Source organism: Rheinheimera tilapiae (assembly GCF_042432165.1).
In the GTDB taxonomy this organism is placed as follows: domain Bacteria; phylum Pseudomonadota; class Gammaproteobacteria; order Enterobacterales; family Alteromonadaceae; genus Pararheinheimera; species Pararheinheimera tilapiae.
Map to the genome: position 1 here is coordinate 54,761 of NZ_JBHLXP010000001.1, position 49,511 is coordinate 104,271.

38 protein-coding genes (1 of these 38 cut by a window edge) are annotated in these 49,511 nt (G+C 53.6%); 28 read left to right on the forward strand and 10 right to left on the reverse strand.

Annotated features, from left to right (window positions below):
- A protein-coding gene (trhP, locus tag ACFFJP_RS00325; protein ID WP_377239289.1) for a prephenate-dependent tRNA uridine(34) hydroxylase TrhP crosses the window boundary here: on the reverse strand, nt 1–127 show its 5' end (the start). It extends 1,289 nt beyond the left edge of the window; 127 of the gene's 1,416 nt are visible here — the first part of the coding sequence; the start codon lies at nt 125–127; the stop codon falls past the left edge of the window.
- Between the two features lie 190 nt (nt 128–317).
- On the opposite strand from trhP, the gene ACFFJP_RS00330 reads away from it, so the two are divergent.
- From ACFFJP_RS00330 to ACFFJP_RS00360, 7 genes are all read left to right on the forward strand, one after another.
- Nucleotides 318–953 carry an NAD(P)H-dependent oxidoreductase gene (locus tag ACFFJP_RS00330; RefSeq protein ID WP_377239290.1) on the forward strand — a complete coding sequence of 212 codons (636 nt, stop codon included), beginning with the start codon at nt 318–320 and terminating at the stop codon, nt 951–953.
- 151 nt (nt 954–1,104) lie between these two features.
- Nucleotides 1,105–2,286 (forward strand): HD domain-containing phosphohydrolase, encoded by a 1,182-nt coding sequence (locus ACFFJP_RS00335; protein WP_377239291.1) that lies wholly within the window; start codon nt 1,105–1,107, stop codon nt 2,284–2,286.
- A gap of 194 nt (nt 2,287–2,480) precedes the next feature.
- Nucleotides 2,481–5,396, forward strand: a complete 2,916-nt coding sequence (locus ACFFJP_RS00340) for a TonB-dependent receptor (protein ID WP_377239292.1) — start codon at nt 2,481–2,483, stop codon at nt 5,394–5,396.
- Nucleotides 5,397–5,426: 30 nt separating this feature from the next.
- Nucleotides 5,427–9,410, forward strand: a complete 3,984-nt coding sequence (pulA, locus tag ACFFJP_RS00345; RefSeq protein WP_377239293.1) for a pullulanase-type alpha-1,6-glucosidase — start codon at nt 5,427–5,429, stop codon at nt 9,408–9,410.
- Nucleotides 9,411–9,680: 270 nt separating this feature from the next.
- A complete protein-coding gene (locus ACFFJP_RS00350; RefSeq protein ID WP_377239294.1) occupies nt 9,681–10,415 on the forward strand; it encodes a hypothetical protein in 735 nt (244 codons plus the stop codon).
- 146 nt (nt 10,416–10,561) lie between these two features.
- Complete coding sequence (locus tag ACFFJP_RS00355; protein WP_377239295.1) at nt 10,562–11,089, forward strand: nuclear transport factor 2 family protein; 528 nt, start codon at nt 10,562–10,564, stop codon at nt 11,087–11,089.
- A 99-nt stretch (nt 11,090–11,188) separates the two neighbouring features.
- A complete protein-coding gene (locus tag ACFFJP_RS00360; protein WP_377239296.1) occupies nt 11,189–12,376 on the forward strand; it encodes a JmjC domain-containing protein in 1,188 nt (395 codons plus the stop codon).
- Between the two features lie 22 nt (nt 12,377–12,398).
- Here ACFFJP_RS00360 and ACFFJP_RS00365 read toward each other — a convergent pair whose 3' ends face one another.
- The 3 genes from ACFFJP_RS00365 to ACFFJP_RS00375 form a co-directional block, all read right to left on the reverse strand.
- The gene (locus ACFFJP_RS00365) at nt 12,399–13,505 is read right to left on the reverse strand and encodes a serine hydrolase (protein WP_377239297.1); all 1,107 of its coding nucleotides are present in this window, start codon (nt 13,503–13,505) and stop codon (nt 12,399–12,401) included.
- Nucleotides 13,506–13,662: 157 nt separating this feature from the next.
- Nucleotides 13,663–15,627 carry an alkyl/aryl-sulfatase gene (locus ACFFJP_RS00370; protein WP_377239299.1) on the reverse strand — a complete coding sequence of 655 codons (1,965 nt, stop codon included), beginning with the start codon at nt 15,625–15,627 and terminating at the stop codon, nt 13,663–13,665.
- A 9-nt stretch (nt 15,628–15,636) separates the two neighbouring features.
- Nucleotides 15,637–17,250 (reverse strand): GMC family oxidoreductase, encoded by a 1,614-nt coding sequence (locus ACFFJP_RS00375; protein ID WP_377239301.1) that lies wholly within the window; start codon nt 17,248–17,250, stop codon nt 15,637–15,639.
- Nucleotides 17,251–17,653: 403 nt separating this feature from the next.
- Here ACFFJP_RS00375 and ACFFJP_RS00380 point away from each other — a divergent pair, with 403 nt between their 5' ends.
- Nucleotides 17,654–18,577, forward strand: coding sequence for a LysR family transcriptional regulator (locus tag ACFFJP_RS00380; protein WP_377239303.1), 924 nt, complete (start codon nt 17,654–17,656; stop codon nt 18,575–18,577).
- Nucleotides 18,578–18,828: 251 nt separating this feature from the next.
- Here ACFFJP_RS00380 and ACFFJP_RS00385 read toward each other — a convergent pair whose 3' ends face one another.
- Nucleotides 18,829–19,716 carry a LysR family transcriptional regulator gene (locus ACFFJP_RS00385; protein ID WP_377239304.1) on the reverse strand — a complete coding sequence of 296 codons (888 nt, stop codon included), beginning with the start codon at nt 19,714–19,716 and terminating at the stop codon, nt 18,829–18,831.
- A 143-nt stretch (nt 19,717–19,859) separates the two neighbouring features.
- Here ACFFJP_RS00385 and ACFFJP_RS00390 point away from each other — a divergent pair, with 143 nt between their 5' ends.
- A complete protein-coding gene (locus ACFFJP_RS00390; protein ID WP_068069975.1) occupies nt 19,860–20,465 on the forward strand; it encodes a short chain dehydrogenase in 606 nt (201 codons plus the stop codon).
- A 231-nt stretch (nt 20,466–20,696) separates the two neighbouring features.
- Here ACFFJP_RS00390 and ACFFJP_RS00395 read toward each other — a convergent pair whose 3' ends face one another.
- Both ACFFJP_RS00395 and ACFFJP_RS00400 read right to left on the reverse strand, forming a co-directional pair.
- Complete coding sequence (locus ACFFJP_RS00395; RefSeq protein WP_377239306.1) at nt 20,697–21,560, reverse strand: DUF8812 domain-containing protein; 864 nt, start codon at nt 21,558–21,560, stop codon at nt 20,697–20,699.
- Nucleotides 21,561–21,577: 17 nt separating this feature from the next.
- The gene (locus ACFFJP_RS00400) at nt 21,578–22,717 is read right to left on the reverse strand and encodes an alpha/beta hydrolase (RefSeq protein WP_377239307.1); all 1,140 of its coding nucleotides are present in this window, start codon (nt 22,715–22,717) and stop codon (nt 21,578–21,580) included.
- A 150-nt stretch (nt 22,718–22,867) separates the two neighbouring features.
- Here ACFFJP_RS00400 and ACFFJP_RS00405 point away from each other — a divergent pair, with 150 nt between their 5' ends.
- A complete protein-coding gene (locus ACFFJP_RS00405) occupies nt 22,868–25,171 on the forward strand; it encodes a heavy metal translocating P-type ATPase (protein ID WP_377239309.1) in 2,304 nt (767 codons plus the stop codon).
- Between the two features lie 13 nt (nt 25,172–25,184).
- Nucleotides 25,185–25,595, forward strand: coding sequence for a MerR family transcriptional regulator (locus tag ACFFJP_RS00410; RefSeq protein ID WP_377239311.1), 411 nt, complete (start codon nt 25,185–25,187; stop codon nt 25,593–25,595).
- An 11-nt stretch (nt 25,596–25,606) separates the two neighbouring features.
- Here ACFFJP_RS00410 and ACFFJP_RS00415 read toward each other — a convergent pair whose 3' ends face one another.
- A complete protein-coding gene (locus ACFFJP_RS00415) occupies nt 25,607–26,023 on the reverse strand; it encodes a GNAT family N-acetyltransferase (RefSeq protein ID WP_377239313.1) in 417 nt (138 codons plus the stop codon).
- A 140-nt stretch (nt 26,024–26,163) separates the two neighbouring features.
- Between ACFFJP_RS00415 and ACFFJP_RS00420 the strand changes: the two genes are divergently transcribed.
- Nucleotides 26,164–27,027 (forward strand): PhzF family protein, encoded by an 864-nt coding sequence (locus tag ACFFJP_RS00420; RefSeq protein WP_377239315.1) that lies wholly within the window; start codon nt 26,164–26,166, stop codon nt 27,025–27,027.
- 256 nt (nt 27,028–27,283) lie between these two features.
- Here ACFFJP_RS00420 and ACFFJP_RS00425 read toward each other — a convergent pair whose 3' ends face one another.
- On the reverse strand, nt 27,284–29,479 hold the full coding sequence (locus tag ACFFJP_RS00425) for a M3 family metallopeptidase (protein ID WP_377239317.1): 2,196 nt from the start codon (nt 29,477–29,479) through the stop codon (nt 27,284–27,286).
- Nucleotides 29,480–29,780: 301 nt separating this feature from the next.
- On the opposite strand from ACFFJP_RS00425, the gene ACFFJP_RS00430 reads away from it, so the two are divergent.
- The 15 genes from ACFFJP_RS00430 (at nt 29,781) to ACFFJP_RS00500 (ending at nt 46,130) form a co-directional block, all read left to right on the forward strand.
- Entirely contained in the window at nt 29,781–30,026 is a 246-nt protein-coding gene (locus ACFFJP_RS00430) for a transporter substrate-binding domain-containing protein (RefSeq protein ID WP_377239319.1), read from the forward strand.
- A gap of 12 nt (nt 30,027–30,038) precedes the next feature.
- A complete protein-coding gene (locus ACFFJP_RS00435) occupies nt 30,039–30,473 on the forward strand; it encodes a GNAT family N-acetyltransferase (protein ID WP_377239321.1) in 435 nt (144 codons plus the stop codon).
- 22 nt (nt 30,474–30,495) lie between these two features.
- Complete coding sequence (locus tag ACFFJP_RS00440; RefSeq protein ID WP_377239323.1) at nt 30,496–33,087, forward strand: EAL domain-containing protein; 2,592 nt, start codon at nt 30,496–30,498, stop codon at nt 33,085–33,087.
- Between the two features lie 116 nt (nt 33,088–33,203).
- A complete protein-coding gene (gene prlC, locus ACFFJP_RS00445) occupies nt 33,204–35,243 on the forward strand; it encodes an oligopeptidase A (protein ID WP_377239324.1) in 2,040 nt (679 codons plus the stop codon).
- A 104-nt stretch (nt 35,244–35,347) separates the two neighbouring features.
- The gene (locus ACFFJP_RS00450; protein ID WP_377239325.1) at nt 35,348–35,698 is read left to right on the forward strand and encodes a hypothetical protein; all 351 of its coding nucleotides are present in this window, start codon (nt 35,348–35,350) and stop codon (nt 35,696–35,698) included.
- A 44-nt stretch (nt 35,699–35,742) separates the two neighbouring features.
- Nucleotides 35,743–36,450, forward strand: a complete 708-nt coding sequence (locus ACFFJP_RS00455) for a DNA-3-methyladenine glycosylase I (protein ID WP_377239326.1) — start codon at nt 35,743–35,745, stop codon at nt 36,448–36,450.
- Nucleotides 36,450–37,211, forward strand: a complete 762-nt coding sequence (locus tag ACFFJP_RS00460; protein ID WP_377239328.1) for a class I SAM-dependent methyltransferase — start codon at nt 36,450–36,452, stop codon at nt 37,209–37,211. Before ACFFJP_RS00455 ends, ACFFJP_RS00460 begins: the two co-directional genes overlap by 1 nt.
- Nucleotides 37,212–37,233: 22 nt before the next feature.
- Complete coding sequence (locus ACFFJP_RS00465; RefSeq protein WP_377239330.1) at nt 37,234–37,728, forward strand: peroxiredoxin; 495 nt, start codon at nt 37,234–37,236, stop codon at nt 37,726–37,728.
- 108 nt (nt 37,729–37,836) lie between these two features.
- A complete protein-coding gene (locus ACFFJP_RS00470) occupies nt 37,837–40,800 on the forward strand; it encodes a bifunctional diguanylate cyclase/phosphodiesterase (RefSeq protein ID WP_377239332.1) in 2,964 nt (987 codons plus the stop codon).
- 131 nt (nt 40,801–40,931) lie between these two features.
- On the forward strand, nt 40,932–41,624 hold the full coding sequence (locus tag ACFFJP_RS00475) for a response regulator (RefSeq protein WP_377239334.1): 693 nt from the start codon (nt 40,932–40,934) through the stop codon (nt 41,622–41,624).
- A gap of 6 nt (nt 41,625–41,630) precedes the next feature.
- Nucleotides 41,631–43,037, forward strand: coding sequence for a sensor histidine kinase (locus ACFFJP_RS00480; protein WP_377239335.1), 1,407 nt, complete (start codon nt 41,631–41,633; stop codon nt 43,035–43,037).
- A 206-nt stretch (nt 43,038–43,243) separates the two neighbouring features.
- Nucleotides 43,244–43,942 carry an EF-hand domain-containing protein gene (locus tag ACFFJP_RS00485; protein ID WP_377239336.1) on the forward strand — a complete coding sequence of 233 codons (699 nt, stop codon included), beginning with the start codon at nt 43,244–43,246 and terminating at the stop codon, nt 43,940–43,942.
- A gap of 204 nt (nt 43,943–44,146) precedes the next feature.
- Entirely contained in the window at nt 44,147–44,521 is a 375-nt protein-coding gene (locus ACFFJP_RS00490) for a DUF3718 domain-containing protein (protein ID WP_377239337.1), read from the forward strand.
- Between the two features lie 152 nt (nt 44,522–44,673).
- A complete protein-coding gene (locus tag ACFFJP_RS00495) occupies nt 44,674–45,228 on the forward strand; it encodes a heme NO-binding domain-containing protein (protein ID WP_377239339.1) in 555 nt (184 codons plus the stop codon).
- Nucleotides 45,225–46,130: a sensor histidine kinase gene (locus ACFFJP_RS00500; RefSeq protein ID WP_377239341.1), complete on the forward strand. Its 906-nt coding sequence runs from the start codon at nt 45,225–45,227 to the stop codon at nt 46,128–46,130. The genes ACFFJP_RS00495 and ACFFJP_RS00500 overlap by 4 nt, the downstream gene beginning before the upstream one ends.
- A 51-nt stretch (nt 46,131–46,181) precedes the next feature.
- On the opposite strand, the gene ggt is transcribed toward ACFFJP_RS00500, so the two are convergent.
- Complete coding sequence (gene ggt, locus ACFFJP_RS00505; RefSeq protein WP_377239342.1) at nt 46,182–47,906, reverse strand: gamma-glutamyltransferase; 1,725 nt, start codon at nt 47,904–47,906, stop codon at nt 46,182–46,184.
- 203 nt (nt 47,907–48,109) lie between these two features.
- On the opposite strand from ggt, the gene ACFFJP_RS00510 reads away from it, so the two are divergent.
- A partial coding sequence (locus tag ACFFJP_RS00510; RefSeq protein ID WP_377239343.1) for a M1 family metallopeptidase occupies nt 48,110–49,511 on the forward strand: 1,402 nt, incomplete at its 3' end.

The following is a 49,511-nucleotide window of genomic DNA, read 5'->3' on the forward strand; positions in this document are numbered from 1 at the left end:
CGGCATAGACCGCATCTGCACCATAGGCAAAAGCATACCGCATCGCTTTCAGCGTGCCGGCCGGTGACAACAGTTCGGGGCGGAAATGGGTTTGTACTGATTGGGGCTGAGATAGGGTGGAAGTCATGGCGCCGCTCCGGAAAAAATGGCGCGGATTATGACGCAAAGGGCACCTGGCTTTTTTGATCTGGCGCAAGGATCGAGGCGGGTCGCTGTGTTGGCTTTATAACAAAAAGAGGGAATCATGGTTTCTTATTTATATACCGAAAGGTACAAAAATGGTAAGCTATATGCATTATTCAGTCGGAGTCATATTGATGTCAGAAACTTTACGTTTATTATCATGGCGTTATGCCGCTAAAAAAATGGATGCCACTCAAGTCGTACCGGAAGAGAAGGTAGAGCGGATCCTGGAAGCTATTCGCCTGAGTGCCAGTTCCAGCGGTTTGCAGCCGTATCAGGTACTGGTGATCACAGACGCTGAAACCAAAGCGAAAATCCGCGCCCATGCCTGGAATCAAAGCCAGGTGACCGACGCGTCGCATCTGTTGGTATTCGCCGCATGGGACCACTACAGCGCAGAGCGTATCAATTTGATGTTTGACCTGGTCAACGAGCAACGTGGCATTCGTAACGAAGGCTGGGAAGCATACCGCCAGAAACTGTTGAACTTCTATCCGAACCGTACGCCGGAAGAAAACTTCCAGCATGCCGCGCGTCAGGCTTACATTGGCCTCGGCAGTGCATTGATTGCTGCAGCGGAAGAAGGCGTTGACAGCACACCGATGGAAGGTTTTGAGCCGGAAGTGGTCGACGAGATCCTGGGCCTGAAAGCGCTGGGCCTGCGCTCGGTATTGTTGTTGCCGCTGGGCTATCGTGCGACTGAAGGCGACTGGTTGGTCAACTTACAAAAGGTTCGCCGCAGTACTGCAGATTTTGTGATCCGGCGTTAACTTTTCTGCCGCCAGTGTCATGGTGTCAGGACGATTTTAAGCTCCAAAGCCCCCTGACGCTGGTTTTTTCCGATCTCCATCGCTGGTTTGCCGCTATACACCAACTAAGGTTCTGTCTACACTGGGTTTTTGTCGTACCGGAAGCCTAACTATGAGCCAGCTGAATCTAAACCGCCCTGACGAGTTACAACGCGACTGTGTCGATGATTTCTTTGAAGATTTTCGTGACGCCTACGAGCAATGTGAAGCCACCTTAATTGAGCTGGAACAGCATCCGCAACAGCCAGAACTACTGCATGGCATCTTCCGCGTGGTACACACCATCAAAGGTAATCTGGGGTTTATCGGTCTGTTTTCGCTGATCCCATTGCTGCAAAGTCTCGAAGATGTACTGGACGATATCCGCAAAGGCCACATGGCATATGACAGTTCTTTGTGCGACGTGATCCAGCTGACACTGGACCGCACCCAGCAATGGGTAGAAGCCAGCATCGCCGATGCGCCTAAACCGCTGACGCCAGGCGAGTTACAACAAATTTGTCAGCGTCTGACCGGCCTGACCAGCGCCGATGAACGCTCACGTGGGGTACGGATCCGTCAGGTGTTGGGTTTATTGGACTCAACGCATGTGCAGGCGCTGGCGATTAAAGATGAATTGCCTGATGTCGTCAACAGCACTGCCACTACTGAACCGAAAGCTTCCTCGGCGGTCGACGCCTGCCGTCGTTTGCTGCAGTACTACCGTATCCGGATGGATGCCGATTTAGAATTTTTTATCCAGCTGTTACCGGCTTTGGAACAGCGGCATCCACGCTGGCAAGGCCGTTCGGCCCGGCAGTTGTTTTTAGCGTTGGAAATGAACCGGCTGGCGGGCAATAAACTCGACCAAATCCAGTTGGCGGTCGCTGTGATGCTACATGACCTCGGCATGTCATTTTTACCGCTACAGATGCTGGATGCGCAGGGGCGTGCGGATCCGGAGCAACTCAGTGTTTGGCAGCGTCACGTTGAAATGGGCGCCTCGCTGGTCGCGAGTTCGCCGCGCTGGCAGGACGCGGCAGCAATGATTTGGCAACACCATGAACAGCAGGATGGCAGTGGTTTTCCTGACGGCCTCGACGCTGAAGATATCAGTGAAGGCGCGCGCTTGCTGCGGATTGTCGATGAGTTTGATTTACTGACCAATCAGCATGAACATCAGGAAGCCAGCAACCGGCAATTAATCACGGCGCTGGTCGAAATTAGTAAAGCCGCCGGCTCTAAGTTCGATCCGTTTTGGGTTGGTCTGCTAAACGAAGCGGTGAAGCTGCACAAACAGCATTTTCAGCGATGATTTTTGCGGTGTTGCACCGTGACTGTGCAGAAACGGCGGTTATATCGAGGTAGAGTAATTTAGCTGTGCATTGAATACGTATTCATGTTGTTCTTGCACCAGTACTGGTCAATTAATGTTCGTTGCATAACAACATTACGTGGCCAAGGATGCGCAGTTGATCCCGGACCATGTTCACTGACCGGGAAGACAACATGTTCAGAAGCAAACTCAGCGCGATCACGCTGGCGTTGGCTGCAGCCGGCTGTTGTGTTCTGCCTGTATGGGCAGCACAACAAACGCCGGAAGCCATCAGCAACGCCTCCGCAGCAGACCCAAAAACGCAAGCCTCCAGTTCAAAAAAACAGACCAAAGAAGATATCGAAGTGATTGAAGTCAAAAGCTATTCTGGCTCTTTGATTAAATCACTGAATCTCAAACGTTTTAATGACACCGTTTCCGAAACTATTTCAGCTGACGATTTAGGCGCTCTGCCGGATGTGTCGATGGCGGATGCATTAACGCGTTTGCCGGGGATCTCGGCGGTACGTACCGGTGGTCAGGCAGCGGAGATAAACATCCGCGGCATGTCCGGTGGTTTTGTCTTTTCAACCTTAAATGGCCGCGAGCAGGTCAGTACCAGCGGTAGCCGCAGTATTGAGTTTGACCAATATCCTTCCGAGCTGATCTCATCGGCTGCCGTTTACAAGTCACCAAAAGCCTCACTGATTGAAGGTGGCGTTGCCGGTACTGTTGAATTGCAAACGGCCAGCCCATTGCGCAACAGCGAACAACATACCTTTACCGTCAATGCACGTGGCATGTTTAACGACCGTGCCAGCGAAGTGCCGGACGGTCAGGAGATGGGCGACCGTTTGAGTTTCTCCTATCAGGGCAAGTTTGCCGATGACAAACTCGGTGTCGCCTTAGGTTATGCCCGCTTGTACCAGCCTTCAGTTGCAACACAGTTTATTGGCTTGGCGTACAACACCAGTATGGATGTCGACGGCATCAAAGAAACCGTGCCGAACGAATTCGTCAGCGAAGGTTTTGAAATGCAGCACAAAGGCGGTGAAGAAGTCCGTAACGGCTATATGGCTGCGCTGGAGTGGGTACCGCACGATGCCTTTACGTTAAAGGCGGATGCTTTTGTGTCCAAATTTGATTCTGAAGCCTTTGCCCGCGGTTTCCGCGCCAAATTAGGTGGAGCCAGCACTTCGGTGGCCAATCCAGTCTTGAATGGCAACTCAGTGATTGGCGGGACCTTTAACCGCACTTCAAAAAGCTTTACCCGGGTTGAGATCGTCAACGACGACAACCAGGATTTTGACGAAGTTCAGAGTTTTGGCGTGAACGCTGATTGGGACGTCACTGAGAACTTTAAGCTGAACCTGGATTTATCGCACTCAGCGGCACAAAGTGATTTCCGCAACGGTCTGCTTTGGTCGTTAGTGGCGAAAGACGCCAATGCCGCCACGCCGGTGTTTGACGATAACGTATCGATGTCTTACAAACTCAATGGCCTCAATCTGCCGGACTTAGGCTTTAACCAGGCCGCTGCTTTTTCTGACATCAACCGCGTGATGCTGAGTAAATACGGTATTTATCCGTATGAAAACGAAGACCGGGTCGATGCGGTGCGGTTAGACGCGACCTGGCGGCTGGATAATCCGGTGATTGCGTCACTGGAAGCCGGTTTACGTTATTCCGATCGTGAATACAGCAACGAACGTTCTGTCTATGAATACGGCAATGACGGCGCTTTCTCTGCCTCGCAAAAACCGCTGAAGCTGACCGCCGATATGGTGCAGGTAGTGAATTTTAAAGGGGATTTCAGTTATTTCCCCAGCTACCTGGCGATTGATCAGCAAAAAGCGCTGGCGGCCTGGTTCCCAAATGGTATTCCGCAGCCAGTGAAAACCTGGGGCACCGGCAACAGTGGTGTGCTGGCCAGCCAACGCGTGACCGGTGGTCCTGACACCGGTTGGTCGATGCTGCAAAGTGGTGAAGTGTACGAGAAAGTACTGTCGGCTTATCTGATGGCTAATATTGATACCGATCTGTGGAGCATTCCGCTGTCCGGTAACTTTGGCGTGCGGATGGTCGAAACCGACCAGTCGGCGACATCGCTGCAAAACGTCGGAGGTGACCCGAAACTCGGCGCGCAGAATATCGTTGACGATGCCGGCCTGGTGAATAACCAATATGCGCCGGCAGTACTGGGTGAAACCTACCGCGATTACCTGCCGCAAATGAACCTGAACTTCCGCGTGACGGATGATGACCAGCTGCGTTTTGCTGCGGCACGCGTGATGTCACGGCCACCGATTAACCGGCTGGCTTCGGACACCAGTACCAATATCAACAACGACGGGATTATTTCCGGTTCCAGCCAAAACAACCCGTATTTACGGCCGTTTTATGCCGACCAGTACGATATTTCCTGGGAACGTTATTTCAGTGAAACCGAAGGGGCGCTGGTCGGTGCGTTGTTCTACAAAAACATCAAATCCTTTATCAGTACTTTCACTATTGCCGAGTTTGATTTTAAAGGCGCCGGCTTTTTTGTGCCGGACGTGATTATCAATCCGGAAAGTGGCGTGCCGGTACCGGTGAAAAACGGTAACTACACCACGGCGGTTAACAACAGTAAAGGCGGTTATATCCGCGGTGCTGAACTGGCTTATACCCAGGTGTTTAAGTTCCTGCCAGGTGTATGGCAAGGCTTGGGTGTCAGCACCAGCTATTCCTTCACCGAAAGTGAGATCCAGCAGCAAACCAACCTCGGTGGTTCGACGGTCGATATCAGCCTGCCGGGTTTATCGGAAAACGTCTTTACCGGAACTGTGTTCTGGGAATACGAAGGTTTTGAAGCGCGCGTCAGTGCCCGTTACCGCGACCCGTTTGTGTCTGAACAAGTGGCCGTGAACGAGCAAATCGTCAATTTCGACGGTGAAACTGTGGTCGACATGCAGACCTCGTATCAGGTCAACGACCAGTGGAGTGTGCTGTTTCAGGTCAACAACGTCACCGACGAACCGACCAAAAGCTATTTCGGCGATGAGACGCAAACCGGCACTATCCAGTTCTTTGGCCGGCAGTATTTCCTGGGTGTGACTTACTCAATGTAAGGCGCTGCAGCTTCTATGGAGAATAAATTTATGTTGAATATCAAAACGATGCTGCAGACGGTGGCGACAGCCGCCCTGCTGCTGACGCTGTCCGCCTGTGGCGGCAGCGGCGGTGATTCAGTCTCAGCGGGCAAAACCTTGCTGACCTGTAATGTGCCGCAAGTGCCAAACGAAGCCGGTACCGCCTGTGTGGCGCCAAAGCCGATTAAATGTCCGGCGCCGACAGTGCCGGATGCACGCAATGAAAGTTGTGTGATTGGTGTCGATCCAACAGCGCCGGCGCCGGTGGTGATGGCTGGTGCTGGTCAGGCGGTGCTGTTCTATAAACGCGCGGACCGCAATTATGATGGTTACCGTTTACATACCTGGAACAATGAAACTTGTAGTGCCTATCAGGACAACTCGCTGGCGCCAAGCTGGGACAACGGTCTGCAAATTACCGGCGTTGATCCAAACTATGGTGCTTATTGGTTGCTGAACCTCAAAGCAGGCGTTGGCAGTAAGGCTACCGATTGCGGTAACTTTATTATCCACATTGGCACTGATGATGCGGGCAAAGAGCTGGGCGGCAGTGATATGCAACTGCCACTGGGCCCGAAAGACGTGGCCAAGTTCTCGCGGATGGGCTGGACATTCTCCGGTGTCGCTTCAGTCTTTGCATACCCTGTGGTGTCACTCGGCGTCCAAATCAGTGACAGCGCTGCGCATTGGCTGGACCGCAATACCCTGCTGTGGAACGCACCTGCAGGTGGCGTGGCCAAGTGGAAATTACACCATTCAGCTGCAGCCGATCTGGCGATTGATTCGGATACGCTGACCATTAATGGCGAAGCGGTAGAAGCCACACCAACCAGCTTAACCGACACGCAAAAAGCCAAAGTGCCTCACTTAGCCAGCTGGCCGGCGTACAAGCTGAACCTGACTGCTGAACAAGCCAAAACCATGGCGAAAAATCAGCTGGTGCTGGCGTCTTATGATTCAGCCAATAAGCTGATGGCCGCCTCGCATGTACAGGCCGGTAAAGTGCTGGATGACCTCTATACCACCGGAGCCAACGATGCCAACGAAGCGACGCTGGGCCTGAGCTATGACGGTAGCAATATCAAAACGTCGGTTTGGGCTCCAACCGCCCGCAGCGTCAAATTAAAAGTGTTTAACGCGGCCAAAGCGGTGACAGCCACCAATCCGATGACACTGGATGCAAATACCGGGATCTGGAGTTATAGCGGCGCCAAAGCTACTTTAGACCGTCAGTTCTACCGCTTTGAAGTGCAGGTGTATCACCCGCTGACGAAAAAAGTCGAGACCATCGAAGCCACAGATCCGTATTCACTGAATACGGCGACCAATGGCCGTTACAGTCAGTTCGTCAATCTGGCCGATGCTGACACTAAACCAGCCAACTGGGACAGCCATGAAGTGCCAGTGGTGGCCAATGCCGAAGATACGGTGATTTATGAAGGCCACATCCGTGATTTCTCGGTTCGTGATACCAGCGTCAGTGCCGCCAACCGTGGCAAGTATCTGGCCTTTACTGAAATGGAATCACAGCCGGTCAAGCATTTAAAAGCCTTAGCCGATGCTGGTTTAACGCACTTCCATTTGTTGCCGGCGACTGACATGGCCACCGTCAACGAAGATGCCAGCAAACGGGTTGATTTAACCAATACCGTGGCTGAGCTTTGTAAAGTAAATGCCAAAGCTTCTGTCTGTAACCAGAGCGCGTCTGCCAAGCTGGAAGATGTGATGAAAGGCTTCCAGAACTCTGGCGAAAATGCCCAGACTCTGGCCGGTGAAATGCGTGGCACCGACAGCTTCAACTGGGGCTACGACCCGCAGCACTTTAATGTGCCGGAAGGTTCTTACGCTTCGACCCCTGAAGGTGTGGCCCGCATCAAAGAAATGCGTGCGATGAATCAGGCGCTGCATACTATTGGCCTGCGCGTGGTGCTGGATGTGGTGTACAACCATACCTCTTCATCTGGCCTGTTTGATAACTCAGTATTCGACAAAATCGTGCCGGGCTATTACCACCGTTACAACCCAACCACCGGCAATATTGAGCGTTCAACCTGCTGTGAAAACACCGCAACTGAACATGCGATGTTTGACAAATTTGTCGCAGATTCGCTGGTGACTTTGGCCAAAGAATACAAGTTCGACGGCTTCCGGTTTGACATCATGGGTCACCATCCAAAAGCCTCGATCCTGGCCGCGCGCGATGCGGTGCGTAAAGTCGATGCGGACACTTACTTTTACGGTGAAGGCTGGAACTTCGGTGAAGTCGCTAACGATGCACGGTTTGTGCAGGCACGTCAGGCCAATATGGCCGGTACCGAGATTGGTACTTTTAACGACCGCGAACGCGATGCGGTGCGTAACGCAGCCTTGTTCAGCGGCGACAGCGATGTTGGTAAGTTAAAAGAACAAAACTTTATCGAAATCGGCCTGGCCGGCACGTTAAAAGACTTTGTGTTTAAAGATTATCAGGGCAATACCGGCAAAGCCTCTGGCGTGAACTGGAATGGTCAGCCGGCTGGTTACGCCACAGATCCGGCGGATATCATCAACTACGTGTCCAAACACGATAATGAATCGCTGTGGGACAAACTGCAGTTCGGTTTAAAAGCCTCAGTCAGCATCGACGACCGCGTGCGCATTCATAATATCGCACTGGGTATTCCGGTATTGTCACAAGGCATCCCATTCCTGCAGATGGGCGATGATTTATTGCGCTCGAAGTCGATGGATCGCAACAGCTATGACGCTGGTGACTGGTTCAACTTTGTTGATTTCAGTAAACAAAGCAACAACTGGAATGTTGGTCTGCCGCTGGCGCAGGATAACCAAGGCGCCTGGGACAGTATTAAAACCATCGCCAATAACCCGAACACCACTGCGTATCCGGAGCATATTGAACTGGCCGGTGCTGTGTTCCAGGATTTCCTGAAAATCCGCCACTCCAGCAAACTGTTCCGTTTAACCTCAGGCAAAGATGTAATGGACCGCGTTGGCTTCCACAACATCGGCAAAAACCTGACGCAAGGCTTGATTGTAATGAGCATTGACGACGGCATGGGCCTGACGGACATAGATCCGGCGCATGATGCTGTGGTGGTGGTGATCAACGGCACCAGCAGCGAAAAAACGCACAAAGTACCGACGGCGCAAGGCTTTAGCCTGCATCAGGTGCAGCAGGATTCAGACGATAGCCGCGTCAGCGAAGCACGTTTTATCGCGCAGGGCGCTGACGGCAGCTTCGTGGTGCCGGCTTTCACCATGGCGGTGTTTGTCAAAGCGCAGGCCGGTGCTCAGGGCACTGGTTTGAAAGCCGATGCAACCATGGGCGCTCCGGATATCGCGCCATATGGCCTGACTAAAGTCTTTGTCCGTGGTGGCATGAATGGCTGGGGTGAAGTCGACGCCTTTGAATATGTTGGTGCCGGGGTTTATCAGGCGAAAATTAACATTGGTAGCAGCGGCACGCAGGAATTCAAAGTCGCCTCAGGTGACTGGTCGACGGTAGATTTTGGTGCGAAGAGCGGTGAGCAGGATGTGAAGTTTGGCGTTGCGCAAACGCTGCAACGTTCAGGCGCCAATATGAAAGCCAACTTCAGTGCCGGCACTTATGTGTTCACATTGAATGCCGCAGTACCTACAGCGCCAGTGCTGACGGTGTCTGAGTTTGTGCCTTACGGCGCCACCAAAGTGTTCCTGCGCGGCAGCATGAACGGCTGGGGCGAAGCCAGTCAGTTCGTGTACACCGGTGGCCTGTATCAGTTCAGCATTCCGCTGACTGCGGGCGACTATGAGTTCAAGTTTGCCTCTGCCGACTGGTCGACCGTCAACTATGGCGCCGGCAGTGATGGTCAGGCCGTGACTGTGGGCCAGAACAAAACGCTGGCGCAGTCGAACGATAACCTGAAAATCAATATTGCAGCAGCCGGTACTTACCTGTTTACCGTGAATGCCGCAACGCCGACAGCGCCAGTGCTGAAGGTGGTCAAACAATAACTGCGGTGATTTAAAGCTGCTTCGCAGCCAGAAGAATCCAACGCCGGCTTTTGCCGGCGTTGTTGTTTTGCTGCATCTTGAATTCGGCGGGGTCGTTTATTTATTGAGCGTATTGCTGTCCATAATATTTACATATGTAAAATCACTAAAGATAACCAATTGTTTATTAATGTATTTATTGGTGGTGCGAATATTGCATTTTTGTTTCTTCGCGGCGTGCGGGTATCGAGCCTCACGCAAAAATTCCTTCATTCTGCACCGAGGATCTGCATGACATTCCGTTCTGTTTCCCCTTTATTGCGTATCAGTATTTTATGTGGTGGTTTGCTGGCTGGTTGGTCAGCTCAGGCCACAGTGGTCAGCCCTTCAGGCCTGGGTTTTCTGGACCTGGGAAAAACAACCGTTGATCAGACCACAGGCCTGGAATGGCTGGACCTGACCGAAACCCGTGGTCGTTCTTTACAGGACGTCATGACAGATTTAACAGACGCAGGTGGCCAGTTTAAAACACAAGACCGTTGGCGGGTGGCGACCAAACTGGATTTCCGTAGCCTGATGTCGAATTGGTTTGGCCTGAATTATCAGGGATATCATTATGATACCAAGGTCAGTACGGCACCTCTGATTCGATTATTGGGGGATGTCGCTGATGCGGAGCTGGATGCTGAGAATTTCTGGGCGGATTTCGCCGATGGTTCTGCAGGATTTGCCAGCGGAATATTGGCTGATGAGTTTAATTTCTGGGGTGTATCGACTCATCGTTCCCTTGCCATTGTTGTTGATTACCACGTTGTCTATCGGAAAAGCCGTAAATTTGTTGAAGACTACGTCGATTACATTGATGACTATGGTTGGGGCGATCTGAATAATGCCGATGCCAGGGCCGGAGTGTATTTATATCGTGAGTACCAGCCGGAACCAAATACTGTTGCAGCTCCTGCACCTTGGTTACTCGGAGTCTTTGGTTTAGGTCTGCTTTGCTGGTATCGCCGAGCGCAGCGCTAACCCAACAGCTTGCGGGCTTTCCTGGCATGGAATGGCTGTAAATCCATGTCCCGGTTCAGCCCGCGGTTCCCACCAGTCGTCCCAGCCGTAACAGACATGCCTACCGCAATGTTATGCTGTTTTAGCATCGCTATTGAGGTATCTATATGAAAAACAGTTGTATTTTTTTGCTGGCTTTGATGGCACTGATGACTAACGCCCATGCGGCTGAGTCGCAAACGCAGCAGCTGGAAACTGCAGTCAGCGGTCTGTGGCAGGCAATGTCGCATGCACCCGGTGTGGCCGCTGATATTGCGGCGTTGCAGCCTTTATTTCACCCGGACGCTGTGGTGGCAGGTGCGAGGCCCGGCGGGGCGCTCAGCCAGCAAAGTGGCGCTGCTTTTTTGCAAAGTCTTAGCCAAGTCAGTGCCAAAGGTTTTTATGAGTGTGAAATTGGCCGCGAAGTACGGCTGTATGGTCAGTTTGCTACAGTGCTGAGTCTGGTCGAGTCCAGAGGGGCGCCAACCCAAAAAGATGCGGATTTCACCGGTATCAACAGTCTGCAGTGGTATCACAATGGCGAAAAATGGCAGCTGCTTTCTCTGTATTATTATCTGGAGCAAAAGCCGGGTGAGCTAAAACTATGGCCGTTAGCTGCAGGTGCCCGTCGCGCCTCTGCCGGTGCATGCTTGTAATACTGCAGATGGCTTGATTAATCTGCCAAAGCACTGAAGAATGGGGCCATCCCGAGATCGTGGTTTGTTTGGCCGCGAGAGTATTTGCAGAGTGTTCCAATGGTCCTTGCCCAAGCCCGCCATCTGCTCGCGCAGGTGCTGCATCCTTTGAGTTATGAGCAGTTTTTCCAGGAAGTGGTCAGCCGCCGCCCACTGTTATTGGCGGCTGATGCGGCGTTGCCGGCGCGGCAGTTGTTGGGACCGGATCCGAAAGCGCTGTTGCTCAGTCAGTTCGCTGCATACGCCGCCACATTGACCTGCCATATTCGTCAGGCACAAGTTCCGGCACCAAAACCTCGTGCTGTGCCTGATGCGGCCGCTTTTGCCGGCTTGCTGGCCGAGTATCACTCGAATGACTACACAGTACGGTTTCCAGATGTGACCAATGCTACACCAGAACTGGCGGCGTTTAACCGTGCGCTGACGCTGCTGTTTGGCAATCCGGCCAGCACTGTATTGTTCTGGAGCCTGACCGGTGCCGAAGCGCCGGTGCATGATGATGAAGTCGATGTGATTGCGATCCAGCTGGTGGGCACCAAACGCTGGTTTATTTCCGACGAGCCGCCAAAACTACCGAATAAATGGAAAGCGCTGGGCGCCAGTGTGCCACCGCTTGGCACGCACCGTATCTATGACGTCAAACCCGGTGATTTATTGTATCTGCCGCGTGGTACCACGCACACGGTGCAATCGACCGGCGAATCGCTGCATATCTCCATCGGCTTTGTGCCGGTGACTATCCGGGAAGCTATTGGCAGCGCGCTCGACTATATGGCCGATTTTGAAAAACCGCTGCGGGCCAATGCCGCGGGCCGTGCCGATGCACTGGCCCATGGGCAGGAGCTGGATTTAGCCGGAGCCCAGATGCGGGCAGGGCTGGAACGGCTGCTGCAGCTATGCCAGCAACCCGGTTTTATCGAAGCAGCGCTAGCACACCGGCAGGCCCGCATGCTGCTGGAATTGCCGAAGCTGACAAAACCTGCCGCTGAGATGCCGCCGCTGAACCGCGAGACGCGGGTGCAACAAACGCCGCTGGCGATAGGGCAGGTCAATGTCCTGCCGCATATCCTCGATTTTCGTTTCCCCGGCGATCAGCTACTGGTGCATCCGGCGGTGGCGCCCAGCATGGAATTTGTCCGCCAGACACCGCAGTTCGCGGTCAAAGACATTCCCGGTCCAATTGGCGACGATGTCCGCTTAGTGCTGGTAGAAAAGCTACTGCACAGCGGGTTTTTGCAGTTGGTTTAGGCTTGGCAGGACCAACAACCCGTCAGGGTTTACAGCCAGCCCAGGCCTGAATGGCTGGCGTTAGTGCATCGATCACCGCTTTGCCTTCGACAAAACTACCGAGTGCACCTTCGCGAGCCAGCATCGCCAGATAGCTGTGCTGGTAGTCGATGAGCGGATAAGCACCATAGGCGCCGGGACTGGAGTGACGCTGCGCGCTGGCGCATTGCCCCGTATTGGATTGACCGGTGCTGCATTCCAGCCAATGACCCAGGCCATAAGGCCAGTCGGCGCCAAAACCACTGACGGCCGGTGAATTCAGCACCGTGGCATTACCACGTTGATTCGCCAGCATCTGTTGCTGCAGTGGTGCTGACAATAATTTCCCTTGCTGTAAGGCCCGCAAAAAATCCAGATATTGCTGCGCAGTCCAGTGCATGCCACCGGCGAGGCGCGGATTGCCGCTAGACGGCAAGTCATAACGCGCGGTGCTGAATAACCCTGTTTGCTGCACAAAGCTACGAAACAGACCTTGCCAGTCAGCAGCTCCGGCGGCGCGAATGGCCATCAGCCCTGCGACCTGCAAATGCAGGCCATTATAATCAAACACGGCGCCCGGCTGGCGGCCATTGGCGCTGTTATTGCTGACGCCCTGGCGCACACACTGGGCAAAATCGGCGCCGGGCAAATTCAGACATAAGGGTTCTTCGGTCAGGCCCGAGGTAAAACTCAGCAGCTGCTGCAAAGTCATTTGCGACAGCGGATGATTGGCGCTTAGAGGCCAGTCCGTTAGCCGGCTGGCTGCGGTGTCACTGAGTTTCAGCACGCCGCTGTCGACCAGTCGAAGAATAATCACGGCGCTGACCCATTTGGACGTTGATGCCGATTCGTAAGCCGTCACGGCGCTGGATGCCCCGCGCGAGTAGCTGAAGGCTCTGCCGTCGAAGCGCTCCAGCAACAAGGTAAAGTCAGTGTCGGTTTTCACTGCGCTGGCCTGCTGGCGCAGGCCTTGTTCCAGCGCACTGAGGTCGCAGCTAGCTTGCGGCGGTTGTGTGGGAGTTGCCGGCGTACTGGTGTCGCTGCCGCCGCCACAAGCCGCCAGACAAAGTGAAGTGAATAACGCACTGACGATCTGACGACGGATTGGCATAGTTGTACTTCCCTGTAGTGCCCTAACTCGTTTCAGTCTGGCACGACATGCTTGCAGCGCACAGTCAGCCTGAGGTAAAGGTCTGGTAAATCTGTCTGATCAGGGCTGGCTGACTCTGCAACGGATCAGCCGATTGCTGCTGGAGATGAGTTGAAGCTTATTCTGCCCGCGTCACTATCGGAAAGGTTGCCGGTGCTTTGTCAATCAAGCCGAAGAACCGCACCAGATCGATTTTGCTGCCCGTCACGGTTAAATCGTCACTGAAAATCGTGTCTTTGACGCCGGCTACACCAGCAATCATTTTCACCAAGATTTGGCTGGTCAGCGCCAAGGTTGCGTTGGCGTCCGCCTCTGGCGCTGCGGGTTTAAAATGCAGTACCGAATTTTCCAGCCACAGCACATATTGCTCGCCGCTGTCGGTCAGTACCAGATTGATTTTGTAGTCTTTTCCCTCTGCGGCAGGCCCGTTCAGTCCGGCGGCCATCGCCTCCAGAAATCGTTCGGTTGGTACCCGCTGTAACATCTCCAGCATCTGCGCTTTGGAAATGCCTTGCGCCGGAGGGCCCTGGCGTAATTCCTGGGCTGCGGTCAGATAGGCATTGCGCCAGGTCGCCGCTTCGCTTTGATAGCCGAGTTGGTCAAAGGTTTTTGCCAGTAACTGTTTTGCCTGTTGATTGCCGGCGTCTGCCATCACCAGATGGTTTAGGAGTTCAGCAGCCCAGCGGAAATCACCCTGGTCAAAGGCCGTCTGGGCAGCACTTAACGCCTTGTCGGCGCCAATCAGCGCCAGATAACGTTTGCCGGCTTCAGTGGGGGGCAGCGGATCGAGACGGGCCGGATTGCCATCGTAAAACCCCAGATAAAACTGATAAACCGCTTTGACGTTGTGGCGCAAATCACCGTAATAGCCGCGCGAATGCAGCTGCTTCGCCAGCGACTCAGGCAAGCTGATGCGGTCGGCAATTTCTGTGGCGGTCAGGCCCTGATTCATTAACCGCACCGTTTGGTCGTGAGTATATTTGTACATGTCGCGCTGCACCCTGATGAATTCGCGGATGCGGGCATTGCCCCACATCGGGTGATGGTGCTGTGCGATAAAGATCTCGGTGTCAGCCAGTAGATCAAGCGACTGTTGCAGGTACTTCGACCACTGCAGCGCATCACGTACTTTGGCGCCGCGGATCGGCAGCAGGTTGTGCATAGTCCGGCTCAGGTTCTCCGCGCCATTGAAGACCTTTTTATCCGGCAAGCTAAAGGTCATTTCTGCCGGTGACTCGGCGCCGGGTTGGTTGTAAAACACGAAGTTGACGCCGTCGATTTGCATCGGCTGTACCGGTTGGTCGATGACGATATTCGGCGGCAAAATCCCCATCGAACCGTACACCACCTCTTTGCCAAGCCCGGTATCGATATTGCCGGTGGCACTGCGCGGCAGATTTTTACCAAACTGATACATAGAGCGGCGCGCCATTGCGTTGCCGACCATGATGTTTTCGCTGGTCGCTTCGGCCATAAACCCCAAAGATGCCACCACCGGCACCTGACGCTGCTGCACTTCTTCGCTGCTGACCACACCCAGCGCACCGCCAAAGTGGTCGGCGTGGGCGTGCGTGAAGATCAAACCGCTCACGGGTTTATCGCCCAGATGTTGGCGGGCAAACGCCAGCGCAAAAGCGGCTGATTCTGTCGCGGTCAGCGGGTCAACCAGAATAAAGCCGTTGTTGCCTTCAATCAGCGTCATATTGGCAATATCAAAACCCCGTAGCTGATAGACGCCATCGGTGACTTTGAATAAGCCAACCTGCGCATTGAGTAGGGCGTGACGCCACAAAGCCGGATGAACACTCTGCGGTGCTGCGCCTTGCAAAAAATCATAAGCGGCAAAATCTTTTAGCACCGTACCTTCGGCATTGGTGATTTGGCCGGAGGGTTTGGCAATAAAACCGCGTGTGGCTTCCGCCATATCCAGCGGGTCGGCCAGATCCAGAGTTTTCGCCATATCATTATTGCGCTGCAGCACTGCGGGACTGACACCGCTTGCCGCAACCGGCGCGGTATTCTGCTCACAAGCCGACAAACTCAGCAGTGCGATCAGCCCGCTGCATCTAAGTATTTTTTGCATTATTTGCTCCTAGAAATTGGCGTCACCCTGGCGCAGTAAATCGGCCAGCTTTTCGCCGATCATGATGCAGGGTGCATTGGTATTCCCACCAATCAGCGTGGGCATGATGGAGGCGTCGGCCACGCGCAACCGCTTAATGCCCCGGACCCGCAACTGCGCATCGACAACGGCTAACGGGTCGTGATCGGGGCCCATTTTGCAAGTTCCAGCCGGGTGATATTGCGTATCAGCGCGGTTTCGAATGTCTTCAGCAATAGCGGCTGGATCGTTAGCCTGCACCGGATACAGCATGTCACCGCGAATGGCATCAAAAGCAGCGGATTCGATCAGTCGTTGCTGGAACTGCGCCCCTTTAACCAGCAGCGGCAGATCGCGCGGATCTGCTAAAAAGTTCGGGTCGATGTGCGGGGCGACATGCGGATCTGTGCTCGCCAGCCGCACGCTGCCGCGGCTGTATGGCCGCAATAAGTCAACATGACAGGAAATACCATGACCCAGATGCATCTTGCGGGCATGGTCATCGACAATGCCGAGCACAAACACCAGCTGGAAGTCCGGCACCTCCACCTCAGCGGATGAACGGAAAAACGCACCACAAGTCGCGATCGCGCTGCTGATCATGCCGGTCCGGTGCTGTTTCCATTCCAGCATGGCGGCAGCAATTTTCGCCGTGCCGCGCCATGACAGACCAAAAGTCGCGGTGTCGCTGGGTACCCGCCAGGCCTGGACATAGTCGATATGATCCTGCAAATTCTGGCCAACCCCGGGTAAATCACAGACGACCGGAATGCCGAGTTGTTGTAAGTCAGCGGCCGGACCTATGCCGGATAGTTGCAGCAATTGCGGCGAGCCAAAGGCGCCGGCGGAGATGATGACTTCGCGCCGGGCCAGCACTGTATGCAGTGTGCCATGTTGGTAATAGGCGACACCGGTCGCTTGCCGGCCGTCCAGAATGATCTTGGCCGCAACAGCAGCTGTGATGATGTGCAGATTGGGCCTGCTCCGATTGGGTGTCAGAAAGGCTTTGGCGGTGCTGCAGCGTTCGCCGTTTTTGTGGGTCACCTGATACTGAAAGGCGCCTTCCTGACCGGCTCCATTGTAGTCCGGGTTCAGCGCGAGGCCATTGGCCACCGCTGCCTGCAGAAACAAATCATTCACCGGGCTTTGAAATGCCTGGTAGGTCACATTCAGGCCGCCGCCCTGACCATGAAAGGCATCGCTGAACTGTTCGTTATGTTCGGAGCGTTTAAACAGCGGCAGCAGTTCGTCATAGCTCCAGCCGGGGTTGCCAAGTGCGGCCCAGTGGTCGTAGTCGCAGCGATTGCCCCGTACATACAACATGGCATTGATGGAACTGGAACCACCCAGTGTTTTGCCCCGTGGCTGATAGCCGCGGCGACCTTTTAAACCCGGTTGGGGCACAGTCTCAAACGCATAGTTATTGATTTTGGTCGGCACCATGGCCACAACACCAGCCGGCGCATGGATCAGCATGCTGTTATCCGGCCCCCCAGCCTCCAGCAGGCAAACGCTGACCGCAGAGTTCTCACTGAGGCGCGCGGCCAGCACAGCACCGCTGGAACCAGCACCGACAATGACGTAGTCAAACTGCTGTGGGCTCATCAAATCTCCTGCCGCTAGGGGCTGTTGAACTTTGGTGATTAATTCTTGTTCGTTTCGGCCACCGCGTGGTGGCGGCGTTTTCGGCGCGAAACGAGGCGCATGGCATAGTGATTCTATGTGAGCAACGAGTGACAAAGCCCAAAACGCCGCCAAACGAACCCGCAGGGCAGCGTTTGGCAGCTCTTTCTGCTGTGTTAGTACTCGTTTGTGTAGAATAACTACACGGCGCTCGCACTGCCTTGCATAAGCCGGCCACCGCGTGGTGACAAACTGCTGCAAAAACAAGCACCAAAGATCAACAGCCCCTAAAGCCTGTGCCATCACGCGATTGCTGAATCATCAGATGCTGGCTACTATTTGTCCAATGCATTTAAAACATTAAAACTATTACTGGAACTCATATATGGAGCTACGCCAACTGCGTCATCTGATGGCCGTGATTGAGCAGGGCAGTTTTAGCCGGGCGGCCGAAGTGGTCCATCTGACCCAGCCTGCATTGACGCGCAGTATTCAGGCGCTGGAAGCCAGTGTTGGATCGCCGGTACTGGAGCGAAATCGGGGGGCGTTGCTGCCGACTCAAATTGGTGAACTGTTGTTGCGACATGCGCGGGCGCTCGATTGCGCCACCCGCGATTTAGAGCGCGATATCGCCTTGACCAAAGGTCTGGAGTTGGGGGAGTTGCGCATTGGGGTCGGGCCTTATGGCGGTTCGGCATTGGTCGGCCCGGTGATTGGCCGGTTGCATCAGCTGCATCCGGGATTGCAATTAAAAACGGTATTAGCGCCGTGGCAGGAATTACCCGATCGTGCGCGGGCGCGTGAAGTTGACCTGATTGTGGTTGAACTGAGTCAGGTGCAGCAGATGGAGGATTTTGCTTTCAGTGCTTTACAGGAACATGCAGTGATCCCGGTCTGTCGCCCGCAGCATCCGCTGACGCAGCTGGCCCAGCCGTCCGCCACAGACATCTTCAGCTACCCGCTGGCGGGACCGAGCTTACTGCCGGGCATGCGGCAGGCGCTGGAGCAGCTGCGGCCGGCCGCTAAACAGCAAAAGACACCTTTGCTGGCGGTGGAATGTGATCTGGCGAGTATGCTCAAAGACGTATTGCGTCATTGTGACGCGGTGTCGCTGATGCCCGGATTTATGGTCGCTGCAGATCTGGCCGCCGGCTCCCTGGTCAGCGTGCCCGGCTTAGCGTTAGGCCTGAAGGCGCGCTTTGGCTGCGCCTGGCTGCAGGCCAGAACCGTCTCGACGGTAGCCGCCCGCTTTATGCAACTTCTGCAGGAGCATGACCAGCAGCTGTATCAGTTAAAACAGACAGAATAGCGGGGGGCACCGCTATTCTGTGATTGGCTCCGATGGTTCATTGCATTGAATTTACCACTCAATTGCAAAGCAAACTTACTAGTCGTGGTAAATCCATCGGACCACTCGCTGCAGCTAACTCAACACTTTAATCAAAATTCTACTCCGAGAGCAGTGCCTCAACCGTCAAAATCTCAAAGTTGGAAAACTACTTCAGAACGTGGCTTTGTGCCCAAAGCGGACATTCATAAAAAACATGGACGCGATTAGCCTCATGTAAACTGCACTAACTTAGAGATAACCCACTTTTGAAGTGGGTCATCGTTTGTCCTTGGGTGCCACGCGACAATAACATCAAAAGGTTCTGGCACTTCATCCAGCTTGATTTCTACCAAGCTACTTTCATTCACAGCTCTTGAAGGTAAGAATGCGAGCGAATCTGTCACGTTTAGATATAAGGGTACAACTGAGAAACAAGGTGCTGTAATCACAACATTTCTCGTTAAATCATGTTTTTCAAACCAATCATCAATAGAACCTTTAAAATTTGGGCGCGAAGGCGATGCTGAAATATTAGGATGCTCAGCGACTTGTTTTAATGTTGCACTTATTTTTGGAATGCTAGAAAAATTTGATGTTACACATACATGCTGTTCTTCAAAAAGTTTCATCGTCAGATACGACGAAGGAACACAGTCAGGAAATGAGATCGCAAGATTTACTTTTCCACTTTCCATATAGTCATTTATTGAATTCACCTCAAAATCTCTGATAATTATTTTCAATTGAGGCGATTGAGTTCTTAACGTTTGAATTAAATGCGGTAGCACTATTTGTTGCGCGTAATCTGTAGCGGCAATAACGAATGTTCCTTGGGCTCTTTCTGGGTCGAATACGCGGGGCGATAACAAAGTTTGAAACTCTCTAAGTAATCTATCTATATCAACAGATAAGTTCTCAGCCAGTGGTGTAGGGATAAATCCATTTGTTTTTCTGATAAATAATCTATCTTCGAATACATCTCTAAGCTTTTTCAGTTGCTCACTGACAGCTTGTTGCGTCAAACCTAACTGATTCGCGGCCTTAGAAGCGCTTTTTTCACGAATAAGCGCTTGAAACACCCGTAGTTGCTTAATGTCTAACCGATCTAACTTACTCATATATCGTCCGATATCACCAGAAATTGGTTGTTAATTTAGCATAACAATTTTAATTGGTATCAATCACCTAAGATCATTGTTTTCAATTGTTGAGTTCGGGCAGTAGCATGGCTCTAACGAAAACAACATTGGTGGTGAGGCTTATGAAAACTGTTATTCTGATTGGTGCTTTAGGAAAGATGGGAAAGGCAGCTTTAACTGGCTTAGCAAAACATAAAGTGATCACAGCTGGTCGCTCTGGTGATGTTGATCATATCGTCGATATAACCAACGTCGATTCGATCAAAGCCTTGTATGAAAAAGTCGGACACTTCGACGCAGTTGTAAACACAGTCGGGTACTGCGAGTATGCCCCATTTACTGAAATGTCAGAAGCTCAGTGGATGACGACAGTGATGAGCAAAATGATGGGCCAAATCAATCTTGTACGCATAGGACAGGATTACATCGCTGATAACGGCTCATTCACATTGATCAGCGGAATATTAAATGTCAAACCAATTCCTTATGCAATTGCAGATGCAACAACAAGTGGTGCAATTGATACCTTTGTAAAATGCGTTGCGTATGAGATGCCAAGAAATATCCGCATAAATGTCGTGAACCCAACGGTGTTGACAGAGGCATGGGATGTTTACGGTGATATGATGCCGGGTTTTGAACCTGTACCCGGCAGGCTTGTAGGGAAAGCATTCGAGCGATCAGTTGATGGTTTTATCACGGGCCAAGTACTATTTGTTGATGCTTGACCAGTAAGTCATAGAAATGAGCTTAACGAACTGCTCGTTAAGCTCTTGTTAACTGCATTTTCAATTCAGTATGTCTGCTTCTCGCTCTTTGCAGTCGGTCAAGTAACTGGATGATTACTGAAATTGGTAGTTACGTGAAAGTGCAACGGGTGGTAAGCCGCAAGTAATCGTGGCGGTAAATTGGGATGATGTTTTGCAGCTCCGAAACCGAAACCGGTTACCGCGAAGCCGTCAGGCCAGATAATCGCGACGCCGGCGAAAGCGGTCCTGCGGGACTTTTTCCGGTCCGCACCAATAAGCTTGATCAGCCATCAGCTGCGCGATGGCAGCGCTGTTATTGGCGACAAGTAAAGGCTGTATCCGCTCGCGGCTCGATGGTGTGTAATCGCCGCGATAACGCAAATCGACCACCAAATCGCGTACTTTGGCCGGCAGTGCGGCCCAGTCGGTCGCACCATACCGCGCCACCAAATCCGGCTTCTGGCAAATGCGCAGCACGTCGCCCACCATCTGTTGGTAGGTCAGCGCAAACAACAGTTTTTGCTGGCCGGGCGTGATCTCAAAGGTGCTCAGATTGTTCTGCACGATAAAAGATTTGCCAGCCGCCCCACTTAAACCGGCCGCTTTGGCAAACTGACTGGCGGCGGCCGGATCGAGGCCACAGGCAGTTAAATCCGCATTGATCCCGGCTGGCGTTTTATCGCGCATATCGTAACCACGGCCCAGCGTGACGCCGGAGCTGTCGGTGGGCACATGCGGATTGCGGCTAAAATAACGGCCGCGTTGTTCCATGCCTTCGGCATCAAAAGTCAGCTGGCCGGCGTCGACCTGAAAATCACCCTGACTGCCTTGTGCTGACGGTGGGAGCACGGGCACAGCTGTGGCTGCCGGCATGGGCGAAGACAACGCGATATAGGCTTTTGCGGCGTAGCCTTCCTGATTACCGGCCCGCACCCGATACCAGTCGCCGGCTTCCGCCAGTACCTGCACCGGCCGGTCTTTACTGAGTTTGGCGACAATAGCGCTTTGGCTGTCGGGCGCCTGGCGCAGATTTAACTGGCCAGACTGAATAGTGATAGTACCTTGTTGGTTCATGGCAAACCTCGGTGGATTCAGGCAAATAGCCAGACATTGGCAAATAACGGATGACGTTGCCGGCGGCGCAGTGGATCTGCCGGGCCAACCCCGTCCATGCTGTGACGGAGATCAAGATTGATGTCGCCGATCAGGTAATAACTGTGCTCCACCAGACCGTGCACCAGCTGACTGCAGTCGAGTTGTTGAATCTTTTGGTGCAGTGCTGCAGGCCTCGCGGCGCCGGCGGATCCGAGCCGATCCGGGTTGCCCTTGGTATAGTCTGAAATCACCAGCGCGTTGTCGCCTTTGTTGTGATACACAGTGACCTGGCGCGCCAGCTCATGAATTCTGCCCAATTTGGCCGGATCTTCCAGTGCGGTATCGTCGACATCGGGTGCACATAAAAATATCTGTTCAAACAACCGCGGCAAGGCATTACCGGGCGTAAAATCATCGATACGCCGTATAGTGTGTTGCAATAAATAGTTGCCCATCGAATGGCACAGCAGATGAATGCAGTGGCCACAGAGGGCTTGGCCTTGATTGCTCCGGTCGCGCAGATTGGCTAAGAAATCACGTAACTTCAGCAAACCACGACCAAAAGCAGCACCTGAGCCTTCGGCTTCTGCCCGGTCGCTGCGGTAAGAGGTAAATGGCAACGCCTGACCGTCGGATGGCCAGGTAAACAATAACACCAGCACTTTTTGCGTCGGATCGCCATATCCGGGCCGGTTTAACATCAATTGCAGCGCAGCAGCATTGGCGACGGCATCCTGCCACGACACATTAAAGCCATGAATAAACACCAGTACGTCCGAGCTTTGTAGCATTGCTTGCTGGATATCTTGGAACAGCGCGGCCGAGCCCAATTTTGCGCTCTGGCTGTCTTGATGAATGTCATTTTGCAGATCTTCGCGATATGCCTGAATCTGGGCGCGCGGCACCAGTTTACTCAGATATGCCATCAGACCCAGACCATCCCCCGCGCCGAGTTGATCCACTTGTCCCTGCAAATGTTTCTGCACTTTGGTATCGTCAATGTCCAGACTGACCCGGCCAAAGCGCAGGTTTTCCATGCCATCGTCGCTGAACTTTTTGCCATAACCGGACGGTTGCCAGCGATCTTTGCCGAGGTGACAGCGGTTGGTGGCGTAGTATAAATCGAGTTGACTCATCACTGGTTCCTTGTGCGTCTGCTACGGATGGAGCGAGGCTGGATCCAAGCCTAGTGGAAAGCTGAAAAACCGCCAACTTCCGCTTGACCTTGCCATCGTGTTAAGGTCCAGACTAGGGCTGAACCCTTTGATTATTTGGAGCCTGTCAGCATGGATAATGTTGAATATGTATTACCTGTCAGCGGTTTACGTTGCATGTCCTGTGTGGCGCGCTTAGAAAAAGTGTTGCATCAACTTCCTGATGTGGCGACCGCGCAAGTGGATTTAATGGCGAAACAAATGCATCTGCAGCTGAACAACGCTGAAGCGCTGAGCGGAGTGATTGCGGCTGTGGAAGCTGCTGGTTTTCAGGTGGTGCAGCCGATGGTTGAAACCGATGAGCCGGCTGCAACCGAAAAGCTGGCGGCAACGCCTCAGACCGCGGCCAGCCAGCCAACAACTATTCAGCCAGCAGCCATTCAAACCACAGCCATTCCGAGTGTAACCCGCCAGGGCGCAGCGCCTGTCGACGAAGAACCTTTCTGGCCGGTGTTATTGGCCTTGCTGCTCAGTCTGCCGCTGCTGTTGCCGATGCTGGTGATGCCGTTTGGCTTCGACTGGATGCTGAGTCCTCTATGGCAATGGCTGCTGGCCACGCCAGTGCAATTCTGGCTAGGCGCGCGCTTTTATCGCGGTGCGTTTTATGCACTAAAAAACCGCAGTGGCAATATGGATTTGTTGGTTGCGCTTGGCACCAGCGCGGCCTATGGCTTGTCGGTGTGGCATTGGCTGAGCGCGCCGGCGGGGCACAGCGGGCACGCCGAGCTGTATTTTGAATCGGCCGCGCTGGTGTTGAGTTTTGTGTTACTGGGCAAATACCTGGAACAGCGCGCCAAAACCCAGACCCGCTCGGCACTGCAGGCATTGGCAGAATTGCAACCGGCGCAGGCCAGAGTCTGGCAGGGCGACAGTGCTGGCTGGCAACTGCTGGCGCTGACGCAAGTTCGCGCCGGCATGCATCTGCAGGTTAAACCCGGTGAGCGGATCGCGTTGGATGGCGTGGTGCTTAGCGGCCGCAGTCAGGTTGACGAAGCCTTGGTCAGTGGTGAAAGTCTGCCATTGCTGAAAGAGGTTGGCAGCAAACTGCGCAGTGGTGCGCTGAATCTGGATGGCGTGCTGGAGTATCAGGCCAGTAGCGCCCTGCATGATTCGCAGCTACAGCAGTTGATCCGGCAGGTGGAACAGGCGCAGCTGCAAAAAGCGCCGGTGCAACAATGGGTCGACCGCATTGCCGCCGTGTTTGTGCCGGTGGTGCTGGTGATTGCACTGCTGACGCTGCTGGGGCACGGATTTTATAGCGGCGACTGGGCAGTGGCCATTTTAAACGCAGTCGCAGTGCTGGTGATCGCTTGCCCTTGTGCGCTCGGCCTTGCCACGCCCGCGGCCTTGGTGGTGGGGTTAGGCCAGGCGGCGCGACACGGCATTTTGCTGAAAAATGCAGCCGTGCTGGATCAAGCGAGTCAGTTACAGCTGCTGGCGTTTGATAAAACCGGCACGTTAACGCAAGGAATGCCGCAGATCAGCGCGCGTCAGATCTTTACCGCTCAAGCTGAAGCTGAGTTGTTCAGCATCGCCTGTGCGTTGCAGCAACACAGTGAACATCCGCTGGCAAAAGCGTTCCGGCTGGACGCCAGTGCGGCATTACCGGTTATTACTGGTTTTCAGGTAATCGCTGGCGTTGGCGTCGCGGCGACGCTCACTAGCAATGATCAGCGCTGGCAGCTGGGGAGTGCACAGCTGTTACAGGCGGCCGGGCTGACACTGCCGGCGGACTTACAATCGCATGACGGCAGTCAGGTGTTTTTAATACAGCTGGACCCGCAACCGCAGCTGGTCGCGGTATTTTGGCTACAAGACCAAATCCGCCCAGACAGCGCTGCGGCGGTGCAATTGCTGCAGGCACAAGGTTATCAGCTGGCACTGCTCAGTGGCGACAATGCCCGCACTGTGGCGCAGGTCGCAGATGCCTTGGGCATTGCCGACTATCACAGCGCGATGACACCGGCGGCAAAGCTGGAATACTTGCAACAGGCGCAGCAACGCGGCCGCAAAGTGGCGATGGTCGGTGATGGTATCAATGATGCGCCTGCCTTAGCGCAGGCCGATTTGGGCATCGCGCTGGCGAGTGGCACCGAAGTGGCAGCAGCGGTGGCCGGTATTCAGCTGCTGGACGGTGACTTACGCAAAGTTGCGGCCGCGCTGGATATCGCCCGCGCGACGCGCCGGGTCATTTGGCAAAATCTGGGCTGGGCTTTTGGTTTTAATCTGCTGGCCATTCCGGCGGCGGCTTTGGGCTATTTGTCGCCGGTGATTGCCGGCGGTGCCATGGCGCTGTCCAGCGTACTGGTGGTCAGTAATGCATTGCGGTTAAAGCGCTGGACGCCACAGCTTGCGCTGGCAAAGGGACAGCAATGAGAGAGGAAGGGCGATGATGGCGAAGGACTGGCTGACCATCGGTGAAGCAAGCAAACTGACTGGCCTTAGCGCCAAAATGCTGCGGCATTATGAAAGCCGGGGGTTGTTAAAACCGGGCCGCAGCCCCAGCGGCTATCGATTGTATCCGCAAAGTCAGCTGGCGCAGTTACAGCTGATTTATCAGGCGAAGCAGCTGGGCTTTTCTTTGGCTCAGGTGGAAGCCTTATTGGTACTATGGCAGCAACCCGACCGCGCCAGTCGTGATGTGCAGGCGCTGGCTCAAGAGCAGTTAGCATTGGTCAGCGCTAAAATCAGCCAGTTGCAACAATTGCAGCAGCAATTACAAAGTCTGGTAAATCATTGTGCCGGTGACGATTCATCTGACTGCAGTATTTTGCGCGAACTGAGCGGGCAGAAAGACTAAATGACCCGCCATTAGCGGGTCAGCGGCAAGGTCAGCCCCATGCCAATCGACTCTGGCGCTACGTCAGCAAAACCGAATTGTTGATACAGGTACTTGGCGTCGCCATCGGCGATCAGATTGACATAACAGCTGTCCGGTAACTGCGTTTGAACATAATGCATCAGCGCCTGCATGATTTGTTTACCGAGGCCTTTGCCCTGATGCTGCGGCAACACGGCGATATCACAAATCTGGCAGTGACAGCCACCATCGCCAACCAACCGGCCCATGCCAATCACCTTGCCGTCAAAACGGATCTGCACGGCAAACAACGTGGCTGCAAGACCAATCCGGGCGGCGGCTGGCGTTTTCGGACTGAGGCCGGTCGCGACGCGTAAATGACAATAATCTTCAACAGTGGGTGTTTGCGATTCCAGCACATAAGGCATGGTGATGTTCCTGTCAGTGAAAGCCGTTTAATGAAAGCCGTTTAATAAAAGTCATGATGTGGTTTTGCCGGTCATCTTTGATAAGCTGCTTGGCAGGTCCCGACCGTCAGACATAGTGCAAAATCACAGGAATAGGCGCAATGGAGAATATGCAAGCATTTGTATTAGATGTGTTTTGTAGCGGGAGTACGGCAGGGAACCCGGCCGCTGTCTGTGCGCTGACGGCTTGGCCTGCCGATCTGATGTTGCAGACGTTTGCAGCGGCGCAGTCGGCGCCTGTCACGGTATTTATTTTATTGCCGCCGGCACCAGCAACAGCGCAGCCGATACCGGTGCGTTGGTTTGCCGGTCGTCAGGAAATTAACTTATGTGGTCATGGCAGTCTGGCGGCAGCTGCTTTTGTACTGTCCCTGCGGCCACAGTGGCAGCAGGTCGTGCTCACCAGCATGTTTGGCAATATCAGCGTCGCGCGTAGCTCACTGTCAGTGGCGGGGTTGTCAGCTGGTCACAACAGTTTTGTCATGTGTTTACCGGCCTGGCCGGCACAACGCCCCGCGGAACTGAGGCAGTTGACCGAATCTTTGCGATTGTCGGCGCAGGGTCTAGTGCTGACCGACTATTTTGCCACACGGGACTTAGTTTTAGTGCTGGCAAGCGCCGCGCAGGTGCAGGCCTTTGAACCAGATTTTGCTGCGCTGCGGCAACTACAGCCTTACCACGCCACCATTCTGACTGCGCCGCTCTATGCAGACGATGGCCAGACTGTCATCGGCTACGTGCTGCGTTATTTTGCGCCCAACATCGGTATCAACGAAGATCTGGCGACTGGTTCGGCGCAATGTTCATTGGCACCTTATTGGCTGCGACACTTTGGTACCCAGCAGTTGCAGGTACAGCAACTCTCCAGTGCCGGTGGTTATTTTATCGTGGCTGCACATTCAGCGGATCAGATCGCTTTGCATGCGGTCGTGCGCGGCCTGCCGGAAGTTTCAGCTTGCGCTTGATGCGGCAGAACAGGCAAAAAATAGCCCGGGACAGAGACCGGGCAAAGTTACTCACAGGAAAACGAACCAGCTGATGGCGTGTGCGGGACACGCGGAAACACCAAATGTTCGGGTTAAGCCTAGGATAGAGTACGGTGGTATGGTTTGAGGCAGATCAAGTCTGTGGTGTTTTTGTCAGGCAGAAAAAAGGGGACCGAAGTCCCCTGATGATTGGCTCATGTTGCTGAGACAGTGAAACGCCGCTCAGCGCACGAACTTAGTTCACGGCAGCTTTCAGACCACGGCGGATCAGCAGACCATCGGTGGTCGGCTCTTTGCCACGGAAGGCTTTGTAAGCTTCCATCGGGTCTTTGGTGTTACCGACAGACAGGATGTTCTTACGGAAATTGGCACCGTTCTCCAGTTTCAGGCCACCTTGCTGCTGCACGAATGCAAAAGCGTCAGCCGCCAGAATTTCGGACCACATGTAAGCGTAGTAACCAGCTGAGTAACCGCCGCCCATTGAGTGACTGAAGTAAGTTGATTTGTAGCGTGGTGGCACTACCGCTAAATCAACACCGTGTTTTTTCAGCGCGTCGGCTTCAAATTTTTCCACGTCATCAATTTTGGTACCGGCTGGAATAGAGTGCCATTCCATATCCACTAACGCTGCTGCCATATATTCCAGAGTGTCGAAACCCTGGTTGAAGCTGCGTGATTTCATGATTTTCGCCAGCAGTTCGGCCGGGATCGCTTCGCCGGTTTTGTAGTGTTTGGCGTAGTTGCCAATCACGTCCGGGTGCGCAGCCCAGTCTTCCTGGAAGGTCGACGGGAATTCAACGAAATCGCGCGATACTGAAGTACCGGCCAGCGTCGGGTATTTCACTTTCGAGAAAATGCCGTGTAAGCCGTGGCCCAGTTCGTGGAAAATCGTTGTGACGTTGTCATAGCTCACCAGCGTCGGTTCGCCAGCCGGGCCTTTTGGAATGTTCATCACGTTGACTACGACTGGCTTGTCATTCAGCAGCTCGCTTTGTTCAACAAAAGAACTCATCCAGGCGCCACCTCGTTTACCTTCGCGGGCGAAGTAGTCGGCGTAGAAAATAGCCAGGCTGGTGCCATCGGCGTCAAATACTTCGTACGCTTCTACATCCGGGTGGTAAACCGGCAGATCTGGCCGTTTTTTGAAGCTGATACCAAACAGTTTGTTCATCGTATAGAACACGCCATCGTGTAATACGCGGTTGAATTCGAAGTATGGTTTCACTTCGTTTTCGTCTAAGTCGTATTTGGCTTTACGCACTTTCTCGGCGTAGAACTCCCAGTCCCATGGCTGCAGCTCGAAAGTGCCGCCGGTCTGTTTGATCATGTCCTGAATGGCTGCGGCTTCTTTTTTGGTGTTTTCCACCACAGTCGGCGCCATGCTGCCCAGCATGTCCATTACCGCTTTCGGATTTTTCGCCATGCTTTGGTCCAGCGAGAAATGCGCATGGGTGTCAAAGCCGAGTAACTTGGCACGCTCAGCGCGGATTTGCGCTAAACGGGCAACGATTGGCCGGTTGTCAGTTTCACCTTTGGTACCACGGTACGCCGAAGCTTCCCAGATTTGCTGACGCAGTTCACGGTTTTCCAGTTGTGCTAACGCTGGTTGACGTGTGGTGTTCGTGATTTCAATGATGTACTTGCCATCCTGACCTTTGGCTTTAGCGCCTTCAGCTGCTGCAGCGATCTCAGCATCAGAGAAACCGGCCAGTTTGGCTTTATCGTCAACAAAAATCGCGATGTCTTTGGTGATTTGCAGCAGATTCTGGCTGAACTTGGTGGTCAGTTTTGAGCTTTCTTCATTCAGTGCGCGGATTTGGGTTTTCTGCTCGTCGTTTAACTGAGCACCAGCGCGAACAAAACGCTCATAGGTCACTTCGGTCAGACGCAGCGATTCCGGGTCCAGATTCAGGCTGGCACGGTTGTCGTACACGGCTTTGACACGGGCGAACAGCGTTGGGTTCAGGTTGATATTGTCGCTGTGAGCGGCCAGTTTTGGCGAAATTTCGGCCTGGATTTTCAGGATCTCAGCATTGCTGTTGGAGCCTGACAGGTTGAAGAAGATACCGCTGGAACGGCCCAGCAGGTCACCGGTTTTTTCCATCGCCACGATAGTGTTGTCAAAAGTGGCGGGTTCAGCGTTATTGGCGATAGCTTCAATTTCTTTGGCGTGCTCTTCGATGCCTTGCAGCATTGCTGGCAGGAAATGCTCGGTTTTGATTTTGTCGAATTCAGGTGCTTGATACTGCAGAGCACTGCGTTTCAGCAATGGATTCTCTGCAGCCACTGCGGCTGTAGCTGGTTCAGCTTTTGCCGCTGCAGCATCTGCCGGAGCTGCTGCACTTTGCTCAGGCGCAGCCGGTTTATTGTCGGTACAGGCGCTTAATGCCAATACAGTAGCGACTGTGGTCGCAACGAGAGTTTTTTTCATCGTGGAGTCCTCTGGAACAGAAGTTTGACTATTGTTATCACTGGAATCAGTCGACCGAGTATGCCAAACATTGTGACAATATCACGAATTTTTTGCAGCCAACCGCTCGCTTTGTGCGCCGAATGGGGTTGGATACCGGTGCAACTTTCCTTTGCAGTCGATGTGGGGTGAATTTTGATACGACTGCTAACGATTGGATTATGTAGCCTGAGCCTGTTTTCAGCCTCGAGCCATGCAAAAACCGAGGTGATGCACATCGGCACACTCATAACAGCATCAGATCAAGGCCGCAACCGTAGCCATGACGTTGGAGCAAGCGCTGCAGTATGTAGCAAAAGGGCGGGTCGATGTGGCGGTATTGCCTAAAGCCGAAGCCGAATATGTATTGCAGCAAATGAAGGTACGGCAGGTACAGGCGGTACAACCTGCACTGGAACTATTACCGATGTATCACTACATTCATCAGAAGCATCAGGCGCTGGTTGGTCCGCTGACCGCGCAGTTGGAAAAACTCATAGCACCGGTCCAGGCCACCGGACATCAATAAGCGGAGCGCTTTATGTATCGAATGACCGAAGTGGAACTGACAGAACCGGCATTAATCACTTTGTTTGGCAAACTGGCCGATGCTTTGGGTAATAGTTTGGATGAGGAACCGGAAAAGCTCAGTTTTAACGAGGCGGGGCTACTGTTGGCAGTGGTTGCCTGGCACGATGGGCATGCCGTCGGATGTGGCCTGTTGCGCAAAGAAGATGTCAATCGCGTCGAAATCAAACGTATGTATTCAAGTCAGCCGGGTGTTGGCTCAGCCGTGTTACAATATTTGGAACAAAAGGCCCGCAGTCATGGTTTCAAGACCTTGCTGGCAACGGCACGCATCATTAACAGCAAAGCGCTGAATTTTTATCTGCATAAAGGCTTTAAAAAATGTCCCTCTTATGGCAAATATCGTTACAGTTCTCAAACCTTCTGCATGGAAAAGCCGCTGGATTAACTGGCCGGCAGGGGCCTGACGCTTGAAAGTTGCTTTTGGATTACCCAAAGTTTTATTGATTTGCAGCGCGGTATTAATAGCTGTGGTCAGTCTTTGTTTATATCTGGCATTGGGGGGAAGCCGTGACAACCCGGCTCATCAACCCGTGCAGGTGTGGTTGTTGCAGGACGAAGCAGTGCAAAGTCCACAACAAGCCAGGCAGATCCCGGCTAAACATTGGCAGTTGTTAGCCGATCCGACCCGGCAACTTGGTTATGGCTTGGGAACTCTTTGGTTCCGGCTGGTGTTCGAGCCCCGCGATGGCTATGTTCTGGCGCTTGATGCGCCATTCCTCGATGAAGTCGATTTTTACCTGCTGACCCCGGATGACCAGTTGCTACAACAGATGCAGACTGGTGATCAACGGCCTTTTGCGCAACGACGCCTTCCCGCCAGTAGCATGATGTTCCCGGTGCAAGCCAGTTGGCAAAGCGCGCAGGCTGAGGTGTATGTTCGGATGCGAAATGTGGGTCTGAGTTATCTGCCAATTCGCTACGTAGAGCAGGAGGCAGCGCTGAAACAAGCCACACGCCAGCAAATGCTGCATAGCTTTTTCCTCGGCATTTTACTGTTTGCAGCTTTATTGGCGGTGTTATTGGCCACGGTCACCCGGCAACATAGCTTGCATTTGTTCAGTGGTTTGTTGTTGTGCATCGCCGCCGTGCAGGCCGAACTGAATGGCTTGCCATTTCAATGGTTATGGCCGGGATCGCCTGGTTGGAACCGGTTGACCGAATGGTGTCTGCCGCTGGCTGTGTTAAGTTGCGCCGGCTTTGTCAGCAGCTATTTCAACTTATCCACCGGATGGCTGCGCCAGCTGTTTCGGCTGCTAATGTTCCTGAGCGTAGTGCTGCTGTGCGCGACGCAAATCAGCGTGTTGTTAGAGTCTTATCACTGGCAAAGTCAGCTGAAACAGCTGGCGGTTTTTCTGATGCAGGCTTGTGTGCTGGCGACTTTAAGCACCGGGCTCTGGATGCTGAAAAGTCAGCGCCGTAAGGCCGTGTTATTTTTGTTGCCGATGTCGGTGTTGATGCTCAGCGTGGTATTGGCTGCATTGCGGGCTTTAGGCATTTTGCCGGAATCTGCCTTTGCCCGTTCAGTGCTGGAACTGGGCACAACATTGGCGGCCGTCCTGATGACCAGCAGTCTGGTGCTGGGCATCTATCTGGAAAAAGCCTGGCAGGCACAAGTACAGCAAGCGTTGCTTGAGCGTAACGAGCAGCTGAGTAAGTTGCAGCAACAAGAGCTGAACCGCTCGAAAATTGCGCCTTTTTATGGCCTCGGTTCGCGGCTGGCGCTGGTTGAATTGCTCAATTATGAGCTGCAACAGCACAGATCCCGCTATCGTTTGTTATTGCTGGAGTTTCAGCAATATAGCCGCATCGAGGCGGTGCTGGGCCGTCGGCAGAGTACGGCTATCGTCAATGCTTACGTCGATTCGTTATTGGTGTTATGCCAGCGTCATGGTACTGCTGTGGTGAGTTTAGGTGCCGAGCGGCACCAGACGCTATTTTCGCTGGCGACCGACCGGTTTGCATTGTTGGTCCAACAAAGTGATTTTGTGCCGGTGTTAACCGGTATCCGCAAGTTGTTGCATCAGAAATTCACGGTAGACGGTTTTACGCCGGACTTAAAACCACATTATGCCTCGGTGACAGTCAGCAGCGAATATGGTCAGGACGCGGAAGAGCTGATTGCGCATGCCGCGCTTGCCATCACCTATGTACAAAAAACCGCCGGCCACCTGAGTTATCAGCATCAGTTAGGTGCGGACAGCCGGCAGCGTTTGGCGATGGTTGCCGGTCTGGCGCATGCGGCAAATGCCGGGCAATTCAGTTTGCTATTCCAGCCATTATTGCAAATCAGCACACAGCAACCCTGTGGCGCAGAGGCATTTATCCGCTGGCAGCATCCACAGCTGGGACCGGTGTCGCCGGCGGTGTTTATTCCGTTGGCCGAAGAAGCCGGTTTGATGAGCAGTATTACGGCCTGGGTCTATAAAGAAGTGCGTAAAATCCAAAACCAGTTGCTGGAACAGCAGATCATGTTGCCAATTTCAATGAACCTGTCAGCACAGGATTTAGAGAATCCGGCTTTAATCAACAGCATCCTGCAGCATGAACAGAAGTATGCATCGGCGCAGCGGGTTAAGTTCGAGCTGGCAGAAAGCGCGCTGGCACCGGACGCGCCGGCTGTACAAAAATCACTGCAGTTGCTGAAACAGGCGGGGAGCACGCTGGTGATGGACGATTTCGGCGCCGGGCAGTCGATGCTGACCAAGCTGGGCAATCTACCAGTGTCAGAACTGAAAATTGATATGGCGTTGTTGACCATGCTGGATACGCATCGCGAACAGTTGCTGGCCGGCGCAATTAAACTGGGTAAAGCGCTCGATATGACGGTGATTTGTGAAGGCGTTGAGCACCAGCATCAGCTGGATTTCCTGATCTTAAATGGTATTGACGCAGTGCAGGGTTATCTCATTGCCAGACCGATGCCTGCAGCTGAACTGCCACGCTGGCTGGCAAAGCATCAAACGTCAGCAACGACCTCCGCCTTGTCACAACCCGCCTGAGACTGGCGATGCGCCGTAGCAGATTAAGCCTCAGGCCTTGAGAAGGTCGCGGGTCTGCCCCATTATATGCCTATCTCCGGCCCGCTTGACGGGCGCTTCGACTCTGCAGGTCCGTTATGAACAATATCCTTTTAGAATTTACCGGCTTACCACCATTTAGCCAGATCACTGCCGACGCGGTAAAACCCGCCGTTGAGCAGGCCTTGGCCCGTTGCCGCAGCGCGATCGAACAAGCAGTGGCCACCACGCCGGTCAGTTGGCACAGCCTGATCACGGCGACCGAAGACAGCGCCGACCATTTAAGCCGGCTCTGGTCGCCGGTGTCCCATTTAAATTCAGTATTGTCTTCGCCGGAACTGCGTGATGCTTACGAAAGTTGCCTGCCGCTGTTATCCGATTTCAGTACCTGGGTCGGTCAGCATGAAGGCTTGTATCAGGCCTATTTACAGCTGTCGCAAAGCAGTGAATATGCCACGCTCAGCGCGGCGCAGCAGAAGGTCATTCAAAATGCGCTGCGTGACTTTAAGTTATCCGGCATTGGTTTAGCCGATGATAAAAAGCTGCGTTACGGCGAAATTCAGAGCCGCAGTTCTGATCTGGCTTCAACCTTTTCCAATCATTGTCTCGATGCGACCCAGGCCTGGTTTAAGCAAGTTACTGATGTCGCTGAATTGACCGGTCTGCCGGAAGATGCGCTGCTGGCGGCGCAGGAAGCGGCGGCTGCGCGTGAAGTCGATGGTTATGTCTTTACGCTGGAGTTCCCGAGCTATATCGCCGTGCTGACCTATGCCGACAACGCTGCGCTACGCGAAGAGATGTACAGCGCCTATTGCACCCGGGCTTCCGATCAGGGCCCAACCGCCGGTCAGTTTGATAACAGCCCGCTGATTGAAGAAACACTGGCGCTGCGTCATGAACTGGCCCAATTACTCGATTTTAACAACGCCGCCGAAGAGTCGCTGGCCACCAAAATGGCGGAGCATCCACAGCAAGTACTGGATTTCCTTGCTGATTTAGCCCGTCGCGCCCGGCCACAGGCGCAGCAGGATTTAGCCGAGCTGACCGCTTTTGCCAAAGCAGAGTTTGGTGTCGAGCAGCTGAACGCCTGGGATGTGACCTATTACGCGGAAAAACTGAAGATGGCCAAATACGCCATCAACGACGAACTGCTACGGCCGTATTTCCCGCAACCCAAAGTGCTGGCCGGTTTGTTTACCGTACTCAATAAATTATTTGGTGTCACAGTGACCGAGCGCGCCGGGGTCGATGTCTGGCACCCGGATGTGCAGTTCTTTGATATTCATGATGAAACTGGCGCACTGCGTGGTAGTTTCTACCTCGATTTATATGCGCGGGCGAAAAAACGCGGTGGCGCCTGGATGGACGACTGTCAGGGTCGCCGTCATCGTGCCGACGGCACCTTACAACATCCAATCGCCTATCTGACCTGTAATTTCAATAAACCTATCGGCGGCAAACCGGCGTTGTTCACGCATGACGAAGTGGTGACCTTGTTCCACGAGTTTGGCCATGGTCTGCACCATATGCTGACGCAGGTGGATGCCAGTGCGGTCGCCGGTATCAGTGGGGTGCCTTGGGATGCGGTGGAATTACCGAGCCAGTTCCTGGAAAACTGGTGCTGGTCGCCGGAAGCACTGAGCATTATTTCCGGCCATTATGAAACGGGTGAGCCGTTGCCACAGGCGCTGCTGGATAAAATGCTGGCGGCGAAAAACTTCCAGAGCGCGATGTTTTTAGTGCGTCAGCTGGAGTTCGCGCTGTTCGATTTCCGCTTACATGCCGAATATGACCCGGCACAAGGCGGCCGCGTGCAGCAGTTGCTTGATGATGTCCGCAGTCAGGTCTCGGTGATAGTGCCGCCGCGGTTTAACCGCTTCCAGCACAGTTTTAGCCACATTTTTGCCGGTGGTTATGGTGCCGGTTATTACAGCTACCTGTGGGCGGAAGTGTTGTCAGCCGATGCCTTCAGCCGCTTTGAAGAAGAAGGTATTTTTAACGCCGTCACCGGTCGCGATTTCCTGCATTGTATTCTGGAACGTGGTGGCAGTGCCGAGCCGATGGAACTGTTTAAAGCGTTCCGTGGCCGGGAGCCGTCCAATGCCGCTTTATTACGGCATATGGGCATTGCGGCATGATAACCCATCGCCTGTCCGCAGCAGTGACTGCCGCAGTTGTGGCGTTGCTGCTTTCGGGTTGCGGGCCTGCATCCACTGAGCAAATCGCAGTACAGGAGCCGACCATGAGCCAACCGCCCGCTAAAACTACGGCAGCACCAGTGGCTGATGATCCGGCGGCTTTGTATGCCGAGATTAAGGCGATGGTGGGCACAGCGGCGGCAACAGAGCCGCTACAGTGCAAAAAAACCGGTCTTGGCCATAAACCTTGCGGCGGGCCAGCGTCGTATCTGATCTATTCGACCCAAGGTCTTGATGAGGCACGGCTGCTGCAAAAAGTATCGCGGTATAACCAGCTGGTGCAGGCGGAGCAGGAGCGGCTCGGGCTGGTGTCTGATTGCGCTATCGTGCCGGAACCGGGCGTCGCGCTGGTCGGCGGTTTTTGTGTCGCTAGCGGTCAGGGCGACACCTTTTAACCAGTCTGGCGTTGAGACCGCGCAAAGCGGGACAGAGGATTTACATGGTTGAACAATTCAGCAGTATTTATCAGCGGGCTGCCGATCGCAAAGGCGGTACCGCGGCATTAGAAGCCTTATCCGGCAAGCCACTGAGCCCGTCGCAGCTGAAAAGTTACAGCAATGCAGACTGGCTCAGTGCTTTTAGCAAAAAAGTGTTTCAGAGTGGTTTTGTCTGGCGGGTGGTTGAGCAAAAGTGGCCGGGTTTTCGCGAAGTGTTTTTTGATTTTGCGCCGGAAAAAATCCTGTTGTTGTCTGACGAAATGCTGGCCGCAAAAGCCACAGATCCCCGCATTATCCGCAACGCCGGCAAAGTGCTGAGTATTCAGGCCAATGCCCAGATGATTTATGAGCTTGAACTGGAATATGGTCCGTTCAGTGCGCTGATCGCCGACTGGCCCGGTGAGCGCATCATTGAATTGTGGGCGCTGCTGAAAAAACGCGGTGCCCGGCTCGGTGGCAACACTGGTGCGTACAGTTTGCGCGCCATGGGCAAAGATACTTTTTTGCTCAGTCAGGATGTCGAAGCCTATCTGCGTGCTTATCAGGTGATTGACGGCGGGTTGACCAGCCAAAGCAGTCTGAAAAAAATTCAGGCGCAGTTCAATGACTGGCAACAACAATCCGGCCGGTCGTTACAACAAATCAGTCAGATCGTATCGATGAGTGTCGGCGATAACAGAGTCGGTTTTGCCACAGGAACCACGGATTGATGCAGCAGGCTCTATTGTACCGCGCTGGCCTCGCCGGACCGCTGGAAGCAGAACTGCTGGCGTTGCTGGCACCATTCGCGCTAACCGAAACGGACACCGCACAGGGCTGGTACCTGACGCTGCAAGACAGCGCATTGGTGCTGCGTAATGCGGACTTACCTAAACAAGGGGACATTCTGGTCGATTTTGCCAGTGGCGCAGCCACGCACCGGCGTAAATTCGGCGGCGGCAAAGCAGAAGGCATCGCCAAAGCGGTCGGCTTAAACAAAAAACCGGGCCTGAGCGTGATTGATGCCACCGCCGGTCTTGGCCGCGATGCCTTTGTGCTGGCGAGTCTGGGCGCTATGGTGACGCTGGTGGAACGAAATCCGCTGGTTGCGGCTTTGCTGGCGGATGGTTTGCGCCGCGGTGCACGGGATCCGCAGACGGCTGACTGGTTGCCACAGCGCATGCAACTGGTGCATCTGCCCGCGCTGGAAGCACTGCACAGCCTGCCGGCACCTGATGTGGTGTTTCTTGACCCGATGTTCCCACCGCGTGAGAAATCAGCGCTGGTGAAAAAAGAAATGCGCGCTTTTCATGATGTCGTGGGCGCCGATGACGACGCGGATGCGCTGTTGGCGCCGGCGCTGGCATTGGCCAAACATCGGGTAGTGGTTAAGCGGCCTGGATATGCTGAGTTTCTGGCTGGTAAAAAGCCGACCATGAGCATCGAAGGCAAAAATAACAGATTTGATGTGTATGTGAATGCCGGATTTTGAGTCCGGCCCTGGAGCAAGAAACATGAGTGACAATCGTATCGCCGTTGGTCAATCGTTACCGGCAGTAAGCTTTCAGCGCCTGACCGACAATGGTCTGGTGACTTTAACTACCGAACAGCTATTCGCTGGTGAACGGGTCGTGCTGTTTGCCTTGCCGGGCGCTTTTACCCCGACCTGCAGCGCGGCGCATTTGCCGGGTTTTATCAGCCTTGCCGAACAGTTTTTCCAGGCAGGCGTTGATCGTATTCTGTGTACCGCGGTCAATGATGCTTATGTGCTGGATGCCTGGGGGCAGCAACAGCAGGCCGGCGACGTGCAATTTATCGCGGATGGCGCCGGCTCATTTGCCAAAGCCATCGGCATGGCCACGGACAGTGGCGAATTTGGCGGCATCCGATCGCTACGCTACAGCATGTTGCTGGAAGACGGCGTGGTGCAGCTGCTGAATCTGGATTTACCGAAGACATTTGAAGTCAGTAAAGCGGAAGTGTTACTGGCGCAAATCCGCCAACGTTGATCCGGTTTTTTTGAGACGATTCAGGGACAAAGCCAATTGTCAGCATTGTCCCGATCGGGCTTTTAGCTATACTGAGTGCTCCTCCAGTACTTGCCGGGATCATACTCAGTGCCGTTGTTGCCGCCCATTCCTGCCTTATCCTGGTTTAATCAACACCGTTTGCTGACTATGGTGTTGGTTTGTCTGTTTCATCTGTTGCTAAGCTGGCTTGGTTTACAGGTACCGTTTTTTAATGAACATATCAGTCTGATTTGGCCTGCCACCGGGTTTACCATCGCGGTGATCTGGCGCCTCGGCTACAGCTACAGTATTTCGATCGCCGTCAGTGTGATTTTGCTGACATCGTTGCAGGGGTTGCCACTGGCCAGCAGTATTGCTCTGGGGCTTGGTAACGCGCTGGGACCGGCACTGGCGGTGCGGTTATTTGCGGTGAAAAAGTTGCGCTATCAGTTGGATAACGCACGGGATTTGATTTGGTTTTTAGTCTTTTCGATTGGCGTTGGCACGTTCATCACCTCAGTGAATGGTGCCAGTCAGTTATGGATCAGTGGGTACGTCAGCGATGCCCTGTGGTTTTCAACGATGCTGGCCTGGTGGTTCGGCGATAGTTTCGGGGTGCTGGTGTTTGGTATTCCGTTGCTGTGTTTTCAACGCCGGCAGTGGCGGTTGTTATCCGGCTGGCGGTTTTGGAGCGTTTTAAGTCTGTCCGGGCTCACTTCTTTGCTGGTGTTCTGGATCCCCGGTGCGCATTTGTGGTCACCGACCTTGTTGTTTGTGCCTTTGCTGGTGTTGTTATGGATAGTGCTGCGGCAGGGCTTATGGGCGTCGTCGGTCAATGTGGCGTTGATCACCAGTCTGGCGGTGATTGGCACCGTCCAGGGGCGCGGCATGTTTGTCGACCCGGAGCCGCTGCAATCGTTATTCAGTATCAGCAGCTACATTCTGGTGATCAGTCTGTTCAGTTATTTGCTGGCATTTTTACATCAGTCCAGCGAACGGACCCGCGACAATGTCAACAGCGCCTTGCAGGGATCAGGTCTTGGGATTTGGCAACTTGATTTGCAGCAGGATCAGGTGCAGTTTTTCGGCCAAGCGGAAGTGATGCTGGGTTATCAGGCCGGTGAACTGGGCCGGGGGTTTCAGCACTGGACTAACCTGTTACACCCGGATGATGCGGCGCCGACCCGGTTGGCGCTGACACAACATCTCAAAGGGATCACGCCGCTATACCAAATTGAGTTCCGCTTGCGACATAAAGCCGGCCACTGGGTCTGGATGCTGAGTCAGGGCCGGGTCGTCGAACGGGACGCCCAAGGCCGCGCCAGCCGGATGGTCGGCAGCAATACCGACATCAGTGCGCTGAAGCAGGCCGATTTGGCCGTCAGTCAGTTAAAAGATTTTTATGCCACTGTGCTCAGTAAAGTGGTGACCGGTGTCTGGGTTGGTGACGCGCGCCACCGGCTGATTTATGTCAACCAAGGGCTAAGCCGGCTGATGTCGATGGCAGAGACGGATTTGTTAAATAAACAAATTCTGACTGACTTCCCGGAGCAGACACTGCAACATTTTCGGCCGTTTTATTACCGCGCTATGCATGGTCTGACACCGGTGCGGTTTGAAGCGCTGCCAATCCAGACGCCTGGCGGTCGTCAGTTGTTTCTCAGTGGCTGGCTGGTGCCATTGCTCAAAGATGGCAGTTTTGATGGCATGATCGGCACCGTGGATGACATGACACAGCAGCGCCAGTATGAGCAACAAATTCTGCAACTGGCATTTGTTGATCAGTTAACCGGTTTACCAAATCGCGCCGCGTTGCAGGACAAAGCCCGCGATCTGCTGGCGGGCGCATTGCAGCAACAGCAGCAATTGGCGGTGTATCACATCGATTTAGATCACTTTCAGCACATCAATGACTCAATGGGGCACGACACCGGCGATATGCTGCTGAAAATGGTGGCGGAGCGGCTGAAAATGCTGACGACAGCACAAGACCTGCTGAGCCGGCCAGGTGGTGATGAATTTTTCCTGATCCGTGCCTGTCGCACTGAGCATGATGTATTGCAAACGGCACATCAGTTGATTTTGTTGATGTCCGAGGCATTTGCGGTGGAAGAACGCATGCTGCAGGTCAGCTGCAGTATCGGTATTGCGTTGTTTCCGCAGCACGGTCTCAGTTTTGCTGAGTTGCAGCGAATGGCAGACATAGCGCTGTATGCCGCCAAAGCTGCCGGCCGTAACCGCTATAGCTTGTACAACCCGCAAATGTCAGAGATTTTGCACGAGCGACTGCAACTGGAACATGGCATGCGCAGTGGTTTATATGCCGGTCAGTTCAGTTTGCATTATCAGCCGGTACAGACATTGGCAGATCGGCAAATTGTCAGCGTTGAAGCATTATTGCGCTGGCAGCATCCGCAGTTAGGTAATGTCAGCCCGGTGCGTTTTATCCCGCTGGCAGAACATTCCGGTTTTATCGTTGAGCTTGGCGAATGGGTATTGCAACAGGCACTGAAACAGCTGGCGCGCTGGCGGACGCAAGGGGTGATCTTGCGGGTCGCCGTGAATATTTCTACAGTCCAACTGCGGCATCCGGACTTCCTGCGACAGCTGCAACAAGCGCTGACCCAACATGGTGTCGCCGGCAACCAGCTTGAGCTTGAACTGACTGAATCAGTGCTGGCAGAGCAGGTTGAGCAAAGCCGGCATTTGCTGCAACAGATCCGGGCGCTTGGCGTCACTTTAGCACTGGATGATTTTGGCACCGGTTATTCCAGTCTGGCCTACCTGAAAAGCTTTCCGCTGGATAAGTTAAAAATAGACCGCTCATTTGTCCGTGATTTGCTGACCGATCCGGATGATCGCGCCATCGTGCATTCGGTCGTCGTGCTCGGGCATAGCCTCGGCATGCGGGTCGTGGCAGAAGGCGTGGAAGATGCCGGTCAACTGCATCAGTTGCAGCAGATGGATGTCGATGAAGTCCAGGGCTATCTGCTCAGTAAACCTTTACCGCCAGAAGAACTGGAAAACTGGCTGCGCCGGGTGCACAGCCTAGGGCTACCACATCTGCAGTAGCTGCCCCGCCGGCAACAAAGCTGCAGCGGCAAGGACGAAGGGTATAGTTTTGTAAAGCTGATGCCGGGCCGGGCACCCTTTTCGCTAAACTGAGTCATAGCAGGCAGTTTTCTGCGAAATTGGGTGAAGATGTGGCGCAATTATTGTTAATCGACGATGACAAAGCACTGACAGCGATGCTGGCAACTTATCTGCAGCGCGAGAGCTTTCAGGTGACAGTGGCCAATGACGGTTTAACCGGCCTGCAATTGGCGTTGGGGCAGCAATATGACCTGTTGGTGCTGGACGTGATGATGCCGCAGCTGGATGGTATTGCCTTGCTGAAACGTCTGCGTCAGGTCAGCGACAAACCGGTATTGATGCTGACCGCCCGCGGTGACGATATTGACCGGGTCGTCGGTTTGGAACTGGGGGCGGACGATTATGTGCCCAAACCTTGTTTGCCGCGTGAACTGGTGGCGCGGATCCGAGCCATTCTGCGCCGGGTGCAGTTGCAGCAACAACCAGATTTACAATTGCATGAAGGCCCGTTATTGCTGACCCCTGCTAACCGCAGTGCCTCGGTCTATGGTCGGGCGCTGGAGCTGACCGGTGCTGAATTCAGCCTGTTGTGGTTGCTGGTCAGTCAGGCGGGCCGCATCGTCAGTAAAGCGGATTTATCCGCGCAGGGGCTTGGTAAAACACTGTCGCAATATGACCGCAGTATCGATGTGCATATCTCCAACATCCGCGCCAAACTGGGCCCACGCCCGGATAATCAGCCCTGGATCGAAGCCGTGCGTGGCAAAGGCTACCAGTGGCTGAAATACAGTTCACAAGGGTAATACTGCATGGGACAACTGTTCTGGAAGTTTTTACTGGCGTTCTGGTTGGCGTTGATCCTGGCTTTTGGTGCCGTATTTACGCTGAATCAGCTCAGCCAGTCGCCAGAACAGAACCGCGCGCTGTTCAGTCCGCAAGGTCGCTTTTTTCTGCAAAATGCCCAACAGCTGATCGATAGCGGTGGCGTGCCATTGCTGCTGACACTGGTGAAAAACTGGCAGGACGATCCAATGGCCCGCGAACAGTTGCTGGTACTCAATGCTGCTGGCACTGACTTGTTGGGACGGCCGGTGCCGGCGGAGGTGCAAGCCAGTCCGCGGGCAAAAACGCTGACGGTACAGGCAAACGGGCAACCGCTGCAGCTGGTATTGGCTGACAAAGATAACTTCTGGCAAATACGCGCGTTAGCAATACGCGAACGGGTCAGCCCGCGCGATGCGACTGGTCAGGCGAGACCCGATCTGGCGAGACCCGGCCAACCTCCGCTACGGCCACCGTTCTGGTTTCATCCGTTGTTTTTGCTGGTCGCGGTGATCGTCACCAGTATGGCGGCCAGTTTAGGCCTGGCCTGGTATTTTGCAGCACCGGTGCGCCAGTTAAAGGCCGCGCTCAGTGAACTGCCGCAGCAGCAATGGCAAACGCAGCTCAGCAGCGATATGACGGGCCGGCGCGATGAATTTGGCGCCTTAGCCCGCAGTTTTAATCAAATGGCGCAGCAGGTTTATCAGGCCATTGTGTCGCAGCGCCGGCTGCTGCACGACGTCTCACATGAACTGCGTTCGCCGCTGGCACGCCTGCAATTACTGACGGGGCTGGTGCGGCAGCATCCGGCGGATTTGGATCTGGCGCTGGAAAAAATCGACGCCGAAGCGGTACGGCTTGATCAGCTCGTCGGCGAGATCCTGACGTTTTCCCGGCTGGAAAGCGGCGAAGTACAACCGCAAATTGTGGCGGTGCCGGTGCATGAATTACTCGAATCGATCTGTGACGACGCGACGCTGGAAGCGCACAATCGCCAACAACAGTTAGTGCTGGAACAAAACCCGCTGGCGTGGGTGCAGGCGGATGCGGAGTTATTGTTTCGCGCCTTGGAAAATGTGGTGCGCAATGCCATCAAATATGCCGGCAGTGGCGCGACTATTCGGATCAGCAGCTGCCTTTTGCCAACTGAATTACTGATCAGTATTGCCGACAACGGCCCCGGTGTAGCGCCTGAATTGCTGCCGCTGTTATTTAATCCGTTTTTTCGTGCCGACAAACAAACCGATGGCGTTGGCCTGGGGCTGAGTATTGCGCTACGAGCAGTGGCGACCTGTGGCGGCCAGATCAATGCGGAAAACCTGTGGCATGCCGACGGTAGCCGCCGGGCAGGCCTGCAGGTGCAGATCCGCTTGCCATGCCAGGCTGGCAGCTAATTGCCGCTATGGCGTTGCTGTACGGTGTATTTGCCGGCTGAACACTGCATTTTCGCCAAATAAACGCTGTTCGTGGCGCTTTTTACCTCGTTTTCCTGCACAAACTTTACTGTCCGGCTACCGTTCTGAACACGGCGGGGACATGTTATTGCATGCCTATTCAGTGCGACGGACCGCGGGTCCGTGCTGAAACAGGAGCAATGCAAATGCAAATTCAAAGTCAGAATCATTGGGTCAACCGGCAGCTGACGCAGCGACCGCCAGTCAGTCAGGACCAAATTAAAGCCGATGCCAGTGCTGTTTTTCAGAAACTGGACAGTAAACAACAAGGGTATTTAGATCAGGCTGATTTTAGTGCCGCCCTGAGCGCATTGGGCACACAAGGCCAGGTGCAGCAGTCAGCGCCAGATGATGAGCAGCAGGCGGCATGGTTCAGCCAACTGGACGCTGATCAGGACGGTAAGCTGACCAGCGATGAGTTCAGTACGTCTGTTGCGCAGCAGTTATACAATGCGCAGGGGCAGACCGGCATGGCACGCGGGCCGCATGGTTTGCCGCCGGAAGATACCGGTAAAACGATCGATGAGCTGACCGCAATGGCTGACGAAATTGGCAACAGCGATAGCAACGCGGCGGCGGGCCTGCAGGCTATTATCGACCAGTTTGACAGTGCAGATGTCGATAAAGACGGTAAAGTGACGATGCAGGAAGCGATGGCACTGAAGCAGCAAAGTGCCAGTGCCACCGGCTCGGACAGCAGTACTACCAGCAGTACAGCCACCAATCAAAACAGTGCTGACAGCGGTCAATTACGGTTACAACAGACGCTGATGCAATTGATGAAAACCTATGGCGCAGCTGCTGGTCAGCCCGCAGATGACAGTCGCATGTCATTCAGCGTGTGACTCTTTACAGCAACTGAGCATGTTAACCTGATGTTTGCCAGTTGCTGTAAATTTCTGAATTTTGAGGGTTTTTCCGGCAATCGCACGCGAAAATTCAGAAAATCTGCTGGTCAGGCTTGCCAATATGCATAAACCACCAATACTTTGGACAAAGCATTGTGTTGGATGCTTCGATCCCCGAATGGATGTTGACTAGAGGTTGTTATGCAGAAGAAAATTTTAACCGCCGCTTTACTCTTATCTGTGGCTGCTTTTACCGCCCCGATGGCTCAAGCTCAGGAACAATGGGGTGTCTCACTGTGTGAATACACCAAAGCTGACGACAAAAACCGCATCCGTAAGCTGTTGTCGGATAATAAAATCAACCTACGTAAAGTCTATGATGCCGTGCAGTGCAATAAAGAATCACTGATTAAGTTCGCTATGCGCAGTGACGCTTATGAAGTCGGTTCATTTTTTGTGAAGCAGATGCCGGCAAAATCACTGCAGGCAGAAGACCTGGAAAATTGGGCTAATACCAATGGGTTGGGCCAGTCTCCACTGATTAACGATATCAAAGCCCGCATCGGCGCGGACTAGTTCAGGCATACCCATGTTCTCCAACATGAAATAACCACGCCGGCATTTGCCGGCGTTTTTATTTCTGTCGCTATTATCTTTTATGTCTCTATTGCCGCATGCTAATTTTCCAGCTATTGCTATGGTTGTGTGTATAAAACAAGCCGGAGGTCATGATGCAAGGTGTCGTTTACACAGCGTTGGCAGATATGGTGATTGAACAGCTCGGGTTACCGGTCTGGGAGCAAATACTTGATGCTGCAGCACTACCCAGTCAGGGCGCTTATACTGCTGGCGCCCGTTATGATGATGCGGAGCTGTTGCAGTTGGTGACTTTGCTGAGTCAGCATACCGGCATTGCAGCACCAGATTTAGTGCGTAGTTTTGGCACATACCTGTTTAGTCAGTTGTATGCGACTTTGCCGCCACAACTGCAATCCTGCCAAAATTTGCGCGAATTCCTGTTAAAAATCGATTCGACAATTCACAAAGAAGTGAAACGTGTTTATCCGGATTCGTATTTACCGAGCTTTAAATACGATGACAGTAAACCGAGTGAACTGATTATGTATTATCAGTCCCGGCGGAAAATGTGTTTTGCGGCCGAAGGGTTAATTCAGGGCGCAGCCCGCCAGTTTAATACCGACATTCAGTTGAGCCACCCGGTTTGTATGCACCAGGGGGCTGACTGCTGTACTTTAATTGTGCACTTTCCGGAACAGAAATGAGCGAACCTTACGACTATTCGCGAGCCTGGCAACGGGAGAAACTGGCGCGCCAGCAGGCTGAGTTATTGTTACAAGACAAAACCCGGGCCTTGTACGAAAAAGTACTGGAACTGGAAGCCAGCAAACACGAGTTAGAGCAGGCGCAGGAACAGTTGCTGCAAACGCAGAAGTTACAGGCGATCGGCCAGCTGACGGCAGGCCTGGCGCATGAAATTAATAATCCATTGGCGTTTTGCATGGCAGATGTCCGGACTTTGGCTGCATATCAGCAGCAATTGTCGGCGATGTTAGGGGAAGTGGTGCAACAGTATCCGGACGCAGCCACTCTGCTACAGCGGGCCAATACGGACTGGTTGCTGGCAGATTCAGCCGATATCGTCGCGCAGCTGGAAGCAGGAATGGGGCGGATCCAACAGATTGTCGGCCAACTGCATCATTTTAGTGTTTTGGGGCAATCTGCAGCTGTCAGAATGTCTTTGCTGCAGTTGTGGAGTAATGTCTGGATGAATATTGCGCCATCGAGACTGAGTGAGATTGAAGTCCAACAACAGCTTTGTGATGTCCAGGTTGAGGTGCACTGCACCGAAATGGTCACGGCACTGACCCATATTCTGGATAATGCGCTTAAAGCACAGCCAACTAGCATCCGCTTGCATTGCGAGCGCCAGACTAAGGAGCGGGTGATGGTGGTGATTGAAGACAACGGACATGGCATGTCAACAGAGGTGCTATCACGGATCTTTGACCCGTTTTTTACCACCCGTGACGTTGGGGATGGTCGAGGTCTTGGGCTGACCGTCAGTTATGCCATAGTCCGACAGCACGGCGGTCAGATTGAATTTCAAAGTAGCCCAGGCAAGGGCACCGTCTGCACTATCACGTTACCTTGCCTCGATAACTGATGAAGAACAACAACGCCGGCAATTGCCGGCGTGTCAAGCCTGAGCCCTGTGTTAGTAGCCCGCCGCCTGGCCGTCTTTGCGCGATTCTGAGGCGCCATAATAGACGCCGCTGACCGGGTCTTTTTTGATGGCCTGATAACCACCATAACCCCCCAGGCCATAGCGGATATCGTGACCTTTTTGCAGCAACTGCTGCACGGTTTGCCAAGGGATACCACGTTCTACCTCGGTATAGCCGCCATTCTCCAGATACATACCGGTATTGTCAGTGGGTTCGGTATTGCCAAGATGCTGCCAGCGTGCGGCATCTCCGGCTTCCTGCAGATTCATGCCGTAGTCGATCATATTGACCACAATTTGCACATGTCCCTGCGGCTGCATCGCACCACCCATCACGCCAAAACTCATAAACGGCTTGTTATCCTTGGTGATAAAGGCCGGAATGATAGTGTTAAATGGCCGTTTGCCCGGTGCATAAGCATTGTGGTGTTTCGGGTCGAGCGAAAACATCTGGCCACGGTCCTGGAAGCCAAAGCCAAGGCCTGGTACGACCACACCTGAGCCCATGCCCCGATAGTTACTCTGGATCAATGACACCATGTTGCCGTCTTTGTCGGCAGTGGTCATGTAGATGGTATCGCCGGTATACAGATGCGGATTGCCGGCATCGACCCGTTGCGCCGCTTTAGGACCAATCAGTTTCGCGCGCTCCTTGCCGTAGGCTTCGGAGATCAACTCTTTGACCGGCACTTTGGCAAAATCCATATCGGCATAAAACTTGGCTCTGTCTTCAAATGCCAGCTTCTTCGCTTCGATCAACGTATGCAGACTTTCCGGGCTATTAAATCCCATACTTTTGAGGTCAAAGTTTTTCAGGATCTGCAGCATCTGTAGTGCGGCGATACCCTGGCCATTCGGCGGCAGCTCCCACACATCATAACCACGATAGTTTACCGACACCGGCTCTACCCAGGTCGAGCTGTGGCTGGCGAAATCGTCATAACGCAGATAACCGCCTTCCTTTTGCATAAAAGCATCGATTTTTTTCGCGATATCGCCTTTATAAAACGCATCGCGGCCGCCACTAGCGAGTTGTTTATAGGTAGATGCCAGCGCCGGGTTTTTAAAGATGTCGCCGGTTTTTGGGCCTTGGCCATTAATAGTGAACGTGCCTTTAAAATCACCGGGTTGGGTCGACAAGCGTGGCACTGAATTCTGCCAGTAATAGGCGATCAGCTCAGTGACCGGGAAACCGTTTTCGGCATAGCTGATAGCCGGTGCCAATACTTTTTTCATCGGCAGCTGGCCGAATTTGTCATGCAGGCTGAACCAGCCATCGACCGCGCCTGGCACACTGATCGGCAGCATACCCAGTGGCGGAATATCAGTGCGGCCCAGCTTTTTTACTTCGGCCTGCAGCTGTTCCAGTGTCAGGCCTTTGGGCGAGCGGCCCGAAGCATTGAGACCAAACAGCTTTTTGTCTTTGGCGGACCAAACGATGGCGTACAAATCACCACCGATACCACTGCCGGTGGGTTCCATCAGGCCTAAAGCGGCGTTGGCGGCAATGGCAGCATCGATGGCGTTGCCGCCTTGCTTCATCACATCCAGCGCAATTTGCGTGGCCAATGGCTGACTGGTGGCCGCCATCGCCTGGGTGGCGATGACTTCAGAGCGACTGGCAAATTCCTGGCCCGTCACACGGTCATAAGCCAGACTTTGCGCTGCTGGCAACAACAGCAAAGGGATCATCAGGGACAAAGGGGTCAAACGCATCGAAGCATACTCCGTGAGTTGTTCAGCTGATAAATTAGTTTAGTGATTTTGAAACTACTGCCTGTACGCGTCGATTACCAGACCACCGCGACCAAAGCCCCGACACCGGAGACAGGCCGCAGCCGGGCGCATTGGTCATTCCGTCAGCAACTGGCATTATGGATGACAACCTCTGCATAAGTGTCCCGAAGGAACTGATTTCAATGAAAAAGCTGCGCCGCCCTGATTTTCGTGTTGCCGCACTGAGCCTGGCTCTGGCGGGCCTGACTGCCTGCCAATCGACGGTAACTCCACTGGACCCACTGATTGGCGATACCGGCCAGCCGCTGTCAGCAGTGTCACAAGCCGCCGATGTTAAAACCTATGATTTAGCATTGGACATTGACCCGGCAAGCCAAAGTATCAGCGGCGTTGGCCGCACTGGTTTTGTACTAGTGCAGGCTACCGCGCAGGTGGAATTGAAACTCGATAGCCGCTTTACCATCGACAAAATTGAAGTCGGCGGAAAAGCCGCGATTTATAAGCGTAGTGGCGGCGTGCTGACCATTGCATTAGGCGCGGAACAACCGGCCGGCAGTGCCGTGGATGTCGCGGTGTTTTATCATGGTCAGCCGCATGTGGCGAAAAATGCGCCTTGGGCCGGTGGCACGGTCTGGGCAAAAACGCCGGATGGTAAACCCTGGATCGCCACTGCGGTACAGGGCGAGGGCTGCGATTTGTTCTGGCCTTGTAAAGACCACTTTGCTGACAAAGCTGATTCGATGCGTATTCGTCTGACCGTGCCGAATGGTTTGTCAGCGGTCACCAACGGCGTGTTGCAGCAAGTCACACCGGTTGGCAAAGACAAACAGCAGTTTGACTGGTTATTGTCAGTGCCGGCCAGCGATTACAACATTGCTTTGAATATCGGGCCTTATCAGCGTATTCAGGACAGCTACACCAGCGTCAACGGCAGTAAAGTCGCAGTGGAATTCTGGGCGTTGCCGGAAAATGCCGACAAAGCCAAAACCTTATGGCAACAGGATTTGCTGCAGCAAGTGCAATGGTATGAGCGCGTGCTCGGGCCATATCCATGGGGCAATCAGAAGCTGGGTTTTGTCGAAACGCCGCATCTTGGCATGGAACACCAGACGGTGAACGCTTATGGCAAAGGCTACAAGCGCGACGATAATGGCTACGACTGGCTGGCGCAACACGAAATGGCGCATGAATGGTTTGGTAATTTAATTACACACAAAACGCTGAATCATGCCTGGCTGCATGAAGGATTTGGTCTATACATGCAGCCGGCTTACGCCAAAGATAAGCTGGGCATCGCGGCTTATCACTACCAGCTATATAAATCCTATTTAGGGCTGTTGAACTGTGATCCGGTGGTGCGAACCGGCACTGTCACGTCCGACGAAGCATTTAACCCGGATATTTACGGTAAAGGTGGCTGGACCTTACATACCTTGCGTTATCTGGTCGGTGAACCAGTGTTCTGGCAAGCGACCCGGGAGTTGCTGTATGGCACTGCCGACACTGCGACTATTCCTTTCCCAATCACGCCGAAATACCGTACCACAGAAGACTTTATTGCCATTGTAAACCGGTTAACCGGCA

Bases quoted from the DNA above. Each gene is read 5' to 3' on its own strand.
- ACFFJP_RS00330 (WP_377239290.1), top strand. From the start codon at position 318: ATGTCAGAAACTTTACGTTTATTATCATGGCGTTATGCCGCTAAAAAA.
- ACFFJP_RS00335 (WP_377239291.1), top strand. From the start codon at position 1,105: ATGAGCCAGCTGAATCTAAACCGCCCTGACGAGTTACAACGCGACTGT.
- ACFFJP_RS00340 (WP_377239292.1), top strand. From the start codon at position 2,481: ATGTTCAGAAGCAAACTCAGCGCGATCACGCTGGCGTTGGCTGCAGCC.
- pulA (WP_377239293.1), top strand. From the start codon at position 5,427: ATGTTGAATATCAAAACGATGCTGCAGACGGTGGCGACAGCCGCCCTG.
- ACFFJP_RS00350 (WP_377239294.1), top strand. From the start codon at position 9,681: ATGACATTCCGTTCTGTTTCCCCTTTATTGCGTATCAGTATTTTATGT.
- ACFFJP_RS00355 (WP_377239295.1), top strand. From the start codon at position 10,562: ATGAAAAACAGTTGTATTTTTTTGCTGGCTTTGATGGCACTGATGACT.
- ACFFJP_RS00360 (WP_377239296.1), top strand. From the start codon at position 11,189: ATGGTCCTTGCCCAAGCCCGCCATCTGCTCGCGCAGGTGCTGCATCCT.
- ACFFJP_RS00365 (WP_377239297.1), bottom strand. From the start codon at position 13,505: ATGCCAATCCGTCGTCAGATCGTCAGTGCGTTATTCACTTCACTTTGT.
- ACFFJP_RS00370 (WP_377239299.1), bottom strand. From the start codon at position 15,627: ATGCAAAAAATACTTAGATGCAGCGGGCTGATCGCACTGCTGAGTTTG.
- ACFFJP_RS00375 (WP_377239301.1), bottom strand. From the start codon at position 17,250: ATGAGCCCACAGCAGTTTGACTACGTCATTGTCGGTGCTGGTTCCAGC.
- ACFFJP_RS00380 (WP_377239303.1), top strand. From the start codon at position 17,654: ATGGAGCTACGCCAACTGCGTCATCTGATGGCCGTGATTGAGCAGGGC.
- ACFFJP_RS00385 (WP_377239304.1), bottom strand. From the start codon at position 19,716: ATGAGTAAGTTAGATCGGTTAGACATTAAGCAACTACGGGTGTTTCAA.
- ACFFJP_RS00390 (WP_068069975.1), top strand. From the start codon at position 19,860: ATGAAAACTGTTATTCTGATTGGTGCTTTAGGAAAGATGGGAAAGGCA.
- ACFFJP_RS00395 (WP_377239306.1), bottom strand. From the start codon at position 21,560: ATGAACCAACAAGGTACTATCACTATTCAGTCTGGCCAGTTAAATCTG.
- ACFFJP_RS00400 (WP_377239307.1), bottom strand. From the start codon at position 22,717: ATGAGTCAACTCGATTTATACTACGCCACCAACCGCTGTCACCTCGGC.
- ACFFJP_RS00405 (WP_377239309.1), top strand. From the start codon at position 22,868: ATGGATAATGTTGAATATGTATTACCTGTCAGCGGTTTACGTTGCATG.
- ACFFJP_RS00410 (WP_377239311.1), top strand. From the start codon at position 25,185: ATGATGGCGAAGGACTGGCTGACCATCGGTGAAGCAAGCAAACTGACT.
- ACFFJP_RS00415 (WP_377239313.1), bottom strand. From the start codon at position 26,023: ATGCCTTATGTGCTGGAATCGCAAACACCCACTGTTGAAGATTATTGT.
- ACFFJP_RS00420 (WP_377239315.1), top strand. From the start codon at position 26,164: ATGGAGAATATGCAAGCATTTGTATTAGATGTGTTTTGTAGCGGGAGT.
- ACFFJP_RS00425 (WP_377239317.1), bottom strand. From the start codon at position 29,479: ATGAAAAAAACTCTCGTTGCGACCACAGTCGCTACTGTATTGGCATTA.
- ACFFJP_RS00430 (WP_377239319.1), top strand. From the start codon at position 29,781: ATGACGTTGGAGCAAGCGCTGCAGTATGTAGCAAAAGGGCGGGTCGAT.
- ACFFJP_RS00435 (WP_377239321.1), top strand. From the start codon at position 30,039: ATGTATCGAATGACCGAAGTGGAACTGACAGAACCGGCATTAATCACT.
- prlC (WP_377239324.1), top strand. From the start codon at position 33,204: ATGAACAATATCCTTTTAGAATTTACCGGCTTACCACCATTTAGCCAG.
- ACFFJP_RS00450 (WP_377239325.1), top strand. From the start codon at position 35,348: ATGAGCCAACCGCCCGCTAAAACTACGGCAGCACCAGTGGCTGATGAT.
- ACFFJP_RS00455 (WP_377239326.1), top strand. From the start codon at position 35,743: ATGGTTGAACAATTCAGCAGTATTTATCAGCGGGCTGCCGATCGCAAA.
- ACFFJP_RS00460 (WP_377239328.1), top strand. From the start codon at position 36,450: ATGCAGCAGGCTCTATTGTACCGCGCTGGCCTCGCCGGACCGCTGGAA.
- ACFFJP_RS00465 (WP_377239330.1), top strand. From the start codon at position 37,234: ATGAGTGACAATCGTATCGCCGTTGGTCAATCGTTACCGGCAGTAAGC.
- ACFFJP_RS00480 (WP_377239335.1), top strand. From the start codon at position 41,631: ATGGGACAACTGTTCTGGAAGTTTTTACTGGCGTTCTGGTTGGCGTTG.
- ACFFJP_RS00485 (WP_377239336.1), top strand. From the start codon at position 43,244: ATGCAAATTCAAAGTCAGAATCATTGGGTCAACCGGCAGCTGACGCAG.
- ACFFJP_RS00490 (WP_377239337.1), top strand. From the start codon at position 44,147: ATGCAGAAGAAAATTTTAACCGCCGCTTTACTCTTATCTGTGGCTGCT.
- ACFFJP_RS00495 (WP_377239339.1), top strand. From the start codon at position 44,674: ATGATGCAAGGTGTCGTTTACACAGCGTTGGCAGATATGGTGATTGAA.
- ACFFJP_RS00500 (WP_377239341.1), top strand. From the start codon at position 45,225: ATGAGCGAACCTTACGACTATTCGCGAGCCTGGCAACGGGAGAAACTG.
- ggt (WP_377239342.1), bottom strand. From the start codon at position 47,906: ATGCGTTTGACCCCTTTGTCCCTGATGATCCCTTTGCTGTTGTTGCCA.